This window comes from Amycolatopsis japonica (assembly GCF_000732925.1).
In the GTDB taxonomy this organism is placed as follows: domain Bacteria; phylum Actinomycetota; class Actinomycetes; order Mycobacteriales; family Pseudonocardiaceae; genus Amycolatopsis; species Amycolatopsis japonica.
This window is the reverse complement of sequence record NZ_CP008953.1, coordinates 4,773,533-4,831,203: the sequence shown is the minus strand read 5'-3', so window position 1 is coordinate 4,831,203 and position 57,671 is coordinate 4,773,533. Positions and strand designations below refer to the sequence as shown.

44 protein-coding genes and 1 tRNA gene (2 of these 45 running past the window's edge) are annotated in these 57,671 nt (G+C 66.6%); 28 read left to right on the top strand and 17 right to left on the bottom strand.

All coding sequences use genetic code 11. From position 1 onward, the window contains the following. A protein-coding gene (locus tag AJAP_RS22285) for a phenylacetate--CoA ligase family protein (protein WP_038514945.1) crosses the window boundary here: on the bottom strand, window positions 1-1,202 show its 5' portion. The gene continues 115 nt to the left of window position 1, outside the view; only the first 1,202 of its 1,317 coding nucleotides appear in the window; the start codon lies at window positions 1,200-1,202; its stop codon lies off the left edge, out of view. A gap of 391 nt (window positions 1,203-1,593) precedes the next feature. Here AJAP_RS22285 and asnB point away from each other — a divergent pair, with 391 nt between their 5' ends. From asnB to AJAP_RS43720, 8 genes are all read left to right on the top strand, one after another. Beyond that, window positions 1,594-3,423, top strand: coding sequence for an asparagine synthase (glutamine-hydrolyzing) (gene asnB, locus AJAP_RS22280; RefSeq protein WP_038514943.1), 1,830 nt, complete (start codon window positions 1,594-1,596; stop codon window positions 3,421-3,423). A gap of 20 nt (window positions 3,424-3,443) precedes the next feature. Next, window positions 3,444-4,508, top strand: a complete 1,065-nt coding sequence (locus tag AJAP_RS22275) for an ornithine cyclodeaminase family protein (RefSeq protein WP_038514941.1) — start codon at window positions 3,444-3,446, stop codon at window positions 4,506-4,508. A gap of 37 nt (window positions 4,509-4,545) precedes the next feature. Next, a complete protein-coding gene (locus AJAP_RS22270) occupies window positions 4,546-5,556 on the top strand; it encodes an iron-containing redox enzyme family protein (protein WP_038514939.1) in 1,011 nt (336 codons plus the stop codon). Beyond that, window positions 5,556-5,813 (top strand): CDGSH iron-sulfur domain-containing protein, encoded by a 258-nt coding sequence (locus AJAP_RS22265; RefSeq protein ID WP_051972555.1) that lies wholly within the window; start codon window positions 5,556-5,558, stop codon window positions 5,811-5,813. The genes AJAP_RS22270 and AJAP_RS22265 overlap by 1 nt, the downstream gene beginning before the upstream one ends. 3 nt (window positions 5,814-5,816) lie before the next feature. Beyond that, window positions 5,817-6,857: a pyridoxal-phosphate dependent enzyme gene (locus AJAP_RS22260; protein ID WP_051972554.1), complete on the top strand. Its 1,041-nt coding sequence runs from the start codon at window positions 5,817-5,819 to the stop codon at window positions 6,855-6,857. Window positions 6,858-6,871: 14 nt separating this feature from the next. Next, window positions 6,872-7,795: an ornithine carbamoyltransferase gene (locus AJAP_RS22255; protein WP_038514936.1), complete on the top strand. Its 924-nt coding sequence runs from the start codon at window positions 6,872-6,874 to the stop codon at window positions 7,793-7,795. 33 nt (window positions 7,796-7,828) lie between these two features. Next, window positions 7,829-8,449 (top strand): LysE family translocator, encoded by a 621-nt coding sequence (locus AJAP_RS22250; protein WP_228694553.1) that lies wholly within the window; start codon window positions 7,829-7,831, stop codon window positions 8,447-8,449. A gap of 115 nt (window positions 8,450-8,564) precedes the next feature. Further along, window positions 8,565-8,753, top strand: a complete 189-nt coding sequence (locus AJAP_RS43720; protein WP_148311553.1) for a hypothetical protein — start codon at window positions 8,565-8,567, stop codon at window positions 8,751-8,753. Window positions 8,754-9,520: 767 nt separating this feature from the next. Here AJAP_RS43720 and AJAP_RS22240 read toward each other — a convergent pair. Both AJAP_RS22240 and AJAP_RS42540 read right to left on the bottom strand, forming a co-directional pair. Then, a complete protein-coding gene (locus AJAP_RS22240; RefSeq protein ID WP_038523628.1) occupies window positions 9,521-12,652 on the bottom strand; it encodes a DEAD/DEAH box helicase in 3,132 nt (1,043 codons plus the stop codon). Next, window positions 12,649-13,875, bottom strand: coding sequence for a toll/interleukin-1 receptor domain-containing protein (locus AJAP_RS42540; RefSeq protein WP_084098285.1), 1,227 nt, complete (start codon window positions 13,873-13,875; stop codon window positions 12,649-12,651). Before AJAP_RS42540 ends, AJAP_RS22240 begins: the two co-directional genes overlap by 4 nt. Window positions 13,876-14,084: 209 nt before the next feature. Between AJAP_RS42540 and AJAP_RS22230 the strand changes: the two genes are divergently transcribed. The 6 genes from AJAP_RS22230 to AJAP_RS43710 all read left to right on the top strand — a co-directional run bounded on the left by AJAP_RS22230 (window position 14,085) and on the right by AJAP_RS43710 (window position 24,673). Next, window positions 14,085-15,242 carry a restriction endonuclease-related protein gene (locus AJAP_RS22230; protein WP_228694551.1) on the top strand — a complete coding sequence of 386 codons (1,158 nt, stop codon included), beginning with the start codon at window positions 14,085-14,087 and terminating at the stop codon, window positions 15,240-15,242. Next, a complete protein-coding gene (locus AJAP_RS22225; RefSeq protein WP_084098283.1) occupies window positions 15,239-18,451 on the top strand; it encodes a hypothetical protein in 3,213 nt (1,070 codons plus the stop codon). The genes AJAP_RS22230 and AJAP_RS22225 overlap by 4 nt, the downstream gene beginning before the upstream one ends. Beyond that, on the top strand, window positions 18,448-21,054 hold the full coding sequence (locus AJAP_RS22220; protein ID WP_038514928.1) for an RNaseH domain-containing protein: 2,607 nt from the start codon (window positions 18,448-18,450) through the stop codon (window positions 21,052-21,054). Before AJAP_RS22225 ends, AJAP_RS22220 begins: the two co-directional genes overlap by 4 nt. Before the next feature lie 512 nt (window positions 21,055-21,566). Next, the gene (locus AJAP_RS44110; protein ID WP_038514925.1) at window positions 21,567-21,818 is read left to right on the top strand and encodes a hypothetical protein; all 252 of its coding nucleotides are present in this window, start codon (window positions 21,567-21,569) and stop codon (window positions 21,816-21,818) included. Window positions 21,819-22,478: 660 nt separating this feature from the next. Beyond that, on the top strand, window positions 22,479-23,978 hold the full coding sequence (locus AJAP_RS22210) for a recombinase family protein (protein WP_228694550.1): 1,500 nt from the start codon (window positions 22,479-22,481) through the stop codon (window positions 23,976-23,978). Window positions 23,979-24,406: 428 nt separating this feature from the next. Further along, the gene (locus AJAP_RS43710; protein ID WP_148311551.1) at window positions 24,407-24,673 is read left to right on the top strand and encodes a hypothetical protein; all 267 of its coding nucleotides are present in this window, start codon (window positions 24,407-24,409) and stop codon (window positions 24,671-24,673) included. 119 nt (window positions 24,674-24,792) lie between these two features. Here the strand turns inward: AJAP_RS43710 and AJAP_RS43075 are convergent, their stop codons facing one another. The 3 genes from AJAP_RS43075 to AJAP_RS43700 all read right to left on the bottom strand — a co-directional run bounded on the left by AJAP_RS43075 (window position 24,793) and on the right by AJAP_RS43700 (window position 27,333). Next, on the bottom strand, window positions 24,793-25,902 hold the full coding sequence (locus AJAP_RS43075) for a DUF262 domain-containing protein (RefSeq protein WP_084098281.1): 1,110 nt from the start codon (window positions 25,900-25,902) through the stop codon (window positions 24,793-24,795). Continuing rightward, window positions 25,895-26,422, bottom strand: a complete 528-nt coding sequence (locus AJAP_RS43705; protein ID WP_148311550.1) for a hypothetical protein — start codon at window positions 26,420-26,422, stop codon at window positions 25,895-25,897. Before AJAP_RS43705 ends, AJAP_RS43075 begins: the two co-directional genes overlap by 8 nt. Before the next feature lie 668 nt (window positions 26,423-27,090). Continuing rightward, on the bottom strand, window positions 27,091-27,333 hold the full coding sequence (locus tag AJAP_RS43700; RefSeq protein WP_148311549.1) for a hypothetical protein: 243 nt from the start codon (window positions 27,331-27,333) through the stop codon (window positions 27,091-27,093). A gap of 204 nt (window positions 27,334-27,537) precedes the next feature. Here AJAP_RS43700 and AJAP_RS22205 point away from each other — a divergent pair, with 204 nt between their 5' ends. After that, window positions 27,538-30,153 carry a tetratricopeptide repeat protein gene (locus tag AJAP_RS22205; RefSeq protein WP_148311548.1) on the top strand — a complete coding sequence of 872 codons (2,616 nt, stop codon included), beginning with the start codon at window positions 27,538-27,540 and terminating at the stop codon, window positions 30,151-30,153. A gap of 541 nt (window positions 30,154-30,694) precedes the next feature. Here AJAP_RS22205 and AJAP_RS22200 read toward each other — a convergent pair. Next, window positions 30,695-30,778, bottom strand: a tRNA-Leu gene (locus tag AJAP_RS22200). 220 nt (window positions 30,779-30,998) lie between these two features. On the opposite strand from AJAP_RS22200, the gene AJAP_RS22195 reads away from it, so the two are divergent. Next, window positions 30,999-32,021, top strand: a complete 1,023-nt coding sequence (locus tag AJAP_RS22195; RefSeq protein WP_037336569.1) for an LLM class flavin-dependent oxidoreductase — start codon at window positions 30,999-31,001, stop codon at window positions 32,019-32,021. 76 nt (window positions 32,022-32,097) lie between these two features. After that, window positions 32,098-32,757 (top strand): S1 family peptidase, encoded by a 660-nt coding sequence (locus tag AJAP_RS22190; RefSeq protein ID WP_038514920.1) that lies wholly within the window; start codon window positions 32,098-32,100, stop codon window positions 32,755-32,757. Here AJAP_RS22190 and AJAP_RS22185 read toward each other — a convergent pair. Next, window positions 32,754-34,127 (bottom strand): DUF6351 family protein, encoded by a 1,374-nt coding sequence (locus AJAP_RS22185; protein ID WP_148311547.1) that lies wholly within the window; start codon window positions 34,125-34,127, stop codon window positions 32,754-32,756. The genes AJAP_RS22190 and AJAP_RS22185 overlap by 4 nt on opposite strands. A 61-nt stretch (window positions 34,128-34,188) precedes the next feature. Continuing rightward, window positions 34,189-34,533 carry a hypothetical protein gene (locus AJAP_RS22180; RefSeq protein WP_038514918.1) on the bottom strand — a complete coding sequence of 115 codons (345 nt, stop codon included), beginning with the start codon at window positions 34,531-34,533 and terminating at the stop codon, window positions 34,189-34,191. Between the two features lie 100 nt (window positions 34,534-34,633). Here AJAP_RS22180 and AJAP_RS22175 point away from each other — a divergent pair, with 100 nt between their 5' ends. The 5 genes from AJAP_RS22175 to AJAP_RS22155 all read left to right on the top strand — a co-directional run bounded on the left by AJAP_RS22175 (window position 34,634) and on the right by AJAP_RS22155 (window position 41,171). Further along, window positions 34,634-35,791, top strand: coding sequence for an acyl-CoA dehydrogenase family protein (locus tag AJAP_RS22175; protein ID WP_038514915.1), 1,158 nt, complete (start codon window positions 34,634-34,636; stop codon window positions 35,789-35,791). Beyond that, window positions 35,788-36,954, top strand: coding sequence for a CaiB/BaiF CoA transferase family protein (locus tag AJAP_RS22170; protein WP_038514914.1), 1,167 nt, complete (start codon window positions 35,788-35,790; stop codon window positions 36,952-36,954). The genes AJAP_RS22175 and AJAP_RS22170 overlap by 4 nt, the downstream gene beginning before the upstream one ends. Before the next feature lie 44 nt (window positions 36,955-36,998). After that, window positions 36,999-37,838 (top strand): LLM class F420-dependent oxidoreductase, encoded by an 840-nt coding sequence (locus AJAP_RS22165; protein WP_038514911.1) that lies wholly within the window; start codon window positions 36,999-37,001, stop codon window positions 37,836-37,838. A gap of 116 nt (window positions 37,839-37,954) precedes the next feature. Then, window positions 37,955-39,583: a GMC family oxidoreductase gene (locus tag AJAP_RS22160; protein WP_038514909.1), complete on the top strand. Its 1,629-nt coding sequence runs from the start codon at window positions 37,955-37,957 to the stop codon at window positions 39,581-39,583. A gap of 13 nt (window positions 39,584-39,596) precedes the next feature. Next, window positions 39,597-41,171 carry a succinic semialdehyde dehydrogenase gene (locus tag AJAP_RS22155; RefSeq protein WP_038514906.1) on the top strand — a complete coding sequence of 525 codons (1,575 nt, stop codon included), beginning with the start codon at window positions 39,597-39,599 and terminating at the stop codon, window positions 41,169-41,171. Here the strand turns inward: AJAP_RS22155 and AJAP_RS22150 are convergent. Together AJAP_RS22150 and AJAP_RS22145 are read right to left on the bottom strand one after the other, a co-directional pair. After that, window positions 41,168-42,448 carry an MFS transporter gene (locus AJAP_RS22150; protein WP_038514903.1) on the bottom strand — a complete coding sequence of 427 codons (1,281 nt, stop codon included), beginning with the start codon at window positions 42,446-42,448 and terminating at the stop codon, window positions 41,168-41,170. The two genes, AJAP_RS22155 and AJAP_RS22150, sit on opposite strands and share 4 nt — an antisense overlap. After that, window positions 42,445-44,106: an amidohydrolase gene (locus tag AJAP_RS22145; protein WP_038514901.1), complete on the bottom strand. Its 1,662-nt coding sequence runs from the start codon at window positions 44,104-44,106 to the stop codon at window positions 42,445-42,447. The genes AJAP_RS22150 and AJAP_RS22145 overlap by 4 nt, the downstream gene beginning before the upstream one ends. A 211-nt stretch (window positions 44,107-44,317) precedes the next feature. On the opposite strand from AJAP_RS22145, the gene AJAP_RS22140 reads away from it, so the two are divergent. Continuing rightward, complete coding sequence (locus tag AJAP_RS22140; protein ID WP_038514898.1) at window positions 44,318-45,223, top strand: Lrp/AsnC family transcriptional regulator; 906 nt, start codon at window positions 44,318-44,320, stop codon at window positions 45,221-45,223. Here the strand turns inward: AJAP_RS22140 and AJAP_RS22135 are convergent. Genes AJAP_RS22135 through AJAP_RS22125 form a run of 3 tightly spaced genes read right to left on the bottom strand, consistent with a single transcriptional unit; the run spans window position 45,220 to window position 48,708 of the window. Beyond that, a complete protein-coding gene (locus AJAP_RS22135) occupies window positions 45,220-46,749 on the bottom strand; it encodes an AMP-binding protein (protein WP_038514896.1) in 1,530 nt (509 codons plus the stop codon). The two genes, AJAP_RS22140 and AJAP_RS22135, sit on opposite strands and share 4 nt — an antisense overlap. 16 nt (window positions 46,750-46,765) lie before the next feature. Continuing rightward, a complete protein-coding gene (locus tag AJAP_RS22130; RefSeq protein ID WP_038523611.1) occupies window positions 46,766-47,893 on the bottom strand; it encodes a DUF5938 domain-containing protein in 1,128 nt (375 codons plus the stop codon). A 26-nt stretch (window positions 47,894-47,919) separates the two neighbouring features. Next, the gene (locus AJAP_RS22125) at window positions 47,920-48,708 is read right to left on the bottom strand and encodes an SDR family NAD(P)-dependent oxidoreductase (RefSeq protein ID WP_038523608.1); all 789 of its coding nucleotides are present in this window, start codon (window positions 48,706-48,708) and stop codon (window positions 47,920-47,922) included. Window positions 48,709-48,873: 165 nt separating this feature from the next. Between AJAP_RS22125 and AJAP_RS22120 the strand changes: the two genes are divergently transcribed. Further along, entirely contained in the window at window positions 48,874-49,473 is a 600-nt protein-coding gene (locus AJAP_RS22120) for a TetR/AcrR family transcriptional regulator (protein ID WP_038514893.1), read from the top strand. 48 nt (window positions 49,474-49,521) lie between these two features. Here AJAP_RS22120 and AJAP_RS22115 read toward each other — a convergent pair whose 3' ends face one another. Continuing rightward, window positions 49,522-50,127 carry a hypothetical protein gene (locus tag AJAP_RS22115; RefSeq protein WP_038514890.1) on the bottom strand — a complete coding sequence of 202 codons (606 nt, stop codon included), beginning with the start codon at window positions 50,125-50,127 and terminating at the stop codon, window positions 49,522-49,524. A 268-nt stretch (window positions 50,128-50,395) separates the two neighbouring features. Between AJAP_RS22115 and AJAP_RS22110 the strand changes: the two genes are divergently transcribed. The 4 genes from AJAP_RS22110 to AJAP_RS22095 all read left to right on the top strand — a co-directional run bounded on the left by AJAP_RS22110 (window position 50,396) and on the right by AJAP_RS22095 (window position 54,717). After that, a complete protein-coding gene (locus AJAP_RS22110; protein WP_038514888.1) occupies window positions 50,396-51,649 on the top strand; it encodes an HNH endonuclease signature motif containing protein in 1,254 nt (417 codons plus the stop codon). A 111-nt stretch (window positions 51,650-51,760) separates the two neighbouring features. Next, a complete protein-coding gene (locus tag AJAP_RS22105; RefSeq protein WP_148311545.1) occupies window positions 51,761-52,345 on the top strand; it encodes a hypothetical protein in 585 nt (194 codons plus the stop codon). Between the two features lie 178 nt (window positions 52,346-52,523). Further along, entirely contained in the window at window positions 52,524-53,819 is a 1,296-nt protein-coding gene (locus AJAP_RS22100; protein ID WP_038514883.1) for a choice-of-anchor B family protein, read from the top strand. Between the two features lie 13 nt (window positions 53,820-53,832). After that, entirely contained in the window at window positions 53,833-54,717 is an 885-nt protein-coding gene (locus AJAP_RS22095) for a hypothetical protein (RefSeq protein ID WP_038514880.1), read from the top strand. Here the strand turns inward: AJAP_RS22095 and AJAP_RS22090 are convergent. Together AJAP_RS22090 and AJAP_RS22085 are read right to left on the bottom strand one after the other, a co-directional pair. Then, entirely contained in the window at window positions 54,698-57,376 is a 2,679-nt protein-coding gene (locus AJAP_RS22090) for a beta-N-acetylglucosaminidase domain-containing protein (protein WP_228694548.1), read from the bottom strand. The genes AJAP_RS22095 and AJAP_RS22090 overlap by 20 nt on opposite strands. Before the next feature lie 139 nt (window positions 57,377-57,515). Continuing rightward, on the bottom strand, window positions 57,516-57,671 hold the 3' portion of the coding sequence (locus AJAP_RS22085; protein WP_202965590.1) for a GntR family transcriptional regulator. 477 nt of this gene lie beyond the right edge of the window; 156 of the gene's 633 nt are visible here — the last part of the coding sequence; its start codon lies off the right edge, out of view; it ends in the stop codon at window positions 57,516-57,518.

Sequence of the window (57,671 nt, the reverse complement as noted above, 5' to 3'; positions counted from 1 at the left end):
CCGAGCACTTCCCGGGACGAATGCTGGAGGCGGTCGGCCATCGTGGCTTCCCCCGCCCGGTCCCAGTGCACGTCCCGTTCCAGGATCAAGCGGGCGAACGCGCCGGGGGCGTCGGTCTCCATCAGATAGCCGGTCGCCTCGGTCTCGCCGTAGACCACCTCTTCGACCGCGCGCACGGTGAGCTTCGCGCCGCGCACCGCCACGGCGTCGGAACCGCGTCCGACCACTTCGATCACCGGGGCGCGGTCACCGCAGTCGCACTGGGCGCCCAAGCGCACGTCGTCTCCGGTGTCCAGGCGCAGCACGCACCGGGCATGCAGGTTGAGCGGGGTGACCACGAGCCGTCCGGCGCCGGATTCCGGCAGCGGGCGGACCGTTCCGTCGTCGTCGGCGAGTTCGAAGTAGTTGGTGGCGGTCAGCAGGTGCAGGCGGTCATTGGCACAGCCGGCGGCCAGGGTGCCGGTCTCCGTGCTGCCGTAACTCGCGTCCAGCGCGGAGGCGTCCCACCACCGGCCGAGGCGGGCCCGGAACGGCGCGGTGCTGACTTCGCCGAGCAGCATCATCCGATTCACGTCGGCGCTCAGTTCCGCCAATAGCCCGCGTTGTTTGACCAGTCTGCTGAACTGCAATGCCACTCCGGGCGCGGCGAAAACGGTGGTCGGCCGGAAGGAGCGGCACAGACCGATCAGCCGGTCCCAGTCGGAGATCCCGGTGGCGAACGGATAGGCCCGTGTGTGGGGGCGCCCGAGGTACTCGCAGACACCGACGATAAGGTCCGCCACGGGAACGATGTCCGACGGCAGCATAATCAATACGCGTTCATTATCCGGCAACAGATCGCGCCAGGCTTCGGCCACCGAAACGGTGTTCCAGATTATGTCCTCCGCCAGCCGGGGAGTCGGCGTCGGCAGTCCGGTGGTCCCGGTCGTTTCATAATATTTTACCGCCGCGTCGATAGGCGCTGCCAGGAATTCATAAGGGGTTTTCTTGAGGCGATGCTTACTGGTGGTGCCGAGCTTCTCGAATCGGGCAAAGGAGTACTCCGGGAGGCCGGCGTAGGCCTCGGTCCGTCCGGCCCGCTGCCACGTCTCGGATAGTTTTCGCAGGTAGAAGCCCTTGTCGGGCAGGCTTCGCTGCTGGTCGCGGATCTCGTCGCCTGCGTGCTGCACCAGGCGCAACCGATCGCTGCTGTTGATGATCAAGGACAATTCCTCCCCAGGAAATGAACTCAGTCGATGATCCCCTTGTGTCCCCATGGCGATTAGAACGCCGACGAAGTTTAGCACTAAACGCCAACTTCACGCAAGTTGTCCGGCGAGACAAAGCGACCTTTGTCTCCATCGCCGACGACGTCACTCTGGTGGCGGTACGGGCCCTGTTGGGCGCTGAGTACAGTCCTCGACCAGATGAATTACCGGCAGTTGTCGTCGTGCGTTCGTCTGCACTATATCGCCGACATGGTCGGTCAAACACCCTCTTTCGTCCACCCCGTCGCGCCGAGCCAATAGCACGTGTCGCCAGGGTGAACGACTCGTCGTGGCAGCGTACGAGGGAATCGAGCAGACCCAGCATGCCTCTAAGACAGGGAGCGTCATGTGCGGAATCGCCGGCTGGATCGATCTCAGCCGTCCCAACGAGTGGAAAGAAGCGGATCTCGAACGCATGACCCGCACGCTGGCCCGCCGCGGGCCGGACGACGAACGGCTGTGGTCGGACCGGTATGTGGGACTCGGTCACCGCAGGCTGGCCATCCTCGACGTGCGCCGCGGTGTGCAGCCGATGGTCGCGGGTGCGCCCGAGGATCCGCACGCCGTGCTCTGCTACAGCGGCGAGGTCTACAACTTCCGTGAGCTGAGGGCGGAACTGGCCTCACGTGGCCACGTCTTCCGCAGCCACGGCGACACCGAGGTGGTGCTCAACGCCTATCTGGAATGGGGCGAGAGCTTCGTCGAACGCCTCAACGGGATGTTCGCCTTCGCGCTGTGGGATCCGCGCGTGCGGAGGCTGCTCCTGGTCCGCGACCGGCTGGGCGTCAAACCCCTCTACTACGCCCGGTCCGGCGACGCCGTGTTGTTCGGGTCCGAACCGAAGGCGGTGCTCGCCCATCCGGAGTTCACCGCCCGGCTCGATCACCAGGGGCTCGCCGATCTGCTGGGCCTGGTCAAGACCCCCGGCGTGACCCCGTTCCACGACCTCTACGAGGTTCCGCCGGGGCACGTCCTCACCGTCGACGGCAACGGCAGCAGGCTGTCCCGGTACTGGAAACTGCCGACCGCTCCGCACGAGCAGGACATCCCGGACACGGCCGCCCACGTCCGCGAGCTGCTCGTCGACATCGTGCGCAGGCAGTTGATCACCGACGTTCCGCTGTGCACCCTGCTCTCCGGTGGCCTGGATTCGAGCGCGCTGACCGCCATCGCCACGGCCGTCCTCGACGAGGCGGGCGAAGGACCGGTCCGGTCGTTCTCGGTCGACTTCGTCGACAGCGCCGAACACTTCCGCGCCAGTGCCTTCCGGCCAGAACGGGACAATCCGTACGCCCTCCAGGTCGCCGAACATCTCGGGACGGCACATCGGACCATCGAGCTGCCGGACGAAGCCCTCACCCAGGATGGGAACCGGGACGCGGTACTCGGTGCGCACGACCTCCCGCTCACCTTCGGCGACGTCGACACCTCGCTGTACCTGCTCTTCTCGGCCATCCGCGAGCAGTCGACCGTCGCGCTGTCCGGTGAGTCCGCGGACGAGGTGTTCGGCGGCTACAACTGGTTCCACGATCCCGAGGTCGTCGCCACGGCGGACTTTCCCTGGCTCAGCACCATGCAGTTCGTCCCCGAACACATGCTGACCACGGAGTTCCGCGAGCACACGCGGTTCGGCGAGTACCGGGCCGACCGCTACCGGCAGGCGATCGGCGAGGTCGAGTACCTGCCGGGAGAAGACGCCGAAGACCGGCGTATGCGCGAATTCGGTCATCTGCACCTCACGCGCTGGTTGCCGGTGCTGCTAGATCGCAAGGACCGGCTCAGCATGGCCGCCGGACTCGAAGTGCGGGTGCCCTTCTGCGATCACCGCCTGGTCGAGTACGTGCACAACATCCCGTGGAAGATCAAGACCTACGACGGCAGGGAAAAGAGCGTGCTCCGCGGCGCGGCGGCCGGTCTGCTGCCCGATTCGGTCCTCAGCAGGAAAAAGAGCCCATATCCGACCACCGCCGACACCCGGTACGAACAGGATCTGCGACGGCGCGTCGGCACCCTCCTCGCGGAGAACCGTTCGCCGGCGCTGGACATCGTCGACGCGGGCGCGCTGCGCGAGTTGCTGAGCAGGCCGGAGGGCTACTTCGACACCCAGCTCCGGCGCAACCCGCTGGAGACCGTGCTGAGCCTCGCCCAGTGGTACCGGGAGCTGTGGAACTCGTGACCAGACCGTCGGGAGGAAAGATGGAAAACCTGTGGCTCGCCGACGTCCTCGCGAGGCCCGCCCCGGAATCGGTGCGGTTCCTCAGCCGGGCCGACGTCGTCGAGTGCCTGGCGGGGATCGACGTCGTGGCCGCGGTCAAGGACGCGCTGGTGAGTCATCACTTCGGCCGGACGATCCTGCCGAGCGAGGCGTACCTGTCCTGGACCAACCGGCACGGCGCCTACAGCCGCTCGATCGGCATGCCGGGCGCGGTGCTCGAGAACGGCACCGAGGGCGCCTACGGCATGAAGATCATCAACGCCAGCGTGTCGAATCCGGAGTTCGGCCTGGAAAGGGCCGGTGGGCTCGGGCTCTGCTTCGACCCGCGGACCGCAAGGGTCACCGCGGTGATGGAGGTCGGTGTGCTCAGCGCCGTGCGGACGGCCGCCGTCACCGCGATCGCCGTCGAAGCCGCCGGATACCGGGCGACGCGCTCGCTGGCCGTCGTCGGGTGCGGGACTCAGGCGCGGGTGCATCTCGCCCTGCTCCTCACGCGATGCCCGGATCTCGGCCGGATCACCCTGTGCGACGTGCGGGGGCCGGTGGCGGAAAGTCTCGCCGCCGAACTCGCCGCACGGCATCCGGGAGTCTCGTTCTCCGTGGCGGCCACACCGGCCGAGGCGATGGCGGGCGCGGAAACGGCGTTGTTCCTGACCACCGTCGCCGAGGGGTACGTCCAGCCGGAGTGGGTGCGTCCCGGGTCGCTCCTGGTCAACGTCTCGCTCGGCGATCTGACCGACGAGGTCCTGACCGGCGCCTCCGCCTTGTTCGTGGACGACGTCCAGCTGATCGTCGAAAACCCCCGGCGTCCCTTGGGCCGTCTGGTCAACGAGGGGCGAATCGCGGCGAAGGTGCGGGAAGACCGGCCCTCGATCACCGCGACGCTCGGCGAACTGCTCGCCGGCGACATCGTCGCGGAGCGGCCGGACACCGGCTACGTCGTCGTGAACCCGTTCGGGCTCGGCATTCTCGATGTGGCGCTGTTCGGCGCGGTCCTGCGCCGGGCGAGCGGCGCGGACATCGGGCAGGCGCTGGAGCTCGTGTGATCCGGAAGTTCCACCGCCATCGATTCAGGGAGTTCAGGTGCGGTTGCCCAACCATCGCGGTCCGGTGAGCGAAATCCTCGTCCGTGTCTTCCAGCGTCCTCCGGAGGACGGCGACGAATCAATCCTGGGAGCCATTTCGGCGACCGATGTGGGCGCCATTTCCGACGAGGACCTGCAGCTGAGTTTGTTCTTGTGCTACGGCCCCCAGTACTGCCTTTTCGGCGAAGCGGCGCAGACCTGGGAATGGGATACCTCGCTGGTCGAGTTGCGCAAGCGGCTCGAAGCCCGCTTCGCCCGTGAACTACGGGAAACCGCCGGTCCGCTTCCGGTGGTGGACGTGGACAAGCTCCCCGGGTTCTTGATGGAACTCGGGAAACCGAGCCCTGGGCGGTCTCTTTCGCGGTATCTCAAGCAGGACGCCACGATGGAGCAGTTCCAAGAGTTCCTCATGCACCGGTCCGTCTACAGTCTCATGGAGGCGGACCACCACAGCCTCGTCATCCCGCGGGTGCGCGGTGGCGGTAAACCCGCCCTGGTGGAAATCCAGGCCGACGAGTACGGCGGCGGAATTCCGGGTCGTCTGCATTCCCAGTTGTTCGAGCTGACCCTCGCCGAGCTCGGCATGCACACCGAATTCGGCGCGTATTTCGAGGACGTTCCGGCTTGTTCGCTCGCGAACGTCAACGTGATATCCTATTTCGGAACCTATGGTCGTCACCGTGGAGCGCTGCTCGGAAACCTCGCGATGACGGAAATCGGCTCCCACTACGTGAATCGCAATTTCCGGAACGGTCTGCAGCGGTTGAACGGGTCGGACGACTCGTGGTTGTTCTTCCAGGAGCACATCGTGGCCGACGCCGTCCACGAGCAGCTCGCCGCCTACGACATGTGCGGCAAGTTCGTGCGGGACAACCCGCGTGAACTGTCCGACCTGGTCTTCGGCGCCGTCGTGACGGCCGAACTGGGCGCGCGGGCCAACGAGTACCTGCTGTCCTCTTGGGAACGGGGGGAGTCCTCTCTCCGTGTCGTGGCATCGGCGGCGGGCTGATGGACGCCCGGGAACCGGACCGGAACGGGGCCGCGGTGCAGAAGCCCGCTCCGGCCACGGTCGTGGTGTGCGAGGACGGGCCGGTCATCATCCGCGGCGACTACGACCTGCGCAGTCAGACCGACGAGCCGATAGATCCGCAGCGAAAGACCATCGCGCTCTGCCGTTGCGGGCGTTCACTGCAGAAGCCGTTCTGCGACGGCAGCCATATCTGGGCTAGGGGCGTGACCCATGGAGATCGGTCGAACCGGACGTGACCAGTGAGCTGGTACAAGGGGGAGGGGAAGACGTTGCCGAGTGAACTGCACGGCCCGGTGCCGGGGAGGACCCCGATGCTGAACGCCGTGACGAGATATCGCGGCAGAACGACGAATCTCTGGCTGAAACTGGAACAGGAGAACCCGTTCGGGTCCATCAAGGACAGAGTGGCGTACTCCCTGCTCTCCTCGATCTTCGAGTCGGGGGTGCTCTGCGGCGGGATCATCGAGTCGACGTCCGGGAATCTCGGTGTCGCGTTGGCGAGGTACTCCCAGATCTGCGGGGTGGAGTTCACCGCGGTCGTCGACCCGCGGACGTCGCGCAAGCTCGTGCGGCAGATGCGGAGCGCGGACGCGAAGATCGTGGAAGTGACGGATCCCGACGAGACGGGCGGCTACCTGCTTTCCCGGCTGGCCTACATCCGTGACCGGATGGCGGTCGAAGACCTGCTCGTGTGGCCGAACCAGTACGAGAACCCGGCCAATCCCCGCGCGCATTCCGAGGGGACCGCTCCGGAGATCGCTTCCGCGGTCCCGCACGGAGAACTCGACGTCTTCCTCGGCGTGTCGACCGGCGGGACGGTGCGCGGGTTCACCGACTACGTCAAGCACAACAGCTTGCCCTGGCGTTGCGTCGCGGTGGACGAGGTGGGCTCGGTGGCGCTCGGCGGCCCGCCTGCGTCCCGCAGCCTCAACGGGATCGGCGCGAGCCGCACGTCGTCCTTCGTCGACGGGCGGGATTGCCTGAACGTGAAGGTGACCGCGGCCGAGGCGGTGGCCGCGTGCGACTGGGTCGCGAACGAACTGGGCGTCCGGGTCGGCGGCAGTTCGGGCGCCGCGGTCGCCGGTGCCCTGCGGTGGATCGGCGAGGGTCTCGGCGCCGAGCATGTGGTCGTCGTCTGTCCCGACGGCGGCGATCGTTACGAGGACACGATCTATTCGCCGGGCTGGCGTCGTGCGAAGGAACTCACGTCGAGGGCGGAGTGGGAGTTCCCCGAGGTGCGCTCGACGCGGGTCGTTGACAATTCACTGGTCTTGATCTGACGGGGGTGCACAGCATGGTCGGTTTTCTTTCTCTCGATGACGTCGACACCGAGGACCTGCACGGAATCGTCGAGCGCTCCGCCGGCGTGCTCGACCGGCCGGAACCGTTGGAACAACGGCTTTCCGGCAAGGTTCTCGGCGTCTACTTCGCCAAGACCTCGACGCGCACGCGGACAGCGTTCACGTCGGCCGCGTTACGGCTCGGAGCCTCGGTCATCCCGTATGGCCCCAACGATCTCCAGCTCAACACCGGCGAGTCCCTGCACGACACCGGCCGGATGTTCGGCGCGATGCTCGACGGTCTGGTGATGCGCACCGCGGGCCCGTTGGAGGACATGCGCCTGGTGGCCCACAGCAGCGGTTTGCCGGTCGTGAACGCGATGGCGGCACAGGAACATCCGACTCAAGGCGTCTGCGACGCGGCGTCGATGCTTCGGCACTTCGGCCAGGTGGACGGCCTGTCGGTGCTGTATGTCGGCGAAGGGAACAACACGGCCGTGGCGCTGGGGAAGATCCTGAGCACCTATCGTGGCGTCACAGTGGTTTTCGCCACGCCGAAGGGCTACGGGCTCGACGCCGCGCTGCTCGGTTCGTTGCAGGAAAAGGGCGCGGCCTCGGGATCCCGTTTCCACGAGACCCACGACCTCGACGCCGTCGACATCACCGCCGACGTCGTCTACACGACTCGATGGCAGACCACGGGGACGGCCAAGCCGAGCGCGGACTGGCGGGAGGACTTCCGTCCGTTCCACGTGGACGACGAAGTCATGGCTCGGTGGCCGAACGCGGTGTTCATGCACGACCTGCCCGCGCACCGCGGTGACGAGGTCAAGGGATCGGTGCTCGACGGGGACCGATCGATCGCCTGGGAACAGGCGCGGATGAAGTACGGCAGCGCGGTCGCGATCCTGCAGTGGATCTACCGCGACGCTCGATGAACGACTCGTGAGTGAACAACGCGGGGGGACCGCTTGACGACAGCTACTTTGCTCGCTTTCACCGCCGCGGCCGCGGTCATCGTCATCGTGCCGGGGCCGGATCAGGCGTTGCTGCTCCAGACGAGTGCCGCCGCCGGACGTCCGGCGGCGGTGCGCACCGCCGGCGGCGTCCTGCTCGGCATCGTCCTATGGGGCGTCGCTTCGGTCGCCGGACTAGCCGCGCTGCTGGCCAACGGCAGCGTGGCCTTCCGGATCGTGACCGTGATCGGCGCGGCCTACCTGATCTGGCTCGGCATCACGGCCTTGCGGTCCGCGGTGACGGCGGCCGCGTCCACGCCGAAACACGAAGATCGCCGGAGCACGGGTTTCTTCCTACGCGGGCTGCTCATGAACTGCCTGAACCCGAAGATCGGCCTGTTCTACCTGTCGATTCTTCCGCAGTTCCTCCCGGGCTCGGCCGCGTCGGCCCTGGGCGCGGAGCTCGTGCTCTTCGCCATCTACGTCACGGTGAGCGCCCTGTGGTTGTTCGGGTTCGCCTTCGCGGCCGGCAGTCTCCACCCGTTCCTGAACCGGCCGCGGGTCAAGCGATCGTTGGATTCGGTGGTGGGCGTGATCTTGCTGGGACTCGGAGTCATGGCCTTGGTGGGAGTGTGACGGTGTGGCCGTACGACAAGAAGAATCGGCACTGTGGCAAGAGCAGTTCGTCGGAACCCGCAGCGAGGTGGGGCGTGCCGTCGACGCAGTCGAACGGGCCCGAGGCGTGTTGCGGATGTCCGGCGATCCGCTGATGGCCGCGGTCGACAGCGCCCTCACCTGTGCCGTGTCGCTGATCGAACTTCGGCGGCACGGAACGGAATGCGACATCGACACGCTTCACAACGCACTGAACGCTGCCCGCGCACTGGTGGGCGAAGTGACCTTCGCCGTGCGGGACAGCTATCCGGGGTCCGGTTCTTGACGACCGGATTCCTCTGAGGCGTGATGGCCCTTCCGGCGGGAAGGGCCACCACGCGTCCGTCGCAGGCCGCTCCGGACCGTAACCGACCTCGCTACACCGGATGGCAATGTGGGGCCGCCGGCTGGCTCTGGCCCGGCGGCCGATCCCGCCGCGTTGGTCAGTGCGGGAGACTTCCTTGCCGACCAGCAGATTCGCTCAGCACGGTCGCTCAGGAGTTAGGCTCTCGCGGGCTTGGTGCGGTGTGCGGCGCATGGACTCGCGCTGGGTGCACGACCCCCGGCTATCGCTGCCGCCACGGTCACTCCAGCGCCCGCCAACCCGCGGCCGGGCGCCCTGTCGAGAAGACCAGCTGATCGACCGCACCGCCGCGCACTTCGGCGACCTGGTCGATTACGATGCCCGGACCCACGCACGCGCCCATGTTGTCGCCGCAGGGCTCCGGGCCGGCTGGTCGACAGTGGCGTGCGACAGCAGGGGAGTGACTCTCGTGAGCGAGCGCGCCGTTTTGTCGGGTTCTTCGCGAGCACCAGCGACAAACGTCTCGCTCAAGTGATCTTGAGCGAGGCGTGGGGTAGTGAGGTGTCCGAGGACGATCTTGCTCGCTAACCACAACCATCTCGTTGGACTGATCGTTCGGCGCGGAGATTCCTCAAGCGCTGCGGGGTTTCGCTCCCATCTCCGCTGATCATGTGTTGGGCTGGCAGGCCAATAGATCATGCTGTGCGCTGAGTCGAAGACGGTGACCGCTGGCCCCCTGCCAACACGACTCAGTCCTCCGGCGGATCGATCAGGTCGTCGAGAGCAGGTTGGTTCGCTTCAGCCACTGCGGCCTCAGCCGCTGCCCGGACGGCGGCCGCCAGGTTTTCATTGCCTGCGCACTGCAGCAGCTGCACGGTGTCGGCGGAGGCGATCCCCGCCGGGTCGGTTAGGCCCGATTGATCCAGCCGCAGATAAACCTCGCGCTCGACACGACGGTCCAAGTGCCGAGCGACAGGAACCAGGCCCTTAACGATTCCCAGCGAGAGTTGCCAAGGCAGGAGTTCGGCGAGATCGGTGAGGTCGGACTCCGGGTGCAAGTGACGGGCGATATCGACGACCGCACGGATCACGTCGGCTGTGCGTTGCGCCGCGTGGGCGATCGGACCGGGGTCACGAATGCCAGCCTGTGGGCGCAGGTGAAGTGTCAGCGCCGTCTCGATCTTCGAGATCGGTCGGCCATTGGACCACATCAGGCACGCGAGCGCGCGGCGACACCGGCCGATCTCGGCGCCGCCCTGGCTACGGGGGCCCAGCAAGGCGGCCGCCACGGCGGGCGCGCACCGTTGCCGCGGCAGCTGTCGCGCGAACTCGTCGTACTCGCGCTGCCAGTTGACCGATGGCTTGGTGAAACGCACGTCATCGACTTCGGTGATCAGCTGCGCCACCCCGAGCAAGGTCATCCTGGTCAGCTCCGTATCCGCCACCCTTCGCAGGGCGCCGACCAGGACGCGGGCCGACTCGACGTCTAGGCCGCTGCGGACCGTCGTTTCACCGAGAGGAGTCAGCCCGTAGCCGTTGTCGGCGGCGATCACGAACCCGTCCTCCACCAGCGAGGCTACTACCGAATGAACGTTCGCGAACGAAAACGGTCCACTGGTGTGGTCGTGCTGACTTTGAAAGGCGCCGTAGGTCCAGGCCAGAAAATCCGCTACGCCGGTCGCGTCGGCATCGCCGGGCTCATCGGCGAGGCACTTGAGCACGGTGAGCACCAAACTGGGCAAAGCGAGGCTGGCGCCGAACAGTGCCGAGCAGGCGGGGTCTGGCCGGGCGTTCACGTAGCTCCGCCAGATCCGCTGAGTGTCGACGCTGCCGTTCGACAAGACGATCGCCCGCCCAGGCACATCCTTGGCGGCGTCGCGGCCCGCCCGGCCCGCCATGTTCTTGTACTCCGACGCGGTGTACGGCCTGCCGGGGCGACCGGGGTGCTCCAGCTCGCACACCACGACCGAGTCGGCCGACAGGTTCACACCTTGGGCCAGCGTCGTGGTCGCGACTACGACGCGGATCGGCCCCCCTTTCCCACAGAATCCCTCCACCACCGCTTGCTGCTCCGCCTCGCCAAGATCCGTGCTGTGAAAAGCCACACCTCCGCCGAGGCAGTCGCGCAGCATCTCCCCCACTCGGGACACGTCACCCTGCGGAAGCGCGCTCAACACGGATTCGGCGGTGGGCAGGTCGAGGCGATCGGAGAGCCGGCGGGCGAAAGCACGGGCGCCTATGCGGCTGGAGCGGAAAACCAGGACGCGATCGCCCTGCGCCACCAGCTTGCCGACCAATCGTTCCGCGAGGTCGTCACCGGCCACCAGCCCGGAAGTCGTGAGCAGCTGTTCTTCGGCCTCCGCCACCTGCGCCTGCTTGCCACCGTGGAGCCGGTGGAGGTAAGTGCCGTCCGGGCCGAGAACTCCTTCGCACAGCGGGATGACCCGGTCGGTGAATGGCACGAGGCTCGCGTCGAGCCAAGCCGCCAACCGGTCCGCCTGTCCCAGCACGGCTGAAAGCCCCACCAGCTGCGGGACGGGCAGGTTCCGGTGCGCGGCCCGGCGCAGGCGGGTGAGCAGCAGTTCCAGCCGCGGACCGCGGTCGCTCAGCAGCAGGGACTGGATCTCGTCGACGACCAGGACGCCGACCCCGGTCAGCAATCGCGGATGGCTTGCGAGAAGGCCGATGTAGGTCTCATAAGTCGCCACTGCCAGGTGGTACGAACCGGTGATCAGATCGCTCACCTGGTCGCGCACTGCGCCGGTCGCTCGGACGACCCGGAGCCCGAGCGGAGTGTACGCCTGCTGGAACCGCTGGTACTGCTCATTCACCAGGGCACGGCTCGGAAGGAGGAACACCGCTTTGCGGTTTTGCGTCGTCGCGTACAGCGCGGCGAGTTCGCCGACCAGGGTCTTTCCGCTCGCGGTCGGGGCGCTGACCAAAACGTTGCAGCCGCGCAGGAGCCCGCGGTGGACGGCGGAAACTTGCACGTCGTTGAGTTTGTCCACCCGAGCACGCCACTGCTCGGCCACCGGCGCCGGGATACCATAGGGCAGGAGTGACATCAGGTCCTTGGTCGCCGGAGGTGGCTGGGTGTGGCCGCCGATCTCGCGGTAGCGGGGCCCCGGTATCAATGGCGGGAACCGAGTCCGGCGCATGGTTCCCTCGAACGTGGGGTGCTGCCGGCGACGCCCGACCCCGGTCTCGTCGGCGGTGACCCGGTCGAGTACCTGCTTCACCAACGACGACAGGCACACCGCGCCACGGTCGTCGAGGACGCCTTCGCCCATCAATGCTTGCACGAGGTGGTGGGTCAGGATTCCATGCCGGTAGCGAGCAGACTCGAACGCCTCTTCGTCCGCCGACGCCGCTCCGAGGAAGATCCGGCCGTCACCGCTGATCGACTGCAGGATTTCCCATGCACCCGCTCCGTCGGACCGAGCGCTGTTGCCGTCGTCGGGCTCGCCGAAGGCCCGCGCCAGCATTCCGCCGGAGAAGCAGCAATCGAGCACGACCACCAGCAGCCGCGCGCGGATCGCCCGTACCAGGTCGACGAACCGGGTCAGCGGGAGAGCAGTCTCGGCGAAGTTTCCCGGGACCGCGTCATGGGTCGCCAGCTCCCGTGACCGTGTGCCGTGGCCGGAGAAGGTGATGACAACCACGTCATCGCCGCCAGCGACCTCGGCGAGGCGGCGGAGTTCGGTGGTCAACCGGTCGCGGGTGGCATCCTCATTCTCGAGGAGGACGCAGTCCCCGCTCACGTTGTCGGAAAACAGCGCGTGGAGGACGCCGGCATCTCGCCCCGCGAAGTTCAGACGACGGAAGCCTGGGTCGCGGTAGCGGTCGATCCCGGTGAAGAGCCCGTGGAAGCTACCGGTCATGACCGGTCCCAGCCCGGCCATGGCGGCGTCGTGCGGATCGTCTTCAGCAGGTACTCGATCTCGGTCTCGGTCAGCGCCTCGACGATGTAATGGTCCATGGTGACCGGGTGAAGGAACATCGGGATGTCGTCGACTGAGCAGCCGGGCAGGACGACGGGCAGGAGGTGGCTTGCCCACCGAGGGTGTTTCTGGAGCAGATTCCTGATCACGCCAAGTTCGCTGCGGATGCCTGCTCGATCGTTGCCCCGATAGGTCCCGTCACCGACCGCCCGGCAGGTCGGTGACGCGATGACTGCGACAAAGTCCGCTTCCCTGATCTCGCGCAATGCCCAGTGGTCCCACTCGGTGCGAGGTCCCTCCTGGCCTTCGTCGATTCGCGGGTCCAACCCGTTTTCGCGGAGAAGATCGGCGAAATCACGCACCTTTTTCTTGTGCGTTTCGCCCTCGTGCGCGTAGCAGATGAAGACGCGAGGCGAACTGCGGGGAAGTCCGACACCGGGCTCATCGTGTTCTTCGGCTTCGACCGCGGCCGAGCGACTGGATCCGGTCAGTGAAATACCGAACTCCGTCGACTTGGGCACCGGCTGAAAGTCTTCTCCGTCGGCGAAGTCCGTTTCGAACCGCGCAGCCAGCCGGAATTTCTGCTCGGTCCGTCCAGCCGGCGTCAGCAGCACTATCCACGCCGAATACGAACCCGGCCGCACGCCGGCTCTCCCCGGAGCGACGTGCAGCCACCGGATCACATCACCGGACGCGCCGTAGACGTGCACCGGCCCCTCGACCGGCGGGACGTGGACATGAGCGGCGCCGTTGTCGACGGGAATGAACTCCAGGTTGCGGCTGAGTTGGTACGACGTCGCCGGGCGGGACTCGGCGGCTCCGTGCGGCAGCGCCGCGACCACCGTGGCATCGGAGTCCGCCAGCACGAAGCCGATCTCGAACCAGCGCACGACGGGCGCGCCGGGATCGACGTACAGGTCGTAGTTGATCTTCACCAGGTGCGCAGAAGTATCGCGAAACGCTTGGTTCGCTTCCTTCACCGGGTGCACGTGCCAGCGGCCGAGACGCACCGACCCGGAGGCCACTTCCGCCGGCCCCGCGTCGATCCGCCGGCCGCCCGGGTCCACGAGCACGAGCTTGACGTCGGTTCCCTCTTCGGGCTGCATGCCCGCTCCTTCCGATCGGCGCGACACGAGCGACAGGCTAAACAGCCGGATCACCATGCCCACGACCGGACCCGCGATGTCCGGGAAATGTCATGAAATTGGCCATTCGGCGCAGGTTAACGGGTTTGACCGCGGCGTCGTCCTGTGCTTTGCTGCCGATCACCGTGCTGGTGCCGCAGCGGCGACCGAATTTCCGTTTCGGCCGTGCGATGAACTCTTCGCCGAAATCACATCGCTCACCGACGATCCCGAGGAAGGTTGTGTTTGTGGGGGAGGACCTCGCCGAAACCGATCCGCCGGCCACCATTCCGGCGGATCCTCGTCGCGGCCGCGCGATCACGGCCTGTTGCCTCGCGGCGGCCGCACTAGGCGACCCCGATCTCCCCGGGGAACGGAAGGCGCGCGCACTGATGACCTGCCTGGGCGTGCTCGCTGCCACGCATCCCCTCGGCCGAGCTCCCTCCATGGCCCGATTCCGCGCCGGGCTGAGCGAACCGGTGGGGGCATTGCTTCCCCGCGACGTGGACACCAGCGGTATCGCCGAAGTCGTGCTGCTCGACGCGGAGGGCCGGTTCACCGACGAGGCCGAGGACCTGTGCGCGGAGTTCCTGGTGCCGTCCGCCGCACTCGATCAGTTCTGGCCCTGGGACCGGATGGCCTCTGAACAGGAGGAACGACGGATTTACGAGGTACTGCGCAGGTTGACCGAGGCGGACTACGTGCGGTTGCGGGCCGAACTCGTCGAGCAGCCGGTCGGTGACCTCCGGACTCTGCGCCGCACTTGGGGCAGCCTGCTGCCCCAGTTCTACGAGCCTGTCGCGGACTGGCCGTGGCGACAGGTGCGCGGCTGGTTCTTCGCCTGCCCGGATTGCCGGTGGCCGATGCGAGTGCTCGGAAAGGGTTCGATCGTGGACGTCCGCTGCGAGGCGCACGCTCGCCGCGGCGTGATGTACACCTGCCGGGTCGAAAACCGCACGGGCAAGGCACCCGAGCTGCACCCCGCGGGCGAACGCGCCCGGCTGGTGCCCGCGCAGCCCGCCACGAAGGAGTCGCTGGCGGTGTCTCGCGTCGTCTGGCGGTACGTGACCTTGCCCGGCTTGCTGGAATGCGGGATACGGGATCACGCGTTCGGCCTGGGAGCGGACGTGGAGATGTGGCCGCACCGCGATCGCTACGACCTGGAGATCGAGCTGGGCGGGCAGTCGTGGTGCGTGGACGCGAAGGCATGGGCATCTCCCGTCGCCCTGGGCGAGGCGTTGCGCGGCACCCGTCCCGCGGCACCGGGGCTGGTCATCGTCGTTCCTGATCACCAGCGCTCGAGCCTGGACCTGCTGCAGCACATGATCGGTGGCTCCGGGTACCGGGCCGCCACGATGAAGGGCATCCTGGCTGAGCTCGACGACGCCGCGACGGTGTCGGCATGACCAGCGCACCGAGCGGCATCGCCACCCAGATCGCCTGCGCGCTCGCTGAGGAGTTCTTCGGGTTCCCGGATCCCGACGGCCGGATGACCGTGCCCCTGGACGCGGCCGCGCTCATCGCCGGGGGCCGGCTCGACCTGTGGCGCGCCTGGGACGGGCAGCCGGAGGCCACGAAGCGCCTGGTGGGACGTTTCTTGCGGATCAGGCCCAATGAAATCGGGGCACCTCGCCGGTTCCTCGAGGGGGCGCGTGCTCTGTGCACGGATCCGGACAGCCCGTACGTCGGCCCGGACGACGTCCCCGCCGACGAGCTTGTGGCGGTGGTGGCGCGGCACGGACAACGCCCCCTCGATCTTGTCGCGCACCTGGTGCGGGAAGCCGAGGAAAAGTACGCGCAGAACAGGAGCCCGCTGTCCGTGGCGGGACCGGGTAGGTGGACGTTCGGATGGCGTGGAGAGTCCATTGTGGATCTTCCGGCTGCGGTGGCGAACGCTGCCGTCGACCCGATCAGCCTCGACACCACGCCTTTCTTGGGTGACTTGGCGGTCAAGACCGGACAACTGCTGCAGCTGGCCGCGGAGATCGCACAATGCCGCGGCGAAAAAAACTGGCAGGAAGAGGTCCTCCGCGAGCTGTTCGCCGGACTGCGTGACGACGAGGACGTCCCTGTGGCTGAGCTTTTGCTGCGGTCCGGCAGAACCCGGCTCCTGAACGCACCGACCGGAGTCGGCAAATCCGTCCTGATCAGGCTTCTCGCCGAGCACCTTGCCCGTTCCGGCATTGCCGTCGCGATCGTGGTCGGCACCGTCCACGAAGCTTTGGAAACCGTCGGCAAGATCACCGGGGACCTTCGAGTCCTGCAGTCACCTCGGAGCTGTAGAGCGCTGGTGTCGCCCCGGCGCCTCGCGGAGAAGGCCGAGCACAGTGCCAAGCGTGGCCAGTGGGACCGGTTCGACGCCTTGGGCTACGGCTGCGCGCTCACAGCGCTGGTAGTCGACGGGCCGCAACCCCTTGCCCCTGACGAGCCGTGCACCGGGCTGCGTCCCGTAGTCGAGCAGTCCGATTCCCAACTCAAACGCCAACCCTCACCCCGGCACGCTTGCCCGTACCTCGGTGTGTGCGGCCGGCACCAGGGCCTCCGCGAGGCGGCGTCCGCCGACATCATCGTCACCAACCACCATAACTTCGTCGACGGCAGCGTGCCCGTCCCGGTGCGGGTCGACGGGGTCGATCTCAACCGCCTGCCGGTGCGGGAGTTCCTGTTGCGCCGTTGCGCGGTGCTCTTGGTCGACGAGGTGGACATGCTGCAGAGCAACATGTTCGACGCGGGTGCCAGGCAACTCAAGCTCGCGGCCAGCGGCACGGCGACCGAGCTTCCCCTCGTCCGGCTGGACACCGAACGGAGCATGCTGTTGCCGGCCGAAGACCGCGCGGTCGTGCCACCGCTCACGCGTACCCGGTTCCTGGCTGACCAGTTCCTCAACTACGTCCTGGAAGGCGAGCTGTGGCTGGGCGACGAGCGCCCCACCGCTCCCCGTTCGCGCAAGTCCGTGCCCGACAGCGTGGACTCGGGTTGGCACCTTCCTGGTTCGCGCGACCGGATGCTTCTCACGCACCTGTTCGGAATAGCTGACCGCAGCGAAGACACATCGGACGACGTACCGGCCGAGGTCTACCAGCAGTTCAACAGCTTGTTCCCGGATACCGGTGGAGCCGGTGGCACCGAGTTGCCGGCGTGGCTGGGCAAGGTCGCTGGTCTGCTGGCCTCGGCCGTCAGCAACGACAGTGGCCAAGATCGCATCCGGGAGATCCGGCACCGGCTCCACGAAGTGCTCACCGAGCACATCGCGGCGCCGGACTACCGCCGCGACGTGATCAATGCGCTGCTGGTCCGCACCTGGCTGGGCGCGTTGCACCAGGCGTTGACCCGACTCACCTTCGCCGTCGCCGCCCCGGGAACAGAGATGCCTGCCGCTCGGGCACTCGCGGAGCAGCTAGGGACGGTGGCCCAGCACCAGGCGATCCCGTACGGACCGTTGGGTTACCTACTGTTCGGGTTCCGGATCGAGCGGGTCGAGGACCCTCGGCCCGGCGGGACCCTGTCCGTGCAGGCGGTAGGAGGCGACCCTCACACGACGGTCGTCCAGCTGGGCGGTATGGTGGCGCTCGCCGCGGCGGGTGTGGAACGGCAGGTGCTCGGCTTGTCCGCCACCGCGTACTTCCCCGGCGCCGCTCGCGAGCACATCCGGACGCCTGTCACCTACGCGATGACCGACGCCAAGCCGGGTGCCTTCACGACCAGGTCCGGGCAAGCCCTCGACGCTCGAACCGAGACCACAATCCGGATCGGCGGCCGCGGCGAGTCCGGGAAACCGGCGGCGATCCGCGAGCTCGGTGAGTTCCTCTGGGACCAGCACCTCGACCAGCACCTGCAGTTGCTGGCTGCCACCGATCCGGACCGCGAGCTGTGCATGCTGGTCGGCAACTCCTACCGGCACGCCGCGCTGCTCGCCGCCGGGATCGCGAACCGGATACTCGATCGTGGCTGGCTGGCGGTCGTCGTTCCCCGGAGTGGCGCTCCGTCATCGGTGGTGCTGCCCACTGAAGTCGTGACTTTGACCATCGACGAACTGGAGTCCCTGCCGGTGCTACATCCGGAGGTCAAGGTGTGCATCGCACCGCTGAGCCTCGTGGCTCGCGGTCTCAACATCCTGGTGCCCGACGACCAGCGCTCCGCCCTGGCCTCGGTGTGGGTGTGCGTGCGCCCACCGACCCAGCTGACCGACTCCGCGGAGATGTTTGCCAGTGTCAACGGGCACGCTCTGGGCGAGAGCCGCTCTGGAGTCGACCCGGTGGCGACGTGGGTCGAGCAGCGCAAACGCGCGTTCTCACGACTGTTCCGCATTCTCACCAGCGATCCGCGGTTCAGCAGGCTGAACCGAACGCTCAAGGCAGAGGTGGTCGCCGGGATGCTCGTCGACATGATCCAGCTGGCGGGCCGGGCACGGCGTGGCGGTACTCCGGTGGAGCTGTACCTCACGGACGGAGCTTTCCACGACCCCAAGTACGGCACAGACATCCCGGGCCTCCTCGGCTACTACCACGAAAATCTCAAGCCGGTCGAACAGCGGGAGCTCCGCCGTATTTACGGCTCGACACTCGTTTCCTGGCTGGACTTCGCCGGGATCGGCGCCGAGGAGGTGAGGCCATGACCGGCGACAAGGAGCTTTCCCTGCTGGCTTATCCACTCACCGAGGTGCTGCACGGGACAGCGCACGTCTACCGGCTGCCGAGCAGCGTGGACGATGCGTGGAACCGGCTTCGGACTCGCTACCGGATGAAGGTGCGCGCGAACGTCAATCTCCCCTACTCGGGTCTGGCCACGGCACTGCGCGCCTACAGCGGCGCCTGCGTGAACCTGTTTCCCCCCAGCAAAGACCAAGCACCAGAGCGGCTCGTCACCAGTGCGCCTCTGGACCGGCGTGACGTCCACGACGCCGTGGTGCTGTGGGAGCAGGTTGTGCTCGGCGTACCGAATGAAGAGATCGTCTTCGATTACCTGAGCGAGCTGGCGGACCTCATCGCGGATAGCGCGGTCGAGCAGGTGTCGCTCGCCGAGCAGGTGCACCACGTCGGTGACCAGCCCGACGCCCCCAATTGGGTTTACGACGCGGCCACGTGGGAGTGCGCTCGTAGGTTGGCAAGTGTGCCATGGCGGGTCGACGGCCGCGAGGTGCCGCTGCGAGCGGATACCGACGGAAACCTGGTGGTCTGGGCCGACCAGGCGTTGTGGTCCAGCGCCTGGAAGGAGGGCGGAGAACTCTGCTACGCGGCACTGCGAATCCGACTGCTGATGAAGACTTTGCCCGGTGTTCAGACACCGGTCGTGGTAGTAGACCCGTCGGTGTCGCGGCTGAGCCGCTGGCTTGGGGGCACCCGCAGCGCCTGGCTGGCGCCGCGCTGCGTAGAGGACCCGCTGCTCTGCCTCGCTGTCGAGGGTCGAGGCCGTGCCGCCAGGATCGAGGTGACGAGCGGGATCGCTTTGTCGGTGTCGCATCGTCTCCGCGGCGAGAACCTGCTCGAGCCCGGCGACCTCGACCTCGCCGGCACGCCTGGACGGCTGCGGGCCCTGGTACCGAAATCGGTCCGGTTCCCGATCGGCCGCGGCGTGGGCATGTACACCGTGCGCGAACTGGGCCGCCACGCTGCGGAAGCGTTCGGGGTGCCGAACGTGACCGCCCGCGAAGTGCGAGGCCACAAGTTCTCCGCACAGGCCAAGCGGGTTGTGACTGCTGGTCGGGACGCCGATATGCTCGATGAGAGCGGACTACCCGCGGTCATCAAGGCCTCCGGCGGCGAACGGCTGCGCGTCCTGGCGCTTTACCGCACGCAGCGCACCCGCGCCCGGTTGCAGCGGCTGCTGGCCCACCACTTCGCCCGGCCAGACCTCTCGGAGGGTGCCCCAGAGGACACGGTGGTCCAAGCCGGAGCACACGTTGAAGTCGTGTTCCACCATGCGGCCTCGCTGCTGGCCCACGGCAGCGGGCACCGCGAGCGAGCCGCGGCGCTCAACCAAGTTCCGCACCTCGTCGCTCAGGACGGAACGCGAGTCCTGGCGCTGTGTGAAACCGAGTTCGACGGCCAGCCTCTCGACGAGGACGCGAAGCCTGTGGTCAGCCGGATACTCGCGGAGCGTGGTGTCTTGGCTCAGTTCCTCGCGACGGCCGAGGCTGCGGAGGACCCGGCGAAAGATCACGCGGGTAATAACGCGGTGGCGGACCTGCTGCGAGCCGCCGGTCTGGTTCACCCGAGATTGACCACCGCGCTGGCCTCGGGCAGCCTCGGGACGCCTGATCCGATCACCTACGTCGGCCTGCACGTGCGAGCGCAGCGCGGGGAGGTCTGGACCAAGGGCGCACCGAAGCTCGGTTGGTCACTCGTCGCCATGATTCCCGACGGGGAGCACTGGCGGACCCTCGCCTATCAATTTGCACCGCACCCGAAGACCGGCAGGGGAACCGGCTGGGAGGACTACTTCACGGCGAACACGGCTTTCCGCGCCCACCCACTACCCGGTGGCAAACGGCAGGACGAAAGCCTCGTCGCGGCGATCGACACCGCACTTGGTCAGCTGCGCCCGCACGTTGCCACTGGTGCGGGCTACGTGGTGATGGTCTCCGGCGACAGCTCGCGCTCGTTGTGGCCGTTGTTGGCGAACAAGAACCTCGACATCGAACCGGACGCCGCGGGCCGAGTCGGCAACCGGCCGGCGTTGCCTGGCTGGAATCCTGCGCTCGGGCACCGCCCGCGAGCCGTTGTCCGCGTCACGTCGGGGACCCGCGACCTGCCACGTCCGGTCGAGGTGCGCAAACCCGCCGCCGAGGCGGGAAAAGACCCGCGCATAGTAAAGACGACACGGTCGCTGTACCGGCTCGACGGTTCAGCCTCCGCGAACACGTGGATCTTGGCCAACGTCCCTCGTCAGTTTGCTGGCAGTGGACGGCATAGCCGAGCGGGCCTCGACAGTGGACGCTGGTCTACGGACGCACAAACGGGCAAGCACACGTGGTATGCCCACACAAGCACCGAGATTGTGGTCGTCGGATCGGACTCGGACCCGCAACGCTACGCAGTCGCGGCGGCGCGACTGTGTGACCACGCGGTGTCCTGGGACGGGCGAACCAGTTATCCAGCGCCGGTTCACCTGGCGGCGTTGATGGATCGCAACCACCCCGAGTACCGGCGGACCGTAGACTGGAACGACGAAACGCAGTACGAAGAAACCGCCGATGCGACATCCTACCAATTTCGGTAATCAGTGCAGGGCAAGCCGACCGCGATGTGTCACCGGGGACTTTGAGCCCACAGGGTTGTCCGAAGAGCGTGTTGCTCACTATTCACACGTCTGTGGGTTACGTGACTTCTAGCAGTTTCGGCACACTGAAACTGCTAGGCCATCCGTTGATGTGGGTCTGTATGAACCGGAACTGCCTCAGCTGTTCGACTGCGGCAGTGACAACGCGCGTGGTATGCATGATTAGTGCAGTCACCGAGCGTTACACACATTCATAGTGTGGTGTACGCGGTCCGCCGAGCGGCTCCGTGGAGCCGCATGCGACGCAGGGAGACCGAGGAGCGATGCCGTGTTCCTAGTCCCTAGATAGGCAGTCCTCGGCAAGCCCGACCCGCCAGCATTCTGCCAGGATCCTCATACTCTACTAGAGGCTGCAGGCTGGCCCTTTAAATATACTTCCGCCCAAGGAGGGCGAACCTTTCGATCTCACTTTCGAAAGTGAGAGCCGCTGACTTGAGGGCTGTCGGCATGACGTGCCGGTCGAACTTACCGTTGTCATCGATAGAGAATCGCGCGTCACGGAGTTCTCTATCGGCATTTCTTACAAGTCCTGCCTGGGCTGCAAGGTCATTCGGGCCTTGCAGTTGAAGGAGCAGCAACTGCTGACGAATCTCTGTCCGGTGCTCGAAGTACCGCTCTTCGATGTCCCGGATCTCGTCGCGGTCAACCTCGAGGTGTCCGACTTCCCGCATACGGTGCCGGACGTTCAGAGCGAGCAGGTGTGACCGCATGGCGGCTGCGGTGTTGATGAACGAGGTGCATAGCAGGGCGCGATCATTTCGCCGCTTGGCTCTGCCTGCGGCAGCCGTCTTGACAGGTTCGAGGAGAACACCCAGAGCGACGCCGCTGAGTGCGAACAAGCCTGTTATAAGCGATGGGAGCATGCGGAAAGTGTGGCTACGTCTTGCTGCTTGTCATAGCGAGCAGCCGAGTCGTCACACGGTTGTTGCCGGGGCGAGGCGCTCAGAGATCCTGCTTGGTCATAGCCGGGCGGAGTGGTGAACAGCCTCATCTTCGGGTACCACCTCCGTCCTGAACGTGCCTAATCCACGACCGAGGTTAGGCAGGTTCGTCAGCCCAGTCTGGCACCGGCAGGGCAGTGCGGATAAGAGGCCAGCGACCCAGTTGCAAGGCAGTGTGGTCGACGAAGGAGAGTGCGCGGCCGATGCGAGGCAAGGCACGCTACACAGATGGCCCTCGCGAGATCGGTATACGACCTCGCGGGCAGCACGGGATGAGCTGGTTCCCTGGCCCTCAACATTGACAGGTGAGCAGAAACTGTGCTCGTAGTGCGCTCACGCCGAGTACGATCCAAAGCGAAAGAGCTGCTCGACGCTCTAACGATGGTTGAGATTTAGACCGCGACCGGCCGTCTGCTCGCCGAGTTGAAGAATCCGCGCCGGACGTGGAACGCCCTGGTCGTCGGGGAGGGGACCCGTTGTTGGTTCGGCAACCAGTTCTCGCTCATCGCTCCGCGGTTCGCCGCGTACGGGGTGGAGCTGTGGGTTCCGGAGCTCGGTGGGCGGTTCGATCCGCGGAATCCGTCGCACAAGATGCTGATGAGCGTGCTGGGTGGCATGAGTGAGTCAGAGCGGCAGCACGTTCAGGCGCGGGTCCGGGCGGCGATGGACGCGCAGGTCGTCAATGAGGGGCGTCACCAGGGTGGCCGCGCCCCGTACGGGTACGTGGTCGTAGACGGCGGGCCACATCCGAACCCGAGGAAGGCTGCGGAGGGGTTCCGTCTGCGGGTGCTCGCGATCGACGAGCCGGCGGCCGAAGTCGTGCGCCGCATCTTCGCTGAGTACCTCGACGGGATGGGTGATCGAGCGATCGCGAACGGGCTCAACCGCGATGGGATCCCGTGTCCTTCGGCTCGGCGGCCGGAGCAGAACCGGCATCGGCTGGCCGACGGATGGCAGGGCAGCACGACGCGATCGATTCTGGAGAACCCGCGCTATACGGGCTATGCGGTCTTCGGCCGGTCGGCTCGGCAGGAGATGCTGTTCGACCCTGATGACGTCGCCGCCGGGAACGTCGTGCGGTTCCGGCGAGCGAAGCCGGATCGGGTGGTGCGGTCACGTAAGCCCGCTCATCCCAAGATCGTGTCGGTCGAGGACTTCACACAGGCTCAGTTGATCCGGCGAGCCAAGGCGGCAGGCGGTCTCCGGACGGCGCGCAAGGCCGAACGTGCAGGTCGACCGGTGAAGCACGTGTACTTGTTCCGCGGTCTCATCCGGTGTGCCGCGTGCGAACGGAAGATGGAAGGCAGTCCGCGCAAGTACGGCATGTACTACCGATGCCCAGTCCGGACTTTGGCGCCTGGTGCACAGGCCTTGCTCACGCATCCGCCCACGATCTATCTCCGTGAGGAGCCTCTGCGCGACGCTGTGAATGGCTGGATTGGGGGCCTGTTCGATCAGCAGAACATTGAGCGAACCGTCAGCCAGCTCTTGGGCGCCCAGCCAGCGGTGCGAGCCGAGGGTGATGGAGTCGCAAGCAAGCAGCTGGAGGAGGCGGAAGCCAAGCTCAGGCGCTTCCAAGACGCCATCGCCGCGGGCGTCGACCCGACAGCGCTGGTCGAGAGCATCAACGAGGCCCAAGCGGACCGAGCGGCAGCGCAGGGAGCGTTAGCGGCCGCGGGCGAGCCTGCGGGGATCACCGACGCCGAGGTCTACGCGATGATCGACTCGCTTGGCGACATCGGGGCAGCGCTCGCTGATAGTGAACCGGGCAAGCTGGCACGGCTCTACCGGGATCTGAGGCTTGACCTGCGGTACGACAACGAAAAAGAGGCCGTCTACGCGACGACCTCTTTGCGTGTGAATAATGCGGGTGTCCGAGGGGCGTGTTGCTCACTAACCACACGCCTACACCTGCCCACCTGACAAGCCAGATGCTCGTGCCCGCATAGAAGTAGGGCCGTGGTCGCAAGCGCGATCGTGTACACGACTTGGACAACTTTGCATACAGCTGGCCCGACTGTAAGCTAAGCACCGTATTAATGCGTGATGGTCGCGGTCGTCATCGACTCCACGGTGCTCGCCCAACTCGTCGCCTACACGATCGAGAATAACCCAACCAACCAGCCTTGGGTACTCCACACTGCGTCAACTCGCTGGCGAGCACCCTCATCATCCTGTCGGAAACGCCTCTTCGTCTCAGTCACCAGATACTTGACGAGACGATCGCCGATCGATGGCGCGCCTCTGAAGAGCTCGGGTATTTATAGCCTGACCTCACCGAACTGAAGGACCTGCTAACCGACCTGCCGGTACTGGGCGCACCCGAACGCCTACAGACGATAAACAACGATATGACCACAAAGGTGCACGAAGAGCTCCGCGAAGGGCTGGCCGACGAGACAGCAAAGAACGGCACATACGACAAGTCAGACGGCAACTCGTGGGACGGCCTGGAGCAAGTCCCGGCCTACATCAAACCAGAAAGCCTGCCAGAAGAGCTGCGCCCAGCATATATCGTCGCGACGACCGCGCCAGAAGCAGTTCTCGCCCTGGCGCGGCGTGCCGCCGGATACGGCGAGACTGCTTCCATCAGGCGAGGTGCCCGTTACAGCCGATAGTCCCATCGGGTACCTCAATCGAGCTTTTCCGAGTCGTTTGCTTTCTGCCCGAGGACTCCATCTAGCCTCGACTCTGCGAAACTGATGCCGGCAACCGAATACGGATCGACAACATTCGCCTAGTCAAAATTTCGAGAGAAAACTACTTGCAATTTATTAGAACGAATCCGACGTGAACCCAAGTCGGAAGAATTTCTAATACCTGACGTGTACTCCTCGATAGTATCCTTAATAGACTCCGTCGGCAGGTCAAGGGTTTCGGCAAGAGTTGAAATCAGTTCCTCGGCGTCTGATTTCTCGCCGCTCCGTTTATGCGATGAAACGGCGCGCTGAAATAAATCTAGTACGTCGCGAAGTTGAGTCGCCTGCTCAGTGCTGGCCTCGAATAGGAGACTTCGCAGATTCCAGCTAACGTGCAGCAGGGTAAACATGTCAACAATATTTGACCACCTAGTCCGACCTGCCCACTTCACTGTTCCGGAAAGGAAGTCCAGCAAGCGGACGAACTCTTCCGACCTATCTCGGTAGTCTTCGAAGTCAGCTGAAATCTTGTCATATCGCTCGTTCAGCTCGGCCTTCTTGTTTGAAAGTCCGAAGATGCAAGTTCCAAAGACCTCTGCAAAAAACTCTAAATCACCACCTCTATTTCGCCTTTCGCCGCTAAATACCCCTGAAACTCTACTAATAGAGTGTGTCGCACAGTCTTTAAGAAAATCACTAAATGGCCCAGGGAGCAACGCGTTTCTTAACTCCTGCTCCGTGAGAACCATGTTGACGCGGTTGACCCTCGCAAACACGGCTCGCACAAATTCATCCGCAAGGTTAGAGAGGCGTCGAATTGGAAATCGATATTGGAAAAATTCTTGACGGACCTCATCGGGCAAGTCCTTAAAATACTTACCCTCAAACTTTTCGCGAAGACTGCCTGCCTCTAAGCCGTCAAGAGTGTACTTATTTTTAATGAACTCCAACAAGGCGGTAAGGCGCTGTTGACCGTCAACCACTGACGCAGTCTGCTCGCCATCGGGCGTCGTCTCATATGAGAGATAAATCTCGGGAATTGGATAGCCTAAAAGAATTGTCTCCATCAGTGAGACCTTCGCGCGGTCTGGCCACACGATCTTGCGCTGATACTCTGGCCGAAGGATCAGTTCGCCAGATTTGTCCAAGGCTCTAAACTCCGCGACGGTCTTTGATTCAATCTCAAACTTAAGTGCGTGATCAGCCATGGCCAACTCCTTCCTCTATTGCGCGATCTCTCGCGGTACTAACACTTTTTAATTGATAGCTTCTAAGTGACCTATGATTTCGATACAACCTGTAGTTCACGGAGCAATTTCGAAAGTCTCGCCCAAGATCTTGTATGAATAAGTCGCGAGCCTGCGACCACTGCTCGCCGAAAGATAGATGCGGAAGCACAATGTCGAGTGCAATGCATTCTTCAAAAACAAGCTTCCGAAGATAGTTTTTCTTGCCCTCAAGGCTCTGATTATCAATAATATGTCGAAGCTCACTCCATGCCTTATCGAATAACTCAAGTGATACCACGGCTATGTCAAGATCGGAATCTTCATCAAATCTTTTATATTCCTTCCTTGGGTTCATGGAGTAGCCTAATCGAGCACTGCCGACTAATTGCACAGCCATTGGATCAACGTCAAGCTGAGTTGCTACCCGGTGGCGCCACCGTACGTAGTTTAACTCCTGCGGCCAAACCGCCGGCATGCCATCGAAGAGCCGTGCGGTCACAAAATAGTCTACGTCGTACCCTAGGACCTTGAATTCGCTCCAGAATTCTTGTAATCCATGAAGGCGTGACACTACTTCCCCTTGAGTCAACTATAAAATACTTGATCAGACCGATACTAGCTGCTCGGTCAGTCGTCGGCAAGAGGAACTTCAATCTTGCCGCGGCGCCTACCGTGCTTGAGAACTCAATATTCGCACCGGGAACTGTCCGCGCGAAGTTTTTCGGCCGATAGGAACGCGATTGACTGGGCGTGTCGGCCATCATCCCGGTTGCTGGCGTCAAAAGCCCTTCGCGAATTATTCAGGGGTGACGCTCAAAGACAACAATAGCAGGCGAGCTTGCCTCTGAGGCCAACGACTAACATGGCCAAAGATGGACGGCGGCAGGTGCATGCAATCTTCCACCAACGCGAACTCGGCCTTGTGTGTGGCGCCTGGGCCTGCCGGGATCGTGTCGCCGTGCTCCTTATCGGGTTCAGAGCGCGTAGACGGCCCGGGGGAGAACGCCGCGAACCTTTGCCCTGATGAGCCGCTTAGCAGCCACGACGCTAGCGGCGCTCGCCACGCCTTGATCATCGCCAATCGAAATGAGCAGCGCAGTCGCGCGCTCCGCTGTTCCCTGCCGCTGGCTCTGTCGTGCGAACCGATGGCGACGAGCCTGAGCTGGTTCACGGCTGGCTACTTGCTGCGGATCCGCTGCCGTTCTCAAGTTCCAGGACCCGGAGGGCGTGCGCACTGGTGGTGAGCTCGCTGCTGGCGCGGAGGCGAATCACCTGGGTAACGATCACCCGGACAGCGGCGAGCGCCACGGCTACCAGGGCCACGGTGACCACACACCAAACAGGCAGAACCGGAAGGAGTGCCGTACCGCCGACCGCGGAACTGAGCAGAGCGATCGGTTTTGAGCCCATCGTCCCCACCTTTCAAGTCATCGTCACCGCCGATCGGCCGGTGTGGTTCCACGATGACGCCGTCCACCACGCTGGTCAGCACATCCATTGAACACGGCGCCGACGTGGGCGATGGATGTGTACATCGGAGCGGGCGTCTGCTGCCGTTGCAATCATCGGGCAGGCGCGGAGTTCGGCCATAAGGGCGGGTGGGAAGATGTGCTGATGGTGCAGCAGGACCTCGCCGCCGCTCAGCAGCTCTGCACGCTCCTGGCCAAGTTCAAGGAGCGCCGCGGCCTGTCATTCGAGAAACTCGCGGAGCGGTCCTTGTGCAGTCGAGGGACGGCCGAGAACTACATCACCAAGCCCGGTCACAGCCGCGGCGAGGGGATCCTCAACTCCCTGCTGACCGCGCTCGAAGTCACTGATGATGAACGTGCTGAGGCTGTGCGCTTGCATCGGCTCACTAGGCCAAATACTCCTGACCCGGCGACTGTCGGGTGGTCGGTCGCCGCGGCAGAGGCCGACTGCACGGTGTGGGAGATGGACGAGTTCACGCCTGCCGAAGCGACCGTGCACCCGGCGATCCGCCGTGGTCGGGTTGTCGCCAACGACCATAACGACGTCATGTCGCCGCCCGCCTACGTCCAGCGGGATCATGACACATCGCTGCGTGCGGACGTAGCTGCCTCCGCCAGCGGCGAACTGCGTGCCCTGGTGGTGCTGCGTGGCGGGCCGTCGACCGGGAAAACCCGGTCGCTGTTTGAGGCCGTGCAGGCACTTGGCGTCGGGTGGGCAGTGGTCCGCCCTCGATCGGCGTCGGCGCTGCGCGGCCTGGTCACGTCCGGGCTGCTGTACGGTCGGCGATGCGTGCTGTGGCTCAACGAGCTGCAGACCTTTCTCGGTCCCAATGGGACAGGACTGTCGCTGGATGTGCTGCGCGACCTGTTCACGGCCACCAGGCACCACAACGGCGGGAAACCCCGAAGCCCGCATCCCATCGTTATGGTGGGGACGCTGTGGGCCGAGAAGCTCCGCGACGCCACCACCTCGGCCGATCATCTCAGCGACAACCGGGACTTGCTCGTCAACGCCAACCAGTGGGTGCACTGGCATGACATTCCTCGCGACTTCTCCCCGCACGAACGCCAGAAAGCCCAAGCGCTCGTAGCCAGCACCGGTGACGCTCGCCTCAGAGCTGCACTCACCAACCCTGACCGTGTCGGGTTCACACAGACCCTCGCCGGCGGCCATGAACTTCTCCAGCACTACCTCACCGCGCCGAACCCCATGGACCAGCTGCTGCTCGACGCCGCCGGGGATGCGCGCCGCCTCGGTCACACCAGCCCGATGTCTGTCTCCCTACTGCGTGCGATCGCCACGGCGCTGTGGCGCGAGGAACGCGGCCAGGCCACCCCGCCACATGGCTGGTTCGACACGGCGATCGCCCACGCCACCCAGCCACTCCGCTCCACCCAAGGCGTCCAAGCTTTGATCCCGCTCGACGACCCTGGCCCCGACGACACTGCGAGCGAGCACGTCACCTACGAATTGGCCGACTACCTCGAACAGCACCTCAGTCTGACCCGCCGCACCCAGCCGGTCGTCGACGCTGTCTGGGATGCACTGCATGACCACTCCGCAGGCCCCGAGGACCTATTCAACGCTGCCATATTTGCGAGCGCTCGCGGCCGGTTCGACCATGGTGAGGCTCTCTACCGAACCGCAGGTACCCCCGAGGCGCTAGCCGAACTCGCGAGATTGCTTGCCAACCGCCCAGGACGTGAACACGACGCAGAACAGGCGTACCGGGCGGCCGTGGCCGGGGGCCATCCCGTCGTGCTGTACGAGTTTCTTCCTTGGCTGGAGCAGCAGCCCGATCGCGAGGGAGACATCGAGCAGGCTTACCTGGACGCCATTGCGCGAGGTGAACGCCCAGTACGAAATCTTTTTGCTCATTGGCTGTCCCGCCAGCCTGGTCGCGTGGAAGACGCCGAGCGGTTACACCTGGATGGCATCGCCGAGGGGATTCCCGCCGCGCGCATCGGGTTTGCGAAGTGGCTGGCCACTGTGCCCGGTCGTAAGGCAGAGGCCGAGCAGGCCTACCGGGACGCCATCGCTGACGGCGATGCCGACACGCTCATCATGTTCGCACAGTGGTTGTCCCACCAGCCTGGTCGCGAAGAAGAGACTGAGCGGGTTTACCGGAAGGCAGTCACCGCAGATGGCAGCGGTGCGCGACCCGGGTTCGCTGGTGCGAGACACGCATTCGCTTCGTGGCTGGCGCGACAGCCTGGCCGTAAGGCAGAGGCCGAGCAGGCTTACAGGGACGCTATCGCCGCTGAAGATCTCCGCGCGGCCGAGGGATTGGCTAAACTTCTGTCCCGCCAGCCCGGCCGAGAGAAGGAGACCGAGCAGGCCTACCGGGACGCTATCGCCGCCGATGACTACGATTCTGCTCGCCTGTTCGCTGACTGGCTGTCCCGCCAGCCCGGCCGTGAGGCAGAGGCCGAGCAGGCCTACCGGGACGCTGCCGCCGCCGGTGGCCTCTTCGTACAGTCCGCGTTCGCTGACTGGCTATCGCGTCAGCCCGGCCGTGAGGCAGAGGCCGAGCAAGCCTACCGGGACAGTATCGTCGGCGGGGAGCTTCTAGCGGTTGAGGCGTTCAGGGGGTGGCTGGAGCAACAGCCCGGCCTCGAAGAAGAGGTTGAGCAGGCTTACCGGTATGCCATAGCCGTCGGTCACCCCGAAGCGCTCAGCTCATTCGTCAAGTGGCTGGCAGTCCAGCCAGGTCGTGAACATGACGCCGAGCAGATCGCTCGCCGTGGATTAGCAGACTAAAGCTTGTGCCCGCCCGGTCTGTACCTGTCTATCGGTGGATGGACCATGAAGGATGAGTCCCGCCGACTCACGCCAGGCACCGCGCTGGTGGAATTCCTGTAGCATGTGCGCGCCGATGGCAGAGCGGGCGTCAGGAACAGGATTGGGTAATTGTCGCTGTCTTCCACCTCTGTCCGAGCTGGCTGACCTGGCGCGTCTTGGGGTGGTACGAGCTTCAGGTCTCGGTCGACAGGGCTTCCGACGTTGCATGATCAGGGGTACGAGTGCCCGGATGACCAGTGGCTTCTCGTTGATCGATGTGCATCCTGAGAGTGCTGCCCGTTCACTGCGGACAGAGTGTTTACCGCTGAGCATCGCGGCGGAGCCTGCCCGGGGCACGAACTCCCGCAGTGACATCTTGCGTCTGGTTGCCATCCGCATCCACTGCGCAAATTGCCGCTCCTCCTCCGGAGGGCGGTCGCATGCCTCTGAAATAGGAGAACCTTCACTCGGTAGAGTTGAGTGAAGGTTCTCGCAACTGGTGAGATCTCATCTAAAGCGGTGTCCGAGGGGGGACTTGAACCCCCACGTCCGTTAAGGACACTAGCACCTCAAGCTAGCGCGTCTGCCATTCCGCCACTCGGACTTGCTGATGTGAGAAGAGTATACGTCGCCTGGGAGGCCTCAATCAGGGGGGTACGTATAGTCACGCAGACCTACATTGAGACCATGATCGGTTACCCTCCGGAAGCTCTCGTGGCGTCAGGGTGGCAAGTTCTCCCAGGTCGAAGGCTAAAAGTGCGTAGTGTGACCGGAGGCTACGGAGAGTGGGGAATCAAAGCCGGGCGCTGGGCGCTTACACGGGCGTGAAGAAGATTGGTTTCCTGTCCTTCGGCCACTGGTCACCGAGCGCGCACTCCGAGACGCGGTCCGCGGCCGACTTCCTGCATCAGTCGATCGACTTGGCGGTCGCGGCCGAGGAGCTCGGCGTGGACGGCGCGTACTTCCGGGTGCATCACTTCGCGCGGCAGGCGGGGAGTCCGTTCCCGTTGCTGTCGGCGATCGGGGCCCGGACGTCGAAGATCGAGATCGGTACCGGCGTGATCGACATGCGCTACGAGAACCCGATGTACATGGCCGAGGAGGCGGGCGCCGCCGACCTCATCTCCCGCGGCAGGCTCCAGCTCGGGGTCAGTCGGGGATCTCCGGAGCAGGTGATCGACGGCTGGCGGTACTTCGGGTACGGGCCGGCGGAGGGGCAGACCGCGGCCGACATGGCCCGGCAGCGCACCGAGGTCTTCCTGAAGCTGCTCGAGGGCGAGGGGTTCGCGCAGCCGAATCCGCGGCCGATGTTCGCCAATCCGCCGGGGTTGCTGCGGCTCGAGCCGTACTCGGAGGGGTTGCGCGAGCGGATCTGGTGGGGATCCAGCTCCAACGCGACCGCGGTGTGGGCGGCGGAGCAGGGCATGAACCTGCAGAGTTCCACGCTCAAGGACGATGAGACGGGGGAGCCGCTGCACGTCCAGCAGCGCAAGCAGATCGAGGCCTACCGCGAAGCCTGGAAGGAGGCCGGTCACTCGCGTGAGCCGCGGGTGTCGGTCAGCCGCAGCATCTTCGCGTTGACGAACGACCTGGACCGGGCGTATTTCGGGCGTGACCGGGACTCGCGGGATCAGGTCGGCATGATCGACGAGACGACCAGGGCGATCTTCGGCCGGTCGTACGCCGCCGAGCCGGACGAGCTGGTGCGGGCGCTCAAGGAGGACGAGGCGATCGAAGCCGCGGACACCCTGCTTCTCACCATCCCGAACCAGCTCGGCGTCGAGTACAACGCGCACGTGCTGGAGAGCATCCTCACCCACGTGGCGCCGGAGCTCGGCTGGCGCTGAGAATGCGCGGTTCGGCGGATGGGCCGGGGCGTTCCGCTCGTTACGATCGGGACATCCCCGGCCATCGGAGGGTCCCGTGCGACTGCCCCGATCCCTGTCCTGCCTGGTCCTGGCCCTCGGCCTGGCCCTGCCGTCGACCGCGCAAGCGAGCGCTCCCGCCCCACTCGGCGGCGGGAGCGTGTTGCAGAGCAGCGCCGCGACGCGGTGCACAGCTGGGTTCGCCGCCGTCTCGGGAAAGACCGGCTACCTGATCGCGAGTTCGGCTTGCGGCAAGCCCGGTGACACGATCCGCAGCGCCGGCCGGGTGGTCGGGGTGGTCGTGGGCGCCCAGACCCCGCCGACTGGCGCGATCGTCATCCGGGTGACCAACACGACCGACTGGCGGCTGGTGGGCTCGATTCCGCCCACCCAGCCCCGCGTGACGATCACCGGGTCGGTCGAGGCCCCGGTCGGCGCGTCGGTGTGCAGGTACGGCGCGACCACGGGCTGGCACTGCGGCACCATTCAGGCGAAGAACGTGTCGATCAGCTTCCCGGAGGGAACGCTGACCGGTTTGACCCGGACTTCCGTCTGCGCCGAGCCGGGGGACAACGGCGGACCGTTCGTCAGCGGGACACAGGCGCAGGGCGTGCTGATCGGTGGCAGCGGCAACTGCTCGAGCGGCGGCTCCACCTACTTCGTCCCGATCAACCGGATCCTGTCGGCCTACGGGCTGACGATCCTCGCCGGACCTTAGAACGGCAGCGTCCTCGGATACGGGGGAGGCGAATGCCGCGCGAACGCCGGCGTGGTCGTCACCCGGGCTTCCCGCACGATGTCGAAGATCGTCTGGTGTTCCGGGGCGAGCGTGCCTGCTTCGGCGTTGAGCGTCGCCGGGCGGGTCGACGGCCAATCTCCACTGTCCAGCCGCCGTTCCAGCGTGCGCAGGGCGGTGATCTCCTCGGACGCGGTGAACACACAGTGACCTGCGCGGTTCACGAACAGCTGACGGAGTTCGTCGCCCGGCCCCACTCGGTCGGCGTAGGCGCGTTCGTGCGCCGCGGGTGCGGTGCCGTCCGCGACGGTGTGCATGGTCAGCACCGGGACCGGCGTGCGACCCAGCGGCAGCCCGAAGCGGGCCAGATAGGCGGACGCGGCCGGATCCGGAGTGATCCGGGGCGCCTTCGCCAGCCGGTCGAGATCGGCGCCGAGGTCGAGCCCCGCCTCCGCGTAGGCGCGTTCCACCAGAGTCCGTTCGCCGGACTTCGCCAGGATCCGCCGGTAGTCGACGCCCACGTTCCAGCTCGGGTTGCCGCCGGCCCGTTGTTCCAGCGCGACCCGGTCGATCCCGAACGCTCCCGCGCGGTAGAAGCGATCCCAGACGCCCTGCCAGAAAACCTGATCCGCGACGTCCTGCGGGCGGGGCTGCGTGGCGTCCAGCCAGCCTGGGATCTCGGCCAGCGCGTTCGCCAGCGCGAGCCGCGCCCTGCCTCCCGGATTCGCGGTGGCGGCCTGCGCCACGTCGACGAATCTGCCCACGTTGGCCGCGGGATCGGTGATCCGCACCAGCTGCAGCCGTGCGTCGAGCAGCGTGTTCAGCGCGTACCCGACATCGAGCGACGAATTCCAGTGCGCGGCCCCGCCGGCGAGGGTGCCGCAGAAGGTCATCAGGCCGTCGAACCGGCGCGGGTTCCGCTCGATGAGCAGGGTCGCGGTGATCGCGCCCACCGATTCGCCCGCCGCGATGGTGCGTCGCGGCGGGCCGATCGTGTGGGTGAACCAGTCGTGCAACCGGGTCTGGTCGGTCAGCGCCTCCTCGATCGACCAGCCACGCACGGTCCGATACTGGGACGCGGCCAAGGCGTATCCCTGCGCCAGCAGGAAAGACTCGGTCGCGGGCTGTGACGTCAGCGCGATCCGATCGGGTTCCGGATACGCCACGGAGTACATCCCGTGGCTCCACAGCACGAGCGTGCCGTTCCAGTTTTCCGGCACCAGCACCAGATAGCGTGCGCCTTCGAGGTCGCCCTCGTACCTGGCGACCGGGCAGTCGGCCGAGGCACGGGGAACCATCAGCCCCAGAAAGATCGTGAGCAGGGCCAGGAAGACAAGTCCACGTCGTGCCACGACGACCACCCCCGCGGCTCATCTTTCGCCGCGCGGACCGCGGTGTCGACGGCCGCTCGGCCTAACTGAAGATGACCGAGCGGAAGAGAAGTCTGTCCGAGCCCCGGCCGCCGTTCGGGCGAAGCGAGAAGTAGGAGTCGCTCGAGCAGTCGTCGTCCAGGAACACCACGGCGGTCGAGTCGGTGTCGTTCCGCGGACGGAACGCGTCGACGTCCCAGTCGGCTATTTCGGGTATTTCGATGCATTCGCCGTCGTCCGGATCCACCAGGGTGCCGACCTGGATTTCTTCGTCTTCGTCGTAGTAGCGGTAGGTGAATTCGCCGTCGGCCGCGGAGGCCACCGCCGGAATCGTGAAGCACAGGGCGACGGCGCTGACAAGGGAAAGGAAAGCGGTTCGTGTACGCATGGTTCGACGTTAGGACGGTGATCAACATCTCCGGTAGGTCCCGCGGCGAGGTCCACCCGAGGGTGTGGACCTCGCCCGGACGGTGATCGATAGTGAGGGCATGTACACCGGCAACCCCGACGTCCCCGACGACGTGTTCGCGGACGTTCTCAGCCAGATCAGCGATTTCGTGCGCACCCGGGTGATGCCCCGTGAGCTGGAGATCATGAACACGGACGCCATTCCGGCGGATCTGCGGGCGCAGGCCGCGGAGATGGGACTGTTCGGGTACGCGATCCCCCAGGAGTGGGGCGGGCTCGGCCTCGACCTGGTGCAGGACGTCGAGGTCGCGATGGCGCTGGGGTACACGTCGCTGGCGCTGCGGTCGATGTTCGGCACGAACAACGGGATCGCCGGGCAGGTGCTGGTCGGTTTCGGCACCCGGGAACAACAGGCCCGGTGGCTGCCGGGGATCGCGTCAGGTGAGGTCGTCGCGTCGTTCGCGTTGACCGAGCCGGGCGCGGGGTCGAATCCGGCCGGGTTGCGGACCAGTGCGAAGCCGGACGGTGACGGCTGGGTGATCGACGGCGGGAAGCAGTTCATCACCAACGCCACCGAGGCCGGCCTGTTCGTGGTGTTCGCGCGGACGGACACCGGGATCGCGGTGTTCCTCGTGCCCGCCGACGCGCCGGGCATCACGGTCGGGGCGAAGGACGCCAAGATGGGGCAAGAGGGTTCGCGGACCGCGGACGTGACGTTCTCGCAGGTTCGCGTCGGGCCCGAGGCGCTGGTCGGCGGAGACGGCGAAGTCGGCTACAAGGCGGCGATGACGTCGTTGGCGCGCGGCCGGATCCACATGGCGGGCCTCGCGGTCGGGACGGCGCAGCGGGCGTTGGACGAGTCGGTCGCGTATGCCGCGTCGGCCACCCAGGGCGGTACGCCGATCGGGGATTTCCAGCTGGTGCAAGCGATGCTGGCCGATCAGCAGACCGGTGTGCTCGCCGGTCGCGCGCTCGCCCGTGAGGCCGCGCGGGCGTATGTGACGGGGGAGGACCGGCGGATCGCGCCGTCGGCGGCGAAACTGTTCTGCACCGAGATGGCGGGCAAGGCCGCAGATCTCGCGGTGCAGGTCCACGGCGGGAGCGGCTACATGCGCGAGGTCGCGGTCGAGCGGATCTACCGGGACGTCCGGTTGATGCGGCTGTACGAGGGCACGAGCGAAATCCAGCGGTTGATCATCGGCGGTGGGCTGGTGCGGGCCGAGAAGAAGAAAGCATGACGCGGCCACTCGACGGGGTCACCGTCGTCGCCGTCGAACAGGCCGTAGCCGCGCCGCTGGCCACCCGCAACCTCGCCGACCTCGGCGCGCGGGTGATCAAGGTCGAACGTGTCGACGGCGGGGATTTCGCCCGCGCGTACGACCACGCCGTGCACGGCAGCGGCGCGCATTTCGTCTGGCTCAACCGGGGCAAGGAATCGCTCGCCGTCGACCTCAAGACCGGCGAGGGCCGTGACGTCGTCCGGCGGCTGGTCGCGAAGGCCGACGTGTTCGTGCAGAACCTCGCGCCCGGCGCGGCGGAGCGGCTCGGTTTCGGTGATCTGCGGGCGGATCACCCCGAGCTGGTCGTGGTGAACCTGTCCGGGTTCGGCGCGGGCGGGCCGATGGAGCGGCGCAAGGCCTACGACATGCTGGTCCAGGCCGAGGCCGGGCTCATCGCGATCACCGGCACCCCGGACGCGCCGGCGAAGACCGGCATCCCGACCGCCGACATCGCCTCGGGCATGTACTGCGCGCAGGCGGTGCTGGCGGCGTTGCTGCGCCGCTGGCGCACCGGTGAAGGCGCGACGATCGAGGTCTCGATGCTGGAAGCCACCGTCGAATGGATGGGATACGCGCTCAACACCCGGATGTACGCCGGCACCGAGCCCGAGCGAATGGGACTGAGCCACAGTTCGATCGCGCCGTACGACGCCTTCCCCACGCGCGACGGTCAGATGCTCATCGGCGTCCAGAACGACTCGGGTTGGCGCACGCTCGTCACCGACGTCCTCGACGCGCCCGAACTCGCCGACGACCCGCGTTTCACCACCAACGTCCAGCGGGTCGCCCACCGCGCGGAATGCGACGCCGCTGTCGCCGCGAAGACCTCGCTGTGGTCCAACAGCGAACTCGACGACCGGCTCGCGGCGGCCGGGGTGCCCGCCGCCCAACTCAAGGATGTCGGCCAGGTCGCCGACCATCCTCAGCTCCGGGCGCGCGATCGCTGGCGCAAGGTCGGCACCGAATTCGCCCGGATCGACGCGCTGCTGCCGCCGGTGACGTTCGACGATTTCGAGGCGTGCATGGGTGACGTCCCGGCGTTGGGCGAGCACACGCACGCGTTGCTCGTCGAGTCCGGAGTGGACGCCGACGATTATCTTCGCCGTGGCATCGCCCGCTGAATTGCGGGAGCGACTGGAGGAACTCCAGGTTTACGATCAAGATCATGCGATTCGCCATCAAGACTTCGCCGCAGGACACCGTTTGGTCCGACATGCTCGCCGTCTGGCAGGCCGCCGACGAGATCGAACTCTTCGAATCGGGCTGGACCTTCGATCACTTCTATCCCATTTTCTCGGATTCGACCGGCCCCTGCCTGGAAGGGTGGGTGACGCTCACCGCGCTCGCGCAGGCCACGAAACGGCTCCGGGTGGGCACGCTGGTCAGCGGGATCCACTACCGTCACCCCGCGCTGCTCGCGAACATGGCCGCGACACTGGACATCGTTTCCGGCGGACGGCTGGAGTTCGGCGTCGGCGCGGGCTGGAACGAAGAGGAATCCGGCGCGTACGGCATGGAGCTGGGCACCATCAAGGAGCGCAGTGACCGCTTCGAGGAGGCCTGCGAGGTCCTCGTCGGCCTGCTGACCCAGGAGACCACCAGCTTCCAGGGCGAGCACTACCAGCTGACCGACGCCCGCTGTGAACCCAAGGGCGTGCAGAAGCCGCATCCGCCGATCTGCATCGGTGGCAGCGGCGAGAAGCGGACCCTGCGTACGACCGCGAAGTACGCCCAGCACTGGAACTTCGTCGGCGGCACGCCGGAGGAGTTCGCGCACAAGCGAGAGGTGCTGCACCGGCACTGCGCGGACATCGGCCGGGATCCGAAGGAGATCACCCTGTCCTCGCACGTCCGCCTCGGCGCGGACGGTGACTACGCGAAGGTGGCCGCGGAGGCCGAAGCACTCGGTGAAGTGGGGCTCGACCTGGCGATCATCTACTTGCCGCCGCCGCACACCCCCGCCGTGCTGGAGCCGCTCGCGAAGGCGCTCGAACCGCTGCGCTGAGGTCTCGAAGGCCGGCCGGGGAGCGACGGCCCGTTGCGGAACCGGCCGGTCTCGCTATACGGTGACAGAACTAGAACAGGTTACAGTTCTGCACGGTGGGCGACCGAGGAGCGGACATGGCGAACAGGGCTGCGCGCGGCGACGAGGCCGACTACGTGGTCGTCGGATCGGGCAGCTCGGGCGCCGCGATCGCGGGCAGGCTGGCGGAGGCCGGGGCCAGCGTGATCCTGCTCGAAGCGGGTAAGACGGACGAGAAGATGCTCGTCAAGAAGCCGGGTCTGGTCGGCCCGATGCACGCGGTGCCCCAGCTCAAGAAGCCGTTCGACTGGGGCTACTACTCGGTGCCGCAGAAACACGTTCTCGATCGCCGGATGCCGGTGCCGCGCGGCAAGGTGGTCGGCGGCTCCAGCTCCATCAACGGGATGGTCTACGTGCGCGGCAACCGCGCCAACTTCGACTCCTGGGCCGCCGAGGGCAACAAGGGCTGGGACGCCGACAGCGTCAACGCCGCGTACAAGCGGATGGAGGACTTCGAGGACGGCGAGAACGACTTCCGCGGTGCGGGCGGGCCGATCCGGGTCACCCGCAACAAGACCCCGCAGGAGGGCACGCTCCAGTTCCTCCAGGCGACCGCCGACGCGATCGGCTGCGACATCCTCGACGACTACAACGCCGAGTCCCAAGAGGGTGTCAGCCGGATGCAGCAGAACGCCGCCGACGGCCTGCGCTACAGCGCCTCGCGCGGTTACATCCACCATCTCGCGCCCGCCACGCTGCAGGTCCAGTCCGGCGTGCTGGCGAAGAAGGTGGTCATCGAGAACGGCCGCGCCGTCGGTGTCGAGGTCGTCGACGCGAACGGCGGGCAGCGCATCCTGCGCGCGGGCAAGGAGGTCATCCTCTCGGCGGGCTTCGTCGGATCCGCGCAGTTGCTGATGCTGTCCGGGATCGGGCACGCCGAGCACCTGAAGGAACACGGCATCGACGTCGTCGCGGATCTGCCGGTCGGGGACAACCTGCACGACCACATGTTCCACGCGCTGACCTTCCGCGCGTCGTCGAGCAAGAACAGGGGCACGCCGCCGTACTTCGCGCGTGGCCTCGTCAGCGAACTGATGCGGCCCGGGACGACGTTCCTGGCGAACTCGGTCTTCGAGGCGGTCGCCTTCCTCAAGACCTCCCAGGCCGCCGAGGTGCCCGACCTCCAGCTGCATCTCCTGCCGTGGGCGTACGTGACGCCGAATCAGGACGCGCCCATCCGCCACGACGTCGACAAACGGCCCGCGCTCACCGTGCTCACGACGCTGATCTACCCGAGGAGCCGCGGCACACTGCGTCTCGCTTCGGCCGATCCCACGGCGGCGCCGCTCATCGACCCGCAGTACCTGTCCGATCCGGGCGATCTCGAGGTGCTCGGTGAGGGCTCGGAGATGGTCCGCGAGATCTTCGCATCGAAGGCGTTCAACGGCTCGATCAAGGAGGAGCTGCACCCGGGCAAAGCGCTGCAGGGTCAGGAACTGCGCGACGCGATCCTGAACCGCGCGACCTCGGTCTACCACGGTGTCGGCACCTGCCGGATGGGCGTGGACGAGCTCGCGGTCGTGAGTCCCGACCTCAGGGTCCGCGGGGTCGAGGGCCTGCGGGTCTGCGACGCCTCGATCATGCCGTCGATCACCGGTGGCAACACCAACGCGCCCGCCATCATGATCGGCGAGATGGGCGCGCAGCTCGTCCTTTCGGACAACTGACGGAAAGAGGGCCATGACCGTCACACCGCTCGCGCTCACCCGTCCGGCGTCGGTGACCGACGCGTTCCTCCAACGGCTCGTCGCCCGCGTGCCGGGCTCGTCCGGCGTGACCTGGAAACTCACCGAGGTCTACACCGGCGAGGTGCTCGTCGAGCTACCCCAGTCGACGCCCGCCGACATCGAGCAGGCGTTCACCACGGCCCGCGCCGCGCAGGAGAAGTGGGCCGCCACCCCGCTCAAGCGGCGGCTGGAGGTGTTCAAACGCGCGCACACGCTCTTCGTCGACAACGCGCCGGCCGTCACCGACCTCATCCAGGTCGAGAGCGGCAAGAACCGCCGGATGGCCATCGAGGAGACCTGCGATCCGGCGATGGTGATGAGCCATTACCTCACGCGGGCCGCCAAACTGCTGGCGCCGGCGAAACGCGGGGGACCGGTCCCGTTCCTGACGACGTCCACCGAGATCCGGCAGCCCAAGGGCGTGGTCGGGATCATCGCGCCGTGGAACTTCCCGTTCGCCACGGGCATTTCCGACGCCGTCCCGGCGCTGATGGCCGGGAACGCGGTGGTGCTGAAGCCAGACAACAAGACCGCGCTGTCCCCGCTCTACGGCGTCGAGCTGCTGGAGCAGGCCGGGCTGCCGAAGGGGCTGTTCCAGGTGGTGTGCGGCGAGGGCCCCGACGTCGGCCCCACGCTCATCGGCCAGGCGAACTACGTGATGTTCACCGGTTCCACCGCCACCGGCCGGGTGATCGGCGAACAGGCGGGCCGCAACCTCATCGGCTGCTGCCTCGAACTCGGCGGCAAGAACCCGATGATCGTGCTCGAAGACGCCGATCCGGACGAGACCGTGCAGGGCGCGATCTTCGGCGCTTTCGGCAACACCGGGCAGATCTGCATGCACATCGAGCGGATCTACCTGCCGGAGTCCCGCTACGAGGAGTTCAAGAACGCGTACGTGGCCAAGACCAAGGCCCTCGACGTCCGCGCCGCGTACGACTTCGGGCCGGACATGGGTTCGCTCGTCTCCGTCGACCACATGAGCCGGGTCAAATCCCACGTCGACGACGCCGTCGCCAAAGGCGCGACCGTCCTTTGTGGAGGGAAACCGCGGCCCGACCTCGGCCCGGCGTTCTTCGAGCCGACGATCCTCGAAGGCGTCACGAAGGACATGCTCTGCGGCGTCACCGAAACCTTCGGACCCGTTGTGGCACTGCACAAGTACCGCACGGTCGACGAAGCCGTCGCGCTCGCCAACGACACCGAGTACGGCCTCAACGCCTCCGTCTGGGGCGGTGACGTCGGCGCCGCGCGTGCCGTGGCCGCGCGGATCGAGTCCGGCAACGTCAACATCAACGACATCCTGGCCACCGCGTACGCCTCGAAGGGGACGCCGTCCGGCGGGGTCAAGAACTCCGGCGTCGGCGCCCGCCACGGGGACCAGGGCCTGCTCAAGTACACCGACGTCAAGAACGTCGCGGTGCTCAAGAAGCAGGTCATGGGTCCCCGCGGCGGCCAGACCTACGAGAAGTACGTCGAAGGGATGCTGTCCGGCCTGAAACTCATGCGGCGCTTGCGTATCCGCTAGACCTCGTCGGTGTGCTGAGGCGCGGCCAGCACACAGGCGATGCTCAGCACGCACATCCCGATCAGCAGACCGATCGCCGGCCAGACACTGCCGGTCGCCTGGAACAGCAGCGTCGACACCAACGGCGAGAGGCCGCCGAACAGCGCGCCCGCGAGCTGATAGGACAGCGAGATGCTGGTGTAGCGCGCCCGCGGCCAGAACATCTGCGAGAGGATGGCGGCGATCGGGCTGTAGGTCGCCGTCATCGCCAGGCGCATCGCGACGAACGCCGCGATGATCAGCACCGCGTTCTTGGTCGAGAGCACCAGGAACTGCGGCGCCGCGAGCACGGCGACCCCGACCAGGCCGATGACGACCACCCGCACCCGGCCGAAGCGATCGCCGAGCCAGGCCGCGCCGAAACTGACGACCAGTTCGACGAAGGCGGCGATGGTGAGCGCGTTGAGCACCAGCGATTCGGAGACGCCGACGGCCGGATCGGTCGCGTACGCCGTCGCGAAGGTGGTGACGAGGTAGTAGCCGCCGACCGCGACGGGCAGCACGCAGATGCCCAGCAGGATCGGCTTCCAGTTCGTCCGCACCGCGTACAGGATGGGCACGCCGGTTTCTTCGACGGTTTCCTCGAAGACCGGTGACTCTTCGACCTTCAGCCGCACGATGAGGCCGACGCCGATGAGCAGCACGGACGCGAAGAAGGGGATCCGCCAGCCCCAGGTGGCGAGCCATTCCGTGCCACCGGTGCTCAGGAGACTGAACAGGCCGGTGGCCAGCAGCGCGCCGGCGGGGTTGCCAGCCTGCGCGAACGCGCCGTAGAAGGTCTTCTTGCCCGGTGGCGCGTGTTCGACGGCCATGAGCACGGCGCCGCCCCACTCGCCGCCGACGGCGAGGCCCTGGACGAACCTGAGGACCACGAGCAGGATCGGCGCCCAGGTGCCGATCTGGCCGTAGCCGGGGAGACAGCCGACCAGGAACGTCGCCGCGCCCATCATGGTCAGCGTGATCACGAGCGCGGTCTTGCGGCCGACCCGGTCGCCGACGTGCCCGAACACGATGCCGCCGAGCGGCCGCGCGAAGAACCCGACGGCGTACGTCGCGAAGGCCGCCGCGACACCGGTCAGCCGGTCGCCGGTGGCGGGGAAGAACACGGTGCCGAAGACGAGGCTCGCGGCCGTGGCGTAGATGTAGAAGTCGTACCACTCGATCGTGGTGCCGACGAAGGCCGCGAGCCCGGCCCGGCGGGCACGGCGGAGTGACTGTGTGTCGGTTCGGACGGTCATCGGGCCACCTCGCCGTCGATCCAGGTTTCCAGCACGCCGATGCCCGCGATCCGGCTCGGGTCGCAGGTCAGGGGATTCTCGTCCAGCAGCACGAAATCCGCGCGTTTGCCGGGGGTGATCGAGCCGAGGTCGCGTTCCCGGCCGAGCACCCGGGCGCCGGCGATCGTATGCGCGGCGACGGCCGACCGGACGTCGATCAGCAGGTCGTCGCCGCCCAGCCGGTGGCCGCGGCGGGTCGTCCTGGTCACCGCGGTCTGGATGGCTTCGAGCGGATTCGGTTCCGCGACCGGGGCGTCCGAGCTCAGCGTGACCGGCACGCCCGCGGCCTGGAACTCGCCGAGCGGGTTGAACCGCTCGCCGGGGGTCCCGACGGCGTCGGTGACGCCTTCGCCCCAGTTGTAGTAGTGCTGCGGCTGGTTGACCGGATGGACGCCGAGCGCGGCCATCCGCTCGATCTGCTCCGGGGACGGCAGCCCGCAGTGCTCGATGCGGTGCCGCGCGTCCGGCCGGGGATTACGTTGCTGCGCGTCGTCGATGGCGTCGAGCACCATGGCGATCGCGTCGGGGGACTGGGCGTGGGTCGCGGTCTGGAGCCCGGCTTCGTGGGCCTTGCCGATGAGCGCGGCGTAGTCCTTCGGGTCGTGATAGAGCTGCCCAGTACGGCAGGGATCACCGACGTAGCCGTCCGGGAAGTACGCGGTCCAGCCGCCGAGCGTGCCGTCGGCGTAGAACTTGATCCCCGCGAAAGCGAGGCGGGTGGTGCCGAAAGCGCCGTGCAGTCCCATTTCCAGGGCCTGGTCGAGCAGATGGGAAAGCAAGTACATGTGGACGCGTGTCTTGAGCCGCCCGGCCTCGTCCAGCCGCAGGTACATGTCGAACTCGCGGCGCGTGACCTGGGCGTCGCCGATCGCGGTCACCCCGGCGGCGAGGAACTTCTCCTGCGCCGCGGCCAGCTGCCGCGCGTGCTCCTCCGGCTCGTCCTCGAGGTGGAAGTTCGGCCCGTGCCGTCCGACCTTCACCCCGGCGACCCCGGTCAGGATGTTGCACGCGGCGTCCGAGAGCTCCCCGGTGAGTTCGCCGTGCTCGTCACGGAAGAACACCCCGCCGTCGGGATCCGGGGTGTCCCGGGTGACGCCGTTGCGCCGCAACGTGAAGCTGTTCACCACGCCGCCGTGCCCGCTGGCGTTCATGAGGTAGACCTCGCGATCGCCGGCGACCGCGTCGAGTTCTTCCTTGCGGGGATGGCGTTTCTCGGCGAGGTTGCGGTGTTCGTAGCCGTAACCGCGGACGGGCCTGCCCGCCGGGGTGTTCTCGGCCGCCTCGCGCAGCAGGGCGACGATGGCGGGGATGGTCGACGCGCGCTCGGGACCGCAGTCGACCCAGGTCATCATCTGCCCGTACATCAAGGGATGCGCGTGCGGATCGACGAATCCCGGCAGGAGCGTGCCCGGCAGCCGCCCCACCTCCGGATCGGGGCGGCCGAGGCCCGCCGCGCGGGCACGGCATTCGTCCACCGAACCGACCGCGGCGATCTCCTCGCCGAACACGAGTACCGCTTCGGCGCCTTCGGTGGCGTCGTCGACGGTCACCAGCTCATCGGGAAGCAGGATCGTCGCTCGCGCGTCGAGGACTGAACGATCGAGGGGCAACAGGCGCATCGGGCGGACTCCTGGGGTTTTCGACGGTGAAGTGGGGCGAAGGTAAGCGACGAAAACCGTCAGCGCAATCAGATCGGTCGTATACGGATGGTGTTCACGATCGATCTGCACGCGATCATGAACACAACGCGCAATCTCGGCTGTCTTTGCCGTGTTTCCGCTGGTGATATGGTGCGTCTCGCCGTCGGAAATTCAGCAGAGGAGAAATCGCGTGGACGACGCGCTGGTCGCGGCTTTGCGCACGGACGGCCGGATGAGCGTCGCCGATCTGGCCAAACGCGTCGGGGCTTCGAGGTCGGCCGTGTCGGCCAGGCTGGAGCAACTCAAGGCCGACGGCTCGCTGAACGTGGTCGCGGCGGTCCATCCCGAGTTCCTCGGCCTGACCGCGTACGCGCATCTCGCCATCCGCACTTCGGGCCGCTCGCAGGCGACGACGGACGCGATCGCGGCCTTGCCCGCCGCGGCGTTCGTCTCCGCGGTGAGCGGGGATCACCAGACCGTCGCCGAGCTGCGCTTGCCCGACTCGCCCGAGCTCTATCGCACGGTGGCCGACATCCGCGGCCTGCCGGAGGTGGAGCAGGTCAACACCCTCGTCTACGTGGACGTGGTCAAGGGACTGTTCATGCCCGGCCGCCCGCTGCCGCCCTGGTTGCGGCTCGACGACCGCGATCTCGCGATCATGCTGCGGCTGCAGGCCGACGGGCGGGAAAGCTACGCGCGTATCGCCGAGCACGTCGGGCTGTCGCCGTCGGCCACCCGCACCCGCGTGCGCTTCCTGGTCGAACACGACGTCATCCGCATCGCGCCGGTGCTCAGCCGTGCCCGGCCGGACGCCGGTCTCGTCTGCGGGATCGGCCTGAACGTGCGGGGAGCCGGGGATTCCGTGACCGCCGCGCTCGCCGCGCGGGAAGACACCGAGTTCCTCGCCAGGACCATCGGCCGGTTCGACGTCGTCGCCACCATCGCCGCGCAGTCCGCCCGAGCCCTCGACCGGGCGCTCGAAGAGATCAGCGGCAGGCCCGACGTCGTGACCGCGGAGACGTGGGTCCACCTCCGCATCGCCAAGGAACGCTACGAGTGGCCGCTGCCGACCGCGGAGGAGCTTGCGCGGCGCTAAGCGTTGTCCAGCAAGGCTTTCCGGATCTCGGTCTTGAGCACCTTACCGATCTTGGATCGGGGGAGATCCGGCCAGACCAGGATCTCCTTCGGCGTCTTGATGCTGCCCAGCCGCTCCTTGACCGCGGCGCGGAGCTCTTGCGCCGCCGCCGTTCTCCCGGAGTGGAGCTGGACCACGGCGGTGATCTGCTCGCCCCATTTCTCGTGCGGCAGCCCGATCACGGCGCAGTCCTGCACCGCTTCGTGCGCCATGAGTGCCTGTTCGACCTCGGCCGAATAGACGTTGAAACCGCCGGTGATGATCATGTCCTTGGCGCGGTCGACGATGTAGAGGTAATGGTCGTCGTCGAGATAGCCGATGTCGCCCGTGTGATGCCAGCCGTGCGCGCTCGCCTCCGCCGTCGCGTCCGGATTCTTGTAGTAACCGAGCATCACCAGCGAACCGCGGACGACGATCTCGCCGCGTTCGCCGGGCGGGAGCAGTTCGCCGGTGTCGGACATGATCGCGACCTGGGTGAGCGGGGTGGGCTTACCGGCCGACGTGAACCGTTCCAGGGCAAGGGATCCATCGGGATGGACGTGCTCGGCGGGGGCGAGGGTGGAGACCATCATGGGGGCTTCGCTCTGCCCGAACAACTGCCCGAAGACCGGGCCGATCCGGGTGATCGCTTCGGCGAGTTTGGTGGCCGACATCGGCGCGGCGCCGTACCAAAGGCATTGCAGCGACGACAGATCGGCGGCGTCCAGCGCCGGATTGTCGAGCAGCAGGTAGATCAGTGTCGGTGGCAGGAAGGTGTGCGTGATGCGGCGGCGTTCCACCAGCGCGAGGAATTCGCCGAGGTCCGGCGAGGGCATGACGACGATCTCGCCGCCGAGAGTCAGGACCGGGAAACAGAGCACGCCCGCCGCGTGGGTCAGCGGCGCCAGCGCCAGATAACGCGGGCGGCCGGTGAACGGGTAGCTCATCAGCGTGAGCGCCGACATCGTCTCCACGTTGGTGCCGCTGAGCATCACCGCCTTGGGGTGGCCGGTGGTGCCGCCGGTGCCGACCAGCAGGACCATATCGTCCGGCGGGGTTTCCTCCCAAGGATCGGCGCTGTCGATCCAGTCGGAAAACGGGACGGCGCCGGGCATCGTGCCGTCGAGACAGACCACTGTGGACAGTTTCGGCAGGTCGGGGAGCATTCGGGAGACGAGCGGTGCGAACGACTCCTGCACCAGGAGGCAGGTGCAGTCGAACAGGTCGAGCAGTTCCCTGTTCTCGGCGGCCTCGTTGCGCGGGTTGACCGGGCACCACACGGCACCGGCCCGGCTGATCCCGAAGACACAGCCGAACGACAGGGGATCGTTCCCGGACAGGATCGCCACCTTGTCGCCCGGCTTGACACCGGACCGGGCCAGCGCCCGCCCCACCTGCCACGACAGCTTTTGGACTTCGCCGTAGCTGAGGGACGTGTCGCCCATGGTGAGGCAGGGCGCCGCCGGATCGAGTGAAGCGCCCTTGTCGAGGTAGTCGGTCAGTCGCACGCGCTCGTCCTTCCGGTCAGTCGTGGACGGTCAAGACCGGATTCGAAACCAGCCCGAAGCTTCGTAGCACGCCGAGCAGTTCGCGGTGGCCGAAAGCCTGGCACCCGGAGGCGAACCCCACGCGCTTCGGCGGCTGCTGAAGCAGCGAGTAGGCGCCGTAAGCCTGCATCAACCCGGTCTGCTTGTAGTTGCAGGTCCCGTGGATGACACAGTGCGCGCGGCCCAACGGCCCCGAGGCGTGCACCGAATCCAGCGAGGTGTTGAGCCGCTGGTTCTCCCGCGGCGGCATCTCGTCGCGCACCGCGGCGGCCTGCTCCGCCAGCACACGCATCTTCTCGTCCAGCGGCAGGTCTTTCACCTGTTCCAGGACGGCCGCGACGATCTGCGGTACCCCCTGCATGAGCGCGCGGTCGAAGACGCCGCCGACGGCCTTGACGTTGGCCACGCGCGCGTCGTTCTTGAACCAGACCGGATGCGAGGTGCCGCCCCAGGGCAGGGCAAGCCCGGTTTCGTGATGGCCGGGCACGGTGACGTCCTGCAGTCCGCCGTCGGCGGGCCAGGGTCGGTACTCGTTCTGTTCGAGGTAGTACGCGGCGGACAGCGCGGCGTTGACCAGGATGGTCTTCGTCGAAGCGACTGTGGGATAGCCCTTCCAGAACACCAGGATGTCCAAAGTGTCCAGTCCCGGTGTCTCCAGGCACAGGTTCGCCGCGATCTCGCCGGTGGTGTACATCTGCGCGATACCGGGGGAGAGCAGCAGGCCCTTCTCGGCCATCTGCGCGCCGTAGCGTTCCTCGGAGGCGATCAGCCAGTCCTGTTCGCCGGTGGTGTCGAGGTAATGCGTTCCGGTGCGCAGGCAGGCTTCGACGACCTCGTGGCCGTACTCGCTGAACGGGCCGACGGTGTTGCACACGACCTTGGCGTCGCGGAACAGTTCGGTGAGCGCTTCGACGTCGTGCGAGACCTCGACGACCTCGTGATCGATGGTGTCGAGGCCGGGAACGTGGTCGATCGCCTCCTGGATGCGGGCCTTGTCCCGGCCGGCGGCGATGAACGGGACGTTGTACTCGCGCAGGTACTCGCAGATCAGCCGTCCGGTGTAGCCGGAGGCGCCGTAGACCACGACGGGTTTGGGGCTGCTCATGGTGATTCCTTTCGGGTTCGTGCTGGTCACATGCCCATTCCGCCGTCGACCGGGAGCCCGGCGCCGGTGATGAAGCGGGCGGCGTCGGAGGCGAGGAACACGACGGCGTCGGCCATGTCCGCGACCTCGCCGAGCCGCCCGGCGGGGGTTTGCGCGACGACCGCGCCGATCGCGTCCTCGACGCTGGGGAACAGGCCGACCTCGACGACGTCCTGCGCGAGCTGATTACCCATCTGGGTGGGGACGAGGCCGGGGTAGACGCAGTTGACGCGCACGCCGTAGCCGAGTTTCCCGGCCTCCATGGCGGCGACCCTGGTGAGCCGGTCGACCGCCGATTTCGTCGCCGAATAGCCGGCGATGCCGGGGAAGGCGATGGTCGCGGCGACCGAGGCGATGTTCACGACGGCGCCACCGGCGCCCGCGGGACCGCCGGGCCGCATCGCGCGGAAGGCGTGCTTCACGCCGAGGGCAGTGCCCAGGACGTTGACGTCGAGCATCTTGCGCACGTCGGCGGGGTCGAGGTCGGCGACGAGCCCGGTGATCTCGACGCCGGCGTTGTTCACCACGATGTCCAGCCCGCCGAGTTCGCCGATGACCGCGTCGACCGCCTGCTCCCAGCTCTGTTCGTCGGTGACGTCGAGCCGGACGAAGCCCGCGTCGAGCTTGTCGGCGGTGGCGCGCCCGAGATCCTCCTGGACGTCGCCGATGACCACCGAGGCGCCCGCCTGTGCCAGCGCTTCGGCCATTCCGGCGCCCAGGCCCTGCGCGCCACCTGTGACCAGGGCTTTTCGGCCCGAAAGGTCGTACGAACCCATGGACTTCTCCTCCTTGAGACGGTCCGCGGTTGCGGTGTGGGTCACATCCTGAGCCAGTTTTGGACAGTCGTCAAGATTTTCTTGGACAGTCGTCAAGATATCCGCGAAGCTAGACTGTGGGACCCCGCGGCAGGCGCGGGCTCCCGGACCGGACAGGAACTCGTGGTGACCGAGACGAGCGAGCGGATCGCACGCCGGAGCGTGGACAAGTTCGCCCAGCGACGGGCGGAACTGGCGGAGTCCGCGCTGCAGGCGCTGTCCGAGCTGGGGTACGCGAGGACGAGCCTGCGGGAGATCGCGCAGAAGTCGAACTTCTCGCACGGGGTGCTGCACTACTACTTCACCGACAAGGTGGAACTGCTGACCTATGCGGTCCGCAAGTTCGAGGAAGTGTGCGTGACCCGCTACGACGAGGTCGTGGCCATGGCGCGTTCGGCCGAGGAACTGGAGCGGGGATTCGGCGAGGCGATGGCGGGCACGCTGCGGGCCGACGCCGTGATGCACCGGCTGTGGTACGACCTGCGGAATCAGAGCCTGTTCGAGGCCGCGTTCCGCGCCGACGTGCTCGAGATCGACACTCAACGGCAGGCGATGATCTGGCGGGTCGTAGAGCGCTATGCCGAACTCGCCGACGCTTCGCCCGTCGTGACGCAGCAGGTCGCTTACGCGGCTTTCGACGGCCTGTTCCAGCAGGCGCTGCTGCACCATCTCGCCGACGGTCTCGCCGAGGACGCCGGGTCGTTGCTCCGGCGGCTGGTCTCGTAAGTCCGTTCGATGGGCTCCTGGAGGTGGAGCCCATCGAACGGCTTGCTGCTAGTCGGTGGTGTTGATCGCCGCGCCGTCGTAGAGAAGGGTTCCGGCGCTGTCGTAGACCCGGACCTTGAGCTTTGTCATTTCCGACCGCGAGTCGGCCATCAGCCGCTCGAACTCCGCGCGGCCTTCCGTGGAAGCGGCTTCATGGGCTTCTAGCCTTTCCCGCGCGTGGCGGAGGCTGACCATGTCCACGGCTATTTCGGCGGCGAAGGTGCCGTCCACGACGTCGGCTTCGGCTACTGTGCCGTCGCTCGCGTGGAGCTCCAGTCTGGCCGCTCCGGGGGCGAGGCGTCCCAGCAGGCAGGCGGGCCGGCCGTTGTAGGCGGCCATCCAGCGCCAGACCGCGTACGGGCGTTGGTCTTGGTCTTGTTTTCGGTTTTGGGGTTGCAGGTTCAGCCACGTGCCGCGGCCGTTCTCGAGGTTGCAGATGCCGGCGGATCCGTCGTCGTTGTAGGCGAGGAGCGCGCCGAGCTCGGCCGTGGCGCCGATTCTGGCGCCGGGATGCCAGCCTTGGGTGGGTGGCAGTCGGTCGGTTGAGCCTCGTGCGGTTTTCTCCTCGATGGTCGTGCTGAGGGCTGATGCGAGCTGTGCTGCGGGTGATGTCACTGCGTGCTGTTCTCCTTTGTGTCGGTTCACTCTCGCTTCGGTTCGTGGTCGGCGCATCGGGGAGATTCCCTGAGATCCGGTGAGTGGGGCCGATGTTAGCAGAAAGCGCTTACTGGAGTTTCGGTTTGTTCTTGGAGTTCGAGTGGTCGGTGGTGACGCCGAGAACACCAGTGGTCTGCCGGGAATCCGGTGGTGACCCAATTCTTGAATCCTCCTTCGAAACTCCTTCACATTCGTACATGTGTTCGATTAATGGTATTCTTATGAGGTGTCCGAGACCTTCCTTCCCGAGTTGCCGCAGGAGCTGTGGCGCGCTGGCAAGCTGGAGCTTGCCCATGGCGTGCAGCACGCTTTGCAGGTGATCCGGATAGCGACCGCCTGTCTGGGGCGGTTTCTGGCGGAGATCGAGTCTCGGGGCGCCAAAGACTTGTACGGGCATGGCAGTACGGCGAGCTGGCTCGCGGAGATCGCGGGGTTGTCGCGGGGTGAGGCGGGTCCGATCGTGAAGCGGGCCATCGCGTTGAACCCCACCCGGGCGTTGGATGGCACGGAGGTTCCGCCGGTCGCTCCCGCGACTGCTGCGGTCGCGGCTCTGGGGTTGGTCGGGGATGAGCGGATTGATCAGATCCTGGAGATCTTGAAGAACCTTCCTGCCGAGATTTCGGCTGAGGATCGGGCGGGCGCGGAGCAGATCCTCGCCAACCTCGCCCCGAACGCCGGTCCCCGGCAGCTCGCCAAGGCCGAGGCGAACCTGCAGGACTTGCTCAACCCCGACGGCAACGAACCCAAAGATCCCGAGCCGAAGGAGCCACGCCGCGAGATCACCCTGGAGCGGCGCAAGGACGGCTTCTGGAAACTCACCGGCCTTCTCGATGACGAGACCGGCGCACGCACGGCCGCCGCCCTGGAAGCACACGCCCAGCCGCGGCCAGTGGACGAGTTCGGCCAGGCGGATCTGCGGATGAAGTGCGAGCGCATGGGAGACGCCTGGGCCGAGCTCCTCGACCTGGCGATCGCGTGCCCGGACCAGCCCGGCACCAGCGGCTACCGGACCCTCGTGCATGTCACCGTCGGACTTGAGGAACTGAAGTCGGGTCTCGGGACTGCGTGTCTCGACTTCGTGGGGACCATGTCGGCGCGGGAAGCTCGGCTAGCGGCCTGTGATTGCCTGATGGTGCCGGTCGTGATGGGTGCCTCGGGTGAGCCGCTGGATATGGGGCGCCTGAGACGGTTCGTCACCCCAGGTCAGCGACGTGCGTTGAACATTCGTGACGGTGGCTGCGCCTTCCCCGGGTGTCATCGGAAACCCAAGAATTGCCACGCTCATCATATTGAGCACTGGGCAGACGGCGGGCCGACGGATCTTCGGAATCTGGTGCTGCTGTGTGGTTTCCATCATCGGCTGATTCACCACGGTGACTGGGAAGTACGCGTGGCGGCCGATGGGCTACCGGAGTTCATTCCACCCCAGTACAGGGACCCACTCCGAAAACCTCGGCGTAACACCCTGCACCACGTCTGAACCCGAGGAGCCCGTCGGCCACGCCGGCGACGGGCCCTTCGTCATGCCCGCAGGCGGCGAAGCATCACTCGTGACACCCATGAATAAGACGTCAGCACCTAGAATGGGGTCATGCAAGGTGGTCAGGTGCCGCTCTGGACACCACTGGCAGTGGCGCTGTTGGGGATCATCGGCGTGGTCGCGGGCCAGTTCGTCAATGCTCATCGTGAAGATCGGCGCTGGCGCCGAGAGCAAGCCCGGGAAGACGTGCGTTGGGCCCGGGAACGGCGGCGGTGGACCGAGGAGCGTGAACTCGAGACCGAGCGATACTGGCGTGATCAACGTCTTCGGATCTACACGGCCTTTCTCGCCGCGATCTCGAACTTGCGGGTGGAAATGAGATACGCCGGCGACAAGCTTCGAGACGGTGCCGAACTCGACCGAGCACGGCGTGAGCGCCTTCTCGACCTCGCCGCGACTGCCAGAGACCTCTACGCGCCGTTGGGTGTCGTAGGTCCCGCCGATGTCCGTGACCAGGCCACAGAGCTGATTCGCGTATTCGCGGAGAGCCTCTCCTGTCTCCTGGACGGGCACTCGGTGGACACCGCGCCCCTGCTCGGTCTGGTGCGAGCGTTCGCCGGGACCACCAGACAAGTCCTCGGTACCGAACCGGAAGACCTCACTGGCCACGCAACAGAACGATCCGAGTCCTCCTGACCGACACCGCCGCACTGGGCTCGGTCCCAGACTTGCCTGCGCTGCGCACTGCAGAGGAGGAGACAAGCGCCCCCAGTCCGCTCATAAACGGTTAAAAGCCCCATACGTTCGACGGGATACACCGGGAGTGGGTGCCCATATCGTCGGAGGCCGACCGCGACCCGGTGAGGAGCCTCGGATGAAACTCGTGCGGATGATGGGGTTGGCCGTGCTGACGGCCTCCGCGTTGGTGTTGTCGATGACCGCGGCGTCCGCGCACGATCCGGAGACGGCGGAGGGACAGGCGGCGGCCCGGACCTTCATGGCCGACCACGTCCCGGCCGAGCGGCATGCCGTCACGGGCACCGCGGCGGGGGTTCCGTGTGTCAACGGCAAGGCCGACAAATACCCGTGCAAGAACGTCGACCTGCTCAGCGTGCTGCCCCTCTCCGGTCTCGGCGGCGGCAACGGCAACGACATCTGGGGCTGGACCGATCCGTCGTCCGGCAAGGAATACGCCATCGTCGGGCGGACCAACGGCACCGCGTTCGTCGACCTGAGCGTCCCGACCTCGCCGAAGTTCCTCGGCAACCTGCCCTCCAACGGCGGCAGCAGTTCGTGGCGGGACATGAAGGTGTACAAGAACCACGCGTTCATCGTGGCCGACTTCATCACCGGGCACGGGATGCAGGTGTTCGACCTGACCAGGCTGCGCACCGTCACGACACCGCAGACCTTCACGGCCGACGCGCTGTACAAGGAATTCGGTCCCGCGCACAACATCGCGATCAACGAGGAGACCGGTTTCGCCTACGCGATCGGCTCCAACACCTGCAGCGGCGGGCCGCACATCGTCAACATCCAGAACCCGAAGGCCCCGGCCAAGGCTGGCTGCGTTTCCCAGGACGGCTACACCCACGACACCCAGTGCGTCGTCTACCGCGGACCGGACACGGCGTACACGGGCAAGGAAATCTGCTTCAACGCCAACGAGGACACGCTGACCATCGTCGATGTCACCGACAAGGCCAGGCCGATCCAGATCTCGCGCAAGGGCTACTCGGGCGCGCAGTACTCGCACCAGGGCTGGCTGACCGGCGATCAGCGCTACTTCCTGCTCGACGACGAACTGGACGAGTCGCGCGGCACCGACAAGCGCACCAAGACCTACGTCTGGGACCTGGCCAAGCTGTCCGCCCCCGTGCACACCGGCGTCTACAGTTCGCCCGCCACCGCCATCGACCACAACCAGTACATCAAGGGCCAGTACTCCTACCAGGCGAACTACCAGGCCGGTCTGCGCATCCTGGACGTCAGCGGGGTCGCTTCGGCGAAGTTGTCCGAGGTCGGCTACTTCGACATCTACCCGGCGGGCAACGCGGCGAACTTCAACGGGGCGTGGAGCAACTACCCGTACTTCTCCAGCGGCATCGTCATCGTCAACGGTATCGAGCAGGGCCTGGTCGTGGTGAAGCCGAACCTCGGCGGCAAGTGACCGGGGGCAAGGCGTGCGCAAACCCCGGCTCACGGATTGGTTGTTCCTCGCGCTGGCCTTGGTGATCGGCACGGCCGCGGTCTTCGTGGCCCTCCGGCCGGCACCGGGCTCCGCGCATTCGGCTCACCGGCAACAGCCTGTGGTGACGGCGGATCTGCTTCAGGCCGCCCACAGCGACGGGCTGTCGGAGGCGGAAAGCGGCTACCGGTTCGAGCGGGTCACCATTCCCGCCGTGCGGGGTCCCGAGGTACCGGTCGCGTTCCGGATCCTCGGGCCCGACGGGCGGCCGGTGACCCGGTTCCTGGACAACCAGACCAAGCAGATGCACTTCTTCGCCGTGCGCGACGACATGAACGTCTTCCAGCACGTGCATCCGAGGCTGGACGGGGACACCTGGCACACGAACCTCGAGCTGACCGACGGCGGCGCCTACCGGATGTTCGCCGAGTTCGTGCCGCTCGACACGAAGGATCCGAAGCATCCGGTGGTGCTCGGTGTCCCGTTCACCGTGCCCGGTGACACCACCTTCGTGCCGGTGCCCGCTCCGGCGGGCGACACCGTGACGGCCACGGGATACCGGGTGACGCGGGTCGACGGGGCGGCCCGGATCCCGTCGATGCGGGCGCAGGTCCTCCGGTTCGCCCTCCGCGGCCCGGACGGCGCGCTCCTCACCGCGGTCGACCCGCATCTGGGTGCCAACGGCCATATGACCGGATTCCACAGCATGCTGCTGTCGGCCACGCATCTGCATCCGGTCCAGCCGCTCGGTGTGGCGCTGGCCGGCGGCGAGCTGACCTTCAACTCCCTGTTCTCGGAACGCGGGGAGTACCGGCTGTTCCTCGAGTTCTCCCACGGCGGGCGGGTGCACACGGCCGCGATCACGGTCGCGGTGGACTGACCGGGACCACCTCCGCGATCTTCGGTGCCGCGCCTCCCGGTGACCAGAGGAGCCGGACCTTGTCGGTCGTGACGCCGTCGGCAGGCAGTTCCGTGTAGCCGCCCGACATCCGGCCGATCGTCCGCCAGCCGCCCGCCGAATCCGCGACCTGGACGTCGGCGCCCGCACCGGCGTCCGCCGCCAGGACGACGACCTTGCTCAGCGGTTTCGGCGCGACGCCGGTGACGACGAGCGCGTCGCCCGCCATCGGCGCCGACGCCGCCGCGTACAGCGAATCGGCGTTGTTGTCCGCCGCCGCGGCCAGGTTCGACCCCGCCGGGGTGCCGGTGACGGTGTACTTCGGACTGTCCGGTGTGGACACGGTGAACTCGCGGACCACGACCCAGAAGGTCTGGGCGCCGGTCGTGCGGATGCGGACATACCGCGCCTCGGCGCCCTCGGGGAGATCGGCCGAGATCACCGGCTCGGTGACCGTCTTCACGGTCGTCCACTGGGTGCCGTCGGTGGAATATTCGAGGACGCCGGCGTGGACGTAGTCGTCCGGGCTGGTCGGCTTCCCCATCAGGATGTCCACATGGGACACCCGCTGCGCGGAGCCGAGGTCGACCCCGATGGTGGCGCCGATCCGGGGTGCCCAGTCGCTCCAGTAGTAGGTCTCGGGGTCGCCGTCGACCATCCGGGCGGGGACGTTGTCGGTGTAGGTGCCGAGCGACGTCGTCGGCCGCGGCCGGATCCCGGGCAGGCCGAACCAGCGGTCGGCCGTGGCCAGCGCGCTGTCGAGGAACGGCACGCAGACTCCCGTGCAGGTGCTCGGGTTGCGCGGGCCCCGCGAGGTCGGGACGCGGATCGCCTGCGCCTGCTTGAGCGCGGAGACGAGCTCGCCGCGTTCCGCCCAGGCCTTCGCGCCGTCGCCGTCGACCTGGGCCAGCAGCATCCGCACCGCGTGCCTGCCGGCCTGACCGTAGAGCCCGACCTGGTCGAGCCACGGTCCGACCTCCGCGAGGAACTTCGGATTCGACGCCATGCCGCGCCGCAGATCTTCGGGATCGGAGGCCATCGACGTCAGGTAGCGATCCAGTTTCGCGGCCGCCTCCCACGGATCCTTCTTCTCCAGCGCGGCCCAGAAGGCGGCCAGCAGCGGCCGCAGCACCGGTGAATCCAGATCGGGTTTCCCGGTTTCGAGGCGGACGAGCAGACTCGAATAGTTGTTCTCCGCGAACACCTTCAGCGCGGGGGCGGCCGGTCCGCCGAGGTCGGCGATGGCGGCGAGCCACGACTTGTCGGGGTCGTACCGGTCCGGGTTCCACAGGAAGTCGCCGGAGGTGAACTCGGCGATCTTGGACGCCTCGGCCTGCACCATCGGGTTCGCGGTGATCCCGGAGAGGTACTTCGCGACGCCGGGCTCGCGGCCGATGTACGGGCCGAGCAGCAGACGTTCGGTGATGTAGTCGTTGACCGGGTAGTTGTCCCAGATCAGGATGTCGTGCCCGAAGACCTCTTTCGCCTGCCGGGCCTGCTTTTCGGTGATCTGCCCGGCGATCACGCCGACGCCGGTCCACTCGACGATCACCGCCTTGTCGAGCTGGGTGCGCAGCGCGGTCTTGTACGGCGAGTCGGCGAGGTCGTAGTACTCGGTCGGGACGGTCTGCAGCCGCTCGACACCGGGGTGCGTCGCGATGAAGTCCTGCTGAACGCGGTTGAGCAGGAACGACTGTGCCGCGCCCGCGGCCGCGCCACCGGTGCCGAACTTCGCGGCGTCGGCGTCGCAGTTCCAGCGGGTGTAGGAGATGTCGTCGAGCGGGATGGCGAACGACCGCACGCCGATGTCCCACAGCGACTGGAACTTCGTGACCAGTGCGGTCTTGTCGGCGTCGGAGGAGTAGCACACGGAAAGGCCGGGGGAGAGGGCGTAGGTGAACTCGACGTGGTTCGCGTCGGCGCGGCTCACCAGCTGCGAGAGCAGGGCGAGCTGTTCCGGCGGGTACTGGTCGCGCCAGCGGGCGCGCAGGAACGGGTCGTCCTTGGGCGAGTAGACGTACATGTTCTGTTTGGTGCGGCCGTAGAAGTCCAGCTGTGCCAGCCGGTCGGCGTGCGACCACGGCGCGCCGTAGAAGCCCTCGATCACTCCGCGCAGCGGGGCCGCTGGCCAGTCACGGATGCCGAACGCGCCGCTCGTGCCGGAAGCGAACAGCTGCCGGAACGACTGCGCCGCGTAGAACGTCCCCGAAGTGTCCACACCGGACAGTGCGATCACGCCGCGGTCGGCGGCGAGGACGTAGCCGCCGGGGGCCAGACCTTCCGGACCTTTGAGGCGGAGCGCCGCGAGAGCCAGTGCGGTCGCCCTGCTTTCGGTGGGGCCGCCGACGAAGACGACGAGGCCGCCGTTTCCGCGTTCCCGGTCGACGGCGACCTGATCGTTGTCGGTGACCTTGACGATCGTGCTCGCGCCCGCCGCGCGGAGAACCTGGTCCACGACGGCGAGCGCGGACGGATCGGTGGCCGCTCCGACGACTTCGACGACGGTGCGCGGGATGGTCACCTGCCCCGCTAGTGGCGTCACTTGCTGGGGTGTCGGCCATACCTGGGCCAGGGGAGGGGCGGGAGCCGCGCTCGCCGGTGCGGGGACGGCCACCGCCACCGCGGTCACGAGCAGCGTCACCGGAATGAGTCGGAATACCCATCGGAAGGACATCGGCGGCCCCCAAATCGTCGATCAACGACGTTCTGTGAGCAAGCAAACACCCGATGCGATGACCTGGGCTAGGTCGGTCCGGGTGATTTTCCGACCGGACCGATGGCTACTCGGTCAAGGCGGCGGCGGTCAGGGTGAGATGCCGGGTCAGCGCCTCGGCCGCCGCGTCGGCGTCGCGCGCGAGCGCCGTCTCCTCCAGCAGGCGGTGTTCGGCGAGGTGATCGCGGCCGGGAGCGCGGTGCGCCGCCCAGCGGCGGGCCAG

Coding starts and splice junctions, on each gene's coding strand:
- AJAP_RS43700 (WP_148311549.1), bottom strand. CDS start 27,333: ATGGGCTCAAAACCGATCGCTCTGCTCAGTTCCGCGGTCGGCGGTACG.
- AJAP_RS22150 (WP_038514903.1), bottom strand. CDS start 42,448: ATGACCGTCCGAACCGACACACAGTCACTCCGCCGTGCCCGCCGGGCC.
- AJAP_RS22255 (WP_038514936.1), top strand. CDS start 6,872: ATGGTCGGTTTTCTTTCTCTCGATGACGTCGACACCGAGGACCTGCAC.
- AJAP_RS43075 (WP_084098281.1), bottom strand. CDS start 25,902: ATGGCTGATCACGCACTTAAGTTTGAGATTGAATCAAAGACCGTCGCG.
- AJAP_RS22175 (WP_038514915.1), top strand. CDS start 34,634: ATGTACACCGGCAACCCCGACGTCCCCGACGACGTGTTCGCGGACGTT.
- AJAP_RS22240 (WP_038523628.1), bottom strand. CDS start 12,652: ATGACCGGTAGCTTCCACGGGCTCTTCACCGGGATCGACCGCTACCGC.
- AJAP_RS22125 (WP_038523608.1), bottom strand. CDS start 48,708: ATGGGTTCGTACGACCTTTCGGGCCGAAAAGCCCTGGTCACAGGTGGC.
- AJAP_RS22220 (WP_038514928.1), top strand. CDS start 18,448: ATGACCGGCGACAAGGAGCTTTCCCTGCTGGCTTATCCACTCACCGAG.
- AJAP_RS22160 (WP_038514909.1), top strand. CDS start 37,955: ATGGCGAACAGGGCTGCGCGCGGCGACGAGGCCGACTACGTGGTCGTC.
- AJAP_RS43720 (WP_148311553.1), top strand. CDS start 8,565: ATGTCCGGCGATCCGCTGATGGCCGCGGTCGACAGCGCCCTCACCTGT.
- AJAP_RS22155 (WP_038514906.1), top strand. CDS start 39,597: ATGACCGTCACACCGCTCGCGCTCACCCGTCCGGCGTCGGTGACCGAC.
- AJAP_RS42540 (WP_084098285.1), bottom strand. CDS start 13,875: ATGGTGATCCGGCTGTTTAGCCTGTCGCTCGTGTCGCGCCGATCGGAA.
- asnB (WP_038514943.1), top strand. CDS start 1,594: ATGTGCGGAATCGCCGGCTGGATCGATCTCAGCCGTCCCAACGAGTGG.
- AJAP_RS22170 (WP_038514914.1), top strand. CDS start 35,788: ATGACGCGGCCACTCGACGGGGTCACCGTCGTCGCCGTCGAACAGGCC.
- AJAP_RS22265 (WP_051972555.1), top strand. CDS start 5,556: ATGGACGCCCGGGAACCGGACCGGAACGGGGCCGCGGTGCAGAAGCCC.
- AJAP_RS22275 (WP_038514941.1), top strand. CDS start 3,444: ATGGAAAACCTGTGGCTCGCCGACGTCCTCGCGAGGCCCGCCCCGGAA.
- AJAP_RS22205 (WP_148311548.1), top strand. CDS start 27,538: ATGGTGCAGCAGGACCTCGCCGCCGCTCAGCAGCTCTGCACGCTCCTG.
- AJAP_RS22225 (WP_084098283.1), top strand. CDS start 15,239: ATGACCAGCGCACCGAGCGGCATCGCCACCCAGATCGCCTGCGCGCTC.
- AJAP_RS22165 (WP_038514911.1), top strand. CDS start 36,999: ATGCGATTCGCCATCAAGACTTCGCCGCAGGACACCGTTTGGTCCGAC.
- AJAP_RS22105 (WP_148311545.1), top strand. CDS start 51,761: ATGCAAGGTGGTCAGGTGCCGCTCTGGACACCACTGGCAGTGGCGCTG.
- AJAP_RS22180 (WP_038514918.1), bottom strand. CDS start 34,533: ATGCGTACACGAACCGCTTTCCTTTCCCTTGTCAGCGCCGTCGCCCTG.
- AJAP_RS22100 (WP_038514883.1), top strand. CDS start 52,524: ATGAAACTCGTGCGGATGATGGGGTTGGCCGTGCTGACGGCCTCCGCG.
- AJAP_RS22145 (WP_038514901.1), bottom strand. CDS start 44,106: ATGCGCCTGTTGCCCCTCGATCGTTCAGTCCTCGACGCGCGAGCGACG.
- AJAP_RS43710 (WP_148311551.1), top strand. CDS start 24,407: ATGACCACAAAGGTGCACGAAGAGCTCCGCGAAGGGCTGGCCGACGAG.
- AJAP_RS22130 (WP_038523611.1), bottom strand. CDS start 47,893: ATGAGCAGCCCCAAACCCGTCGTGGTCTACGGCGCCTCCGGCTACACC.